A 57,437-nucleotide genomic window follows, 5' to 3' on the forward strand; every position below is an offset into this window, starting at 1 on the left:
ATGCTGACCACCGGCGTGGAGGTCGAGGCACGCCCGCCCGGTAAGAAGATCAAGCGGCTCTCGCTGCTCTCCGGCGGCGAGCGGTCGCTGACCGCGGTGGCGATGCTGGTGGCGATCTTCCGCGCCCGGCCCAGCCCGTTCTACATCATGGACGAGGTCGAGGCGGCGCTGGACGACGTCAACCTGGGTCGGCTCATCACGCTGATGGCCCAGTTGCGGGAGAAAAGCCAGCTCATCGTCATCACGCACCAGAAACGGACCATGGAGATCGCCGACGCGCTGTACGGCGTGACCATGCGCGGCGGGGTCACCCAGGTGATCAGTCAACGGCTCAACCGGGCCGACACCGACGACGAGCGGCACGGCCGCGGCGAGGAGAACGGGTAGTGGCTCGGGAACGCGCGACGGCGCTCCTGCTGGACTTCGACGGAGTACTGCGGCGCTTCGACCCGGCGGTGGCCGCCGGGGTGGAGCGGGAGTACGGCCTCACCGAGGGGGTGCTCGGCGAGATCGCCATGCACTGGGAGCTGCTGCAACCGGTGCTGACCGGCCGGGTCAGCCACGCCGAGTGGGTGTCGAGTGTGGCCGACGCGCTGGCCGACTCGGCGGGTGGCCCGCAGCGGGCCCGGGCCGCCGTCGAGCAGTGGCAGCGGTACCGGGGCGAGGTGGTTCCGGCGGTGCTCGACTTCGTCCGCGAGGTGCGGGGTCAGGGCGTCCGCGTCGGGCTCGCCACCAACGCCACCGACCTGCTCGACGAGGACCTGGCGACGTTGGGGCTGACCGGCGAGCTGGACGTGGTGGTCAACTCCTCGGTGGTCGGGGTGCACAAGCCGGCCCGCGAGTACTTCCAGGCCGCCTGCGAGGCCCTGGAGACCGCGCCGGGCCGGGTGCTCTTCGTCGACGACGAGGACCGGGCGGTCAGCGGTGCCCGGGTGGCGGGCCTGTCGGCGCACCGCTGGAGCGGCCCGGAGGACCTGCGCTACCTACGGGCGGCGTTGGCCGCCTGAGGGGGACCTGCGGGCACGTGACCGGTCGCCCGCTCCGCAGGTCGTCGCGCCGTCAGGATGTTAGGAGGGGACCCCTGCTCTACCGCAGGCGTTAACAGGGGGCCCTTCCTTTCACGGGGTGAGCCGCTGCCGGGCCACCTCGCGCAGGCTGCCGTCGCTGCTGGTGCCCTCGATCACCACTTCCGACCCACGGCCGGCGTTGGTCAGCGTCGACACCGCGTTGCCGAAGTACGGGCCGGCCAGCTTGCGCCACTTCACGAAGGACCGGCGCACCCCGGCCGTACGGGCCATCGCACGGGCCGCCCCGGCCGGACCGCGCGCCCAGCCCAGCCGCATCACCGGTCGCATCCCGGCGGGCACCTGGTTGTGGATCGGCGAGCAGGTCAGCTGGTGCACGGGGGTGCGTACGTCCGGGTCGGCGAAGCGGACCCGGGCCACGTACGAGTGGTGCACGTCGCCGGAGAGCACGCTGATCGACGCCGGTGGCGGGTACGCCGGTCCGGCGCCCTTGCGTTCGTCGGGACCGCCGGGTGTGCCGGTGCCGAGGCGGGCGAACAACTCGGCGAGGCCCTCGAAGGAGCGCCGGAACGCACCCCAGTGCTCCAGGTCGAGCGCGCGGCGCAGCTTCTCGGCCAGCCCGGCGACCCAGGGGCGGGACGAGTCGGCCAGCTTCTCGTTCCACGCCTCGACGTGGTGGATGCCGGGCGGCAGCAGCCACGGCAGCGAGGTGCCGACGACCAGGTGGTCGTAGCTGCCGTGGGCCTGGTCGACGAACCAGGACCACTCGGCGGCCGGCAGCATCGTCCGGCGGCCCGGCACCAGCACCCGGCTGCACCGGCTGTCCAGCATCACCAGCCGGGTGCGGCCCAGGTCGAGCGCGTAGCTCCACTGGTACTGCACGGCGCTCCAGCGGTCGGCGTCGTGCGACAGGTCGGCCTCGGTGTCGACCCGCGTGCCGAACTCGCGCAGCACCTCGGTGGCGTCTTCGGCCGCGCGGACCTTGGCGTAGACCGGGTCGGCGGCGATCTCGTCCGGGGAGAGGTTGCCCAGGTGCTGGTAGACCCAGTACGACGCCAGTCCGCTGGTGATCCGCTCGGGCCACCAGGGCTGGTCGCGCATGTCAGCCCGCCAGGAGGCCGAGGTGTTCCAGTCGTCGATGATCTCGTGGTCGTCGAAGATCATCACGCTCGGCACGGTGGAGAAGAGCCACCGGATCTCCGGGTCGCTCCACGACTCCAGATAGAGCTTGGTGTACTCGTCGTAGCTGACCACCTGGTCGCTGGGAGCGTCCTTGGGGCGCCGCCGCCGACGCCGCAGCAGCCGCTTGATGGTGGGCGAGGTCTCGTCGGCGTACACCTGGTCGCCGAGGAGCACCACCAGGTCGGGCAGGGCCGCCGGATCGGGGTCGTCCAACACCCGCCGGGTGTACGCGTCGAGCGCGTCCGGCGGGAGCCTGCGGGTGGTGGCGTGCTGGGTGGTCTCCCGGCACGACCCGAAGAGCAGCCGTACGGGCTGGTCCCGGTCGTCCTGGGCGCGGGTGCGGATCACGCTGGGCGGGAAGCGGCTCTCCGGCGGGGGCCAGGCCACCTCGTCGTCGATCAGCACCTCGTAGGTGGTGGCGCTGTCCGGCGTGAGCCCCTCCACGACCACCAGCGCGTAGTGGTGCTCGTACGCGGAGAAGGTGGCGGCCGTGCCGGAGGCGCCGCCCGCCGTGCGGACGGTGACCGTCGCGGGGGCCGTGGTCTCGACCCACACGGTGGCCCGGGTGCCGACGACCCGCCGGAGAAGCGGACCGATGAGCAGTCGGGCGGTGGGCATGGCGAACCTCCGAGGTGAGGGGGGACCTCTTCTTACTACCCCGCCGGCGGCCGTGGCATTGCTGGCTGGGCGAGCCTACCGCTCCTGCGGTGGATGACCGGGGGAGCGGTGGATGAGACGCCGTCGCGAGCATCTGACAGGATTTCGGCATGATGGATTACCTCCTCGTCGCACTCGCCCTGCTCGGCGTGCTGATCCTCGCCGGCGTGGGGCTGGTCGTGCCGCGGCTGCGCCGACGGCCGGAGCCGCCGCTGCCGCGTACGGAGGTCGACACCCGGGCCGAGGAGGACCTGGCCGGACCGCCGGTCGAGGCCCCGGAGTCCGATCTGTCCACCGGCGTCCTGGTGGAGCCCCCGGTCATCGAGGCGCCGGCCCCGACCGTCGAGGTGCCCGAGCCGACCGCCGGCCGGCTGGTCCGGCTGCGCTCCCGGCTGTCACGGTCGCAGAACGCCTTCGGCAAGGGCCTGCTCGGCCTGCTCAGCCGCGACCGGCTGGACGAGGACGTCTGGGAGGAGATCGAGGACAGCCTGATCACCGCCGACGTGGGTGTCGACGCCACCCGGGAGATCGTGGACCGGCTGCGGGAGCGCACCCGGGTGCTGGGCACCCGGTCGGTCGCCGAGCTGCGGACCCTGCTCGCCACCGAGCTGGTCAACGCGCTCGACCCGGCCCTGGACCGGGCCCTGCACACCACACCCAAGGAGGGTGTGCCCGCGGTCCTGCTCGTGGTCGGCGTCAACGGCGCGGGCAAGACCACCACCTGCGGCAAGATCGCCCGGGTGCTCATCGCCGACGGACGTACCGTGCTGCTCGGCGCGGCCGACACGTTCCGGGCCGCCGCCGCCGACCAGTTGGAGACCTGGGCCGGCCGGGTCGGCGCGGAGACCGTCCGCGGCCCGGAGGGGGCCGACCCGGCCAGCGTCGCCTTCGACGCCGTCCGGCGCGGCATCGACACCGGCGTGGACACCGTGCTCGTGGACACCGCCGGCCGCCTCCAGAACAAGATCGGCCTGATGGACGAGCTGGGCAAGGTCAAGCGGGTGGTGGAGAAGCACGGCCCGATCGACGAGACACTGCTGGTGCTCGACGCCACCACCGGCCAGAACGGCCTGGAGCAGGCCCGCGTCTTCACCGAGGTGGTCAACGTCACCGGCGTCGTGCTGACCAAGCTCGACGGCACGGCCAAGGGCGGCATCGTGATCGCGGTACAGCGCAAGCTCGGCATCCCGGTCAAGCTGGTCGGGCTCGGCGAGGGACCGGACGACCTGGCGCCGTTCGACCCCGCGCAGTTCGTCGACGCGTTGCTGGGTGCCGATTCCTCCGGTCCGACCGCGTAACCTCGGGTGACCAGAGACGATCGCGCGTACGCGGGCTGGCGCGACCCGAGCCACCCGTCGCAGCGCCTCGGGAGACCGTACGTGACTTCGCAGGAGATCCCGCTGCACGGCGGGAACGTGAGCACCGTGGTACGGGTGGGCGACACGGTCCGGCGCAACGCCGGACCGTGGACACCGGCTGTGCACGCCCTGCTGCGTCACCTGGAGTACGTCGGGTTCACCGGCGCGCCCCGCGCCCTCGGCATGGACGAGCGCAACCGTGAGGTGCTGTCGTACCTGGAGGGGGAGTGCGGGGAGTATCCGTTGGCCCCGCACTGGGTCACCGACGAGGCACTGGTCACCGTCGCCACCATGCTGCGGATGTTCCACGACGCGCAGTACGGTTTCGCCCCGCCTCCGCAGGCGGTGTGGCGCTCGTTCGGCCCGCCCCCGCCGGACACCGAGGTCATCTGCCACCACGACGCCGCGCCGCACAACGTGATCTGGCGGCCGGACGGCACCCTCGGGCTGATCGACTTCGACCTCGCCTCGCCCGGCGCGCGGATCTACGACGTGGCGTACGCGGCCTGGACCTGGGTGCCGATCTTCTCCGACCGGGACTCGATCACGCTCGGCTGGAAGCACCCGGACCGCCCGCGCCGGCTGCGGTTGTTCGCCGACGCGTACGGGTTGATCCCGCGTGACCGGCACCGGCTGATCCGGACCATCCGCAAGCGGATCGTGGACCACGTGGAGGGCATCCGCCGGATGGCCGCCGCCGGGGAACCGGCCTTCGTGCGGATCGTGCACAAGGGGCACCTGCGCCGGCCGATGCGGGACCTGCGCCTGCTCGACTACGAACGGCACGCCCTCGAGTACGCCCTGCGCTGATCCATCGGAGGATCGGGGTACGCCGGACGGCCGATCCACCCCCCGCCGTGTCACCGAGGCGTCCGGCGTTCTTCACACGTACGAAACAAGCCGTCACGGTTCGGAAACCACTCGGGGACCCTGGGCGAAACAGCCGACAATCAGGCTTCCGCGCAACCGGCGTACGGGCGATGCTGCGCGATGCCGGGAGGGAGGGAATACAACCCGAGAGGAGGCAGCGTGCCGGAGCTAGATTCTGGTGCCACCGCCTGGATTTTGACTTCTGCCGCGCTGGTGTTGCTCATGACGCCCGGCTTGGCGCTGTTCTACGGCGGCATGACGCGATCCAAGTCCGTGCTCAACATGATGATGATGAGCTTCGGAGCGATCGGCCTGGTCAGCCTGTTGTGGGTGTTCTACGGATACAGCATCGCATTCGGCGATGACATTGGCGGGATCACCGGAGATCTCTCCTACGTCGGCCTTCGCGGAATGCTGGAGAGCGGCACCGAGGGCGGCATTCCCGACCTCCTGTTCGCCGGTTTCCAGTTGATGTTCGCGGTGATCACCGTCGCGCTGATCAGCGGCGCGATCGCCGACCGGGCCAAGTTCGGCCCGTGGCTGCTCTTCGCCGGCCTCTGGGCGACCCTGGTCTACTTCCCGGTCGCGCACTGGGTGTGGGGCGGCGGCTGGATCGGCGAGCTGGGCGTACTCGACTTCGCCGGTGGCACCGCGGTGCACATCAACGCCGGTGCGGCGGCCCTGGCCCTGGCACTCGTGCTCGGCAGGCGGGTCGGCTGGCCCAAGGACAAGTTCAAGCCGCACAACCTGCCGATGGTGCTGCTCGGTGCGGCGCTGCTCTGGTTCGGCTGGTTCGGCTTCAACGCCGGCTCGGCGGGTGCGGCCGACGGCGCCGCCGCCGTCTCGCTGATCAACACGCAGGTCGCCACCGCTGCCGCGGTGCTCGGCTGGATCGTGGTGGAGTGGCTCCGCGACGGCAAGCCGACCACGCTCGGCGCGGCTTCCGGTGCGATCGCCGGCCTGGTCGGCATCACCCCCGCCTGCGCGTTCCTGGAGCCGCTGGGCGCGATCGCCCTCGGCCTCATCGCCGGTGCGGTCTGCGCGCTCGCCGTGGGTCTGAAGTACAAGCTCAAGTACGACGACTCGCTCGACGTGGTGGCCGTGCACATGGTCGGCGGCATCATCGGCTCGCTGCTCATCGGCTTCCTGGCCATCGAGGTGCTGGCCGGCGAGGGCAACGACGGTCTGCTCTACGGCGGCGGCATCAAGCTGCTCGGCCTGCAGACGATCGGTGTGGTCGCGGTGCTGGCGTACTCGTTCGTGGTCGCGTACATCATCGGCTTCGCGATCGAGAAGACCATCGGCTTCCGGCTCAGCGCGGAGGCCGAGGTCGAGGGCATCGACAACGCCGAGCACGCGGAGAGCGCGTACGAGTTCAGCTCCACCAGTGGCGGTGGCGGCGGGGCATTCGCCGCTGCGGGTATCGCTCCGTCGGCCAAGCCGAAGAGTGAGCCCACCGAAGCGGTAAGCGAAAAGGTCGCCGGCTAACGTTCTCGCAATGGAGGGGTTGGACATGAAGCTGGTGACCGCGGTCATCAAGCCGCACCAGTTGGACGCCATCAAGGAAGCCCTGCACACGCTGGGCGTGGCCGGGCTGACCGTGAGCGAGGTCCAGGGCTACGGACGGCAGAAGGGCCACACCGAGGTCTACCGGGGTGCCGAGTACACGGTCGAGTTCCTGCCCAAGATCCGGGTCGAGGTGCTCACCGACGAGATCGACGTCGACAAGATCGTCGACGCGGTGGTCGGTGCCGCCCGGACGGGCAAGATCGGTGACGGCAAGGTCTGGGTGACCGGAGTCGAGGAGGTCGTCCGGGTCCGCACCGGTGAGCGCGGCCTCGACGCCCTGTAGGACACCGTTGATGACCTCGTCGACCGGGAGGACAGCCGTGGAGACCGACGGCGGAACGACACTCCCGGTCGACGAGGTCGTCGGCGTACCGGCCGGGATCGGCGCCGTCGCGCGCCGGGCCCGGGCCGACGCGTACGACGCCTGGCTGTCCCGGCTGCTGCCGGACCGGCCGGGTGTCGCGCTGCTCGCGGTCGGGGGACTGGGCCGGCGGCAGTGCGCCCCGCACGGCGACCTCGACCTGGTGCTGGTGCACGCCGGGGTGCCCGGCGTCGACGAACTGGCCGCCTCGCTCTGGTACCCGATCTGGGACGCCGGGCTGCGGCTGGACCACTCGGTTCGCACCGTGGCCGAGGCGCTGTCGGTCGCCCAGGACGACGTGAAGGTGGCCCTCGGCCTGCTCGACGCGCGCCTCGTCGCCGGTGACCCGGAACTCGCCGACACGCTGGTCAGCAGCGCCGTCGACCACTGGCGGCGTACCGCCGTACGCCAACTGGCGCCGTTGCGGGAGAGCGCGGCGACCCGCTGGCAGGCCCACGGCGAGCTGGCGTTCCTGCTCGAAGGCGACCTCAAGGAGGCGGCCGGCGGCCTGCGTGACGTCGGCATCCTCAAGGCCATCGCGCTCGCCGGGATCACCGACGCCCTGCGGCCCGCCGTACACGCCGCCCACCTGCGCCTGCTGGACACCCGCGACGCGCTGCACCAGCAGCTCGGCCGGCGGGTCGACCGGCTGCTCGCCCAGGAACGGGCCGGCGTGGCCGCACTGCTGGGGCTCCGGCAGGCCCCGGTCGAGAGCGAGACACACCCGACTCCTGCCGACGCCACCGACGCCGCTCCGGTCTCGGACCGACGCGCGCAGGCCGAGGAGGGCGACGGTGACGCCCTGCTGCGCCGGGTGGCCGGCGACGCGCGCACCGTCAGCCACGCTCTCGACGACGCGTTCCGCGCCGCCGACCGGCTGCGTTCCGGCCGCCGCCGGGGTGCCGACGGCCGTCCGGCACGCCGGCCGGTCGCCCGGGACGTGGTCGAGCACGACGGGGAACTGGTGCTGGCCCGCACCGCCATCGGCGCCCGCCCCGACGCCAGCCTCTCACTGCGGGTGGCCGCCGCCGCAGCGGTCACCGGGCTGCCGATCGCGCGGGCCACGTGCGAGTGGCTGGCCGCGTACTGCCCGCCGTTGCCGACGCCCTGGCCGGCCGAGGCGCGGGCGGCGCTGACCACGCTGCTGGGTGCGGGCGCGGGCCTGCTCCCGGCCTGGGAGACCTGCGACCGGTACGGGCTGATCGACGGCTGGCTGCCGGAGTGGACCCGGCTGCGCAGCCTGCCCCAGCACAACCCGGTGCACCGGTTCACCCTGGATCGGCATCTGGTGCAGACCGCGCACGAGGCCAGCCGGCACACCCGCGACGTGGACCGACCGGACCTGCTGCTGCTCGGCGCGTTCCTGCACGACATCGGCAAGGGCCTGCCAGGCGAAGGTGCCGCCGGGCGGACCGGCAGGCACGAGTCCGCCGGCACCCTCGCAGATCATTCGACCGTGGGCGCGCCGATCGCCGAGGCGATGGCCACCCGGATCGGACTGCCCGAGGCCGAGGCGGCGCTGATCGCCACGCTGGTCCGGTTGCACCTGGTGCTGCCCGAGGTGGCCACCCGGCGGGACCTCGCCGACCCGGTCACCATCTCCCGGGTGGCCGAGGCGGTCGGCGACGTGGCCACCCTCGATCTGCTGTACGCGCTGGTCCGCGCGGACGCCGCCGCCACCGGACCGGGCGCGTGGTCGGACTGGAAGGGGCGACTGGTCGCCGAGTTGGTGGCCCGGGTCCGGACGACGCTCCACACCGGCACCGTGCCGCAGCCACCGGCACCCGATCCGGCGCTGGTGGCGGGGCCGCTGCCGGTCGTACACCTGACCGGGGACAGGGTGGCGGTGGCCGCGGCGGACCGGCGGGGACTGCTCGCGACGGTGGCCGGGTGCCTGGCGCTGCACCGGCTGGAGGTGCTCGCCGCCGACGCGTCGACGGTGGACGGCAGGGCGCTGGTGGAGTGCCGGGTGCAGCCACGGTACGGGTTGGCGCCGGATCCGGTCGCGCTCACCGCGGACCTGCGCCGGGCGGTCGGCGGTGACGTGTCGGTGACGCAGCGCCTGCGCGGCCGGGCCGGACGGGGCACCGGGGCCGAGCCCCGGGTGGTCTGGCACCGCGACGCGGCCACCGACGCGGTGCTGCTGGAGTTGCGCGCCGCCGACGCGGCGGGCCTGCTCTATCGGGTGACCACCGCGTTGGACGCGGCCGGCGCGCAGGTGCGGGCCGCCCGGATCGCCACCCTCGGTGGGGACGTGGTGGACGTGTTCTATCTGGTCGGCTCGTGGCCCTCGGACGCCGAGCGCGACCGCCTCGAAGCCGCCGTGCTCGCCGCGGTGTAAGGAAGGGCCCCCTACTAACGCCTCGTGTATAGGAGGGGTCCCCTCCTTACATCAAGGCGGCGTGGAGCGGGGGTTCCGGTGGCCGGATACGCTAACGGTGGTCGGAGCGCTCGTTCGGCCCCACTCGTGCTCGCCGGAACACTGACAAACGGGATGTTCGTGTGTTTGACACCTTGAGTGACCGCCTCTCCGGGATCTTCACCAAGCTCCGGGGCAAGGGACGCCTCACCGACGCCGACATCGACGCCACGGCACGCGAGATCCGTCTCGCGATGCTGGAGGCCGACGTCGCCCTGCCGGTGGTCAAGGGCTTCATCGCGAACATCAAGGAGCGGGCCCGGGGGGCGGAGGTCTCCCAGGCGCTCAACCCGGCGCAGCAGGTCATCAAGATCGTCAACGAGGAACTGGTCGCGGTCCTCGGTGGTGAGGGGCGTCGGCTCCAGTTCGCCAAGCAGCCGCCGACGGTGATCATGCTCGCCGGCCTCCAGGGCTCCGGTAAGACCACCCTCGCCGGCAAGCTGGCCCGCTGGCTGCGGACCCAGGGGCACCAGCCGCTGCTGGTCGCCGCCGACCTCCAGCGCCCCAACGCCGTCGGGCAGCTCCAGGTGCTCGGTGGCCGGGCCGGTGTCGAGGTGTACGCCCCGGAGCCCGGCAACGGCGTCGGTGACCCGGTGCAGGTGGCGAAGGCCTCCATCGAGCACGCCCGGCGGTCGGCGCGGGACGTGGTGATCGTCGACACCGCCGGTCGGCTCGGTATCGACGCGGAGATGATGCAGCAGGCCGCGAACATCCGGGACGCGGTCGAGCCGGACGAGGTCATCTTCGTCATCGACGCGATGGTCGGTCAGGACGCGGTGCGGACCGCCGAGGCGTTCCGCGACGGCGTCGGCATCACCGGCGTGGTGCTGTCCAAGCTCGACGGCGACGCGCGCGGCGGTGCCGCGCTGTCGGTCCGCGAGGTGACCGGGCAGCCGATCCTCTTCGCCTCCACCGGCGAGAAGCTGGAGGACTTCGACGTCTTCCACCCCGACCGGATGGCCAGCCGGATCCTCGGCATGGGCGACGTCCTCACTCTGATCGAGCAGGCCGAGGCGGCCTTCGACACCGATCAGAAGGAGAAGATGACCGCCAAGCTGATGGGCGGTGAGCAGTTCACCCTGGAGGACTTCCTCGACCAGCTCATCGCGGTACGCCGGATGGGGCCGATCGCCAACGTGCTGGCCATGATGCCGGGCATGGGGCAGGTCAAGGACCAGCTCGCCGAGCTGGACGACAAGCACTTCGACCGGATCACCGCGATCATCCGCTCGATGACCCCGGCCGAGCGCACCAACCCGAAGATCATCAACGGCTCCCGGCGGGCCCGGATCGCCAACGGTTCCGGCGTCACCGTGATGGACGTCAACCAGCTGCTCAACCGCTTCACCGACGCGCAGAAGATGATGAAGCAGATGGGCGGCATGATGGGCCTGCCCGGCGGCGGCCGACGCAAGGCGACCAAGAGCCCGAAGAACAAGCGCAAGGGCACCAAGGGCGGCAACCGGCCGCGCACCGGCGCCGGGATGCCGGGTGGCTTCCCGGGCGGCATGCCGCAGCTCCCGCCGGGGATGAACCCGGACGACCTGGCCGGCGGCCAGGGCCTGCCGCCGGGCTTCAAGCTGCCGAAGATCGACTTCAACAAGCTGGGTAAGCGGGACAAGCCGTAGGTCCTGCGGCACGGTCCTCGGTGGGTCCCCGACCTGCCGTGGACCGGCCGGGGATGCCGGACCTGGACCCGGATCCGGACCTGGTCGCGTCCGGCGGTTGGCCCGGCCGGGGCGAGGCACCCGGCCACCGGTCGAAGTAGAACGGCAGCCACCGCTGGCAGTGCCGCGCGAACGGCGTGGCAGCGGGGCAGACGCGCCGGCTGAAGCCGGAGAGCCGCACCGTGTCCGGCGGGTCGGCCTGGTGGAACAGGCCGACGGTGATGCTGAAGACGCCGCGCCGGATCGCCGCCTCGACCCCGGCGGCCAGCACCCCGGAGTCCAGCGCGTGCTCGTCCGCCTGCCGCCCGACGAGCTCACCCGCCACGGCGGGCAGGACGTTGTGGCACAGCACGGTGACGAGCTTCGGGTTGGGCGACAGGTCGATCACCGGCGACCGGTAGCCGGTCCGGTTGACGTACGCCTCGGTGAAGGGCAGCAGGACACGCGTCGTACCCCAGTCCGCGGCGAGTCGGGCTGCCGTCGCCGACGACTCGGCGACGAGACGCAGATGCGTGGCGAGCAGCGCGTACTGGAGGCGGGGGAGGCGGGCCAGCCGCTGTGCCAGGCGCAGTTCCCCGTCCGAGAAGCAGAGCCGCCCGAGCAGGTAGAGACGCGCCAGTTCCCGGGCCTCGGCGTCGGTGAGGCGGGCGTCGGCCGACTCGGCAGGTGGCGGAGCGTCGGGTACGGGCTGCGGCGGACGGCGCCCGAGGCGGCCGGAGACGAGGGCCTCGTGGAACGCCGCCAGGACGGTGCCGACCTCGGGGCGTACGCCCCCGGGGCCGGCCGGGCACTGCGCGACGAGATCCCGCCAGTGTGTCGAGAGCAGGTCCAGCACCTGCCGGCACGACTCGGCCGGCGACGTTCCCGAGCCGGTCAGCCGGTTGATGCTCCGGAACAGGTGGCCGGCGGGGGAGTCGGCCGCGATCGTGTCGCGGGCCCGCGCTGTCGCGGCCGAGGTGCTGCGCTCGGCGGACACGGTGAAGTAGGCGTCCAGCTCGTCATGGTCCGCCGCCCCGAAGTGCACCGCCGTCGGCTTGGCCCGGGTGACCCGCTGCCAGTAGTGCTCCCGCAGCGCCGCCGGGTCGTCGAGGAACGGATCGAGAGGATCCGGACCCGGGTCGCCTCGGGCCAGTGCGCCGCGGACGAGCGACCGGACGAAGCGGTCGTTCTCGGCGACCAGGTGACCCGGTGCGCTGCGAAGCCACACCTCGGAGGCCAGTTTGGCGGTCTGCATCTCCTCGTTGACGTGCCGCAGGTAGCCGTCGAGCCGCCGCCGGTCAGCCCGCATCGACGTGCCGATCCGCCCGTCCGGCCGCGTCGGCGTCCCGATCCGCTGGTCCGGCCGCGTCGACGTGTTGGTCCGGCGGTCCGGCGGAATCCGCGAACTCCGGCGCCACCAGACCCGCGTACAGCGTGAACAGCCGTGCCGTGGCCTGACGCGCGTCGTCGTCGAGCACGAGCAGGTCACCGGCGAGTGCGGCGGCGAGCGCGCCGAAGGCACCGGCGGTGACCAGCGAGTCCGGATCGTCGACCCGACGCGCGGTGCGTTCGAGGTCCAGGACGAAGCGGTGCAGCGAGTCGGCCACCCGGCGCCCGTCGGTCGGTCCCCAGGCCGGGTGCACCCGGCCGGACCGCGCGGCACGCGGCATGGCCGCTTCGAGGACGCCGAGACAGCGGCACAGCTCCGCCACCGTGTCGTCGGTCGATCCCGGCAGGGGTGCGGGTGCGCCCTGCCGGAGCCAGTCGGTCCGCAACCGCGTCAGGCAGTCGAGGATCTGCTCCGGTGCCATCTCCCGGATGACGATCCGGGCGCGTTTGCGGACCTCCTCGCGCATGTCCGCGTACAACGGCATGTTGAGCGGGCCCTGGAGGTCGTACCGCATCCGCCGGACCAGGCGCTCGTCGGCGGACCCTTCGTCCTCGCCGGCCAGGTCGGCCTCGCGCAGCCGGTTCAGCGTGACGCCCGCGCTCTGGCGGTCGTACCAGGTACGCAGTGCCGCACCCGTCAGGAGCCGGCGGTCGGTGTCGACCACGAGGTCGGGGCGGGCGAGTGACAGTCGCAACGCGTCGACGATGCGGGCGACCTCGCCCCCGAGGGCGTCCAGGAAGCTCGGCCCGGCGGCTCCCCCCAGCAGGAACCGATCGAGGTCCGAGCCGGCCAGGTCCGGCACGCCGAGCCGGCCGGTTCCGTCGTCGACCCGGTGGAAGGACGCCATGATCGCGCTGCGCGGCGCACCGGTGGAGGTCCGGTAGCGGTGATGGACCACCCGACTCGCCGCGAAGATCGTGTGACAGGGGGCGGCCAGGTTCTCCAGGTGCACGACGCGTGGCTGCCGGTCGTCGAAGAAGCGGGCCTGGGCGGCCAGCGCCTCGTCGACCCGGGCCCGGGACGGGAAGATGCAACTGTCCTCGTCGCTCGACACGTCGCCGTCCGCGTCGACGGCGCACTGCCGGAACAGCCGGTTCGTCCGGGGCAGGTAGGTGAGTCCCTGCCCGGCGGGGCCACGCTCGGTGCCCAGCGTCCAGGTCACGATCACCTTGAACTCGTCCATGAACGGGTTGTTGTCGATGTGCAGGGTGTTGTCCCGGGCGACCACGTCGAGCGGCAGGGTGTCCTTGGCCCGCAGGTCCACGATCCCCACCGGCCCACCGAGGGCATGGGCGACGAGCGCGACCAGGAGCGGGTGGGCGAACGTCTCCCGGAAGTGCGGATCGTCGAGCAGTCGGCGGGAGTGGCTCGCGTTCAGGTAGTTGTGCAGGGTGCCCCGGCTGCCCCTGGTGCCCATCTCCGCGTCGTACGCCGCGCGGGCCGCCGCGAAGCGGGGCGTGGAGAGCAGCCCGGCGAAGCTGAGCGCGCCCTCACCGGCGAGGTCGCGCCCGAGGGCGACGAACGCCGAGGCGAGGCGTGCGCCGTCCTCCTCGCCCCGACACGCCTGCCCGACGAGCGCCTCGACGTCACGCCGGAAGGCCTCGGCGGCCTCCGGTCGGCGCAGTTGGCGGTACGCCTGCGGACGCGCCAGCTCGTCGACGGAGACGAGGGGCGCGTGCCGGGTGTTCACGGCGCGACCGTCCCGACCGTGAGCGTCGACCGGGTCAGGTCGGGATGGCGTTCCAGGCGTGCCAGGGCCCGTCGGACCTCGTCGCCGGCGCTCTCGTCACCCAGGTCGGCGTAGGCGCTCTCCAACTGCGCCAGGATCGTCCGCACCGACCGGACGTTGCCGAGTGAGTCCTCCACCCGCCACGCCCGTTCCAGCCAGGTGCACGCCTGTGCCAGGTCACCGGTGCGCAGACCCACGTCCCCGAGCAGGCGCAGGGCCAGGGCCCGACCGTAGGCGTTCTGGGCGTCCTCGCAGATCGACAGGCTGCGTACCCCGAGGTCGCGCGCCCAGGAGTGGTGACCCAGCTCGGTGAGGGCGCGGGCGGCGTCGTACAGGCCACGCGCCTCGCGTACCGGCTTGGCCGTCCGGCGCGACTCGCGGGCCGCCCGCAGGCCCCACCGCAGCGCCTCGGCGTACTCGCCGGAGCGCAGCGTGAGCTCGGCCATGGCGTGCTGGGCGGAGGCCACCCCGCTGTCGTCACGCTGCGCGGCGTCCAGTGCCATCGAGGCGCGCAGCTCCGCCTTCGCGGCCTCCAACCGTCCGACGTCGGCGAGGGCCCGGCCGAGCGCCCGGCGGGACAACGCCTCCATCGCCGGGTCCCCGGCGACCGACGCGGCGACCGCCGCCTCCTGGAGGGCGAGCGTCCGGGTCACGTCCTGCCGCCAGTACAGGAACGTGTTCACCGCCCGGGCGAACCGGGTGACGAACGCGAAGTCCCCCTCGGCCGTCGCCTCCTCGACGAGGAAGGTCAACGACGGTGTCAGCGCCTCGAACCAGGCGAGGGCCTCGGTCACGTCGAAGCGGGCGGCGTCGGCGAGGTCGGCCGTCTCCCGGTCCAGCGGCGACGGATGCCGGTTGGGGTCGATGGCCCGGTCGGCGGCGTGGCTGAGCGCCAGGTGGACGACGCGGATCCGGCGGGCGTACGCCTGCTGCTCCTCGTCGCTCATCACCCGGGCGCGCGTCTCGGTCAGGTACGCCTTGATGATGTCGTGCATGCGGTACCGCCCCACCCCGATCTCGTCGACCAGGGAGGCCAGGCAGAGGGACTGGAGCAGACGGTCGCAGTCGCGCCGGGGCAGGTCCAGGATCAGCGAGAGCATCGAGAGCGAGCAGTCGGTGCTCGGCAGCATCGAGGCGACGTAGAGCACGCGCCTGGCCGGTGCGTCCAGGTCCTCGACCGACCAGGAGATCACCTTTCCCACCTCGATGCCCAGCCCGGCCCCGTCGAGGAAGCGCAGCGGGTTGCGGTCCGACTCGATGCCCAGCATCGCGTCGCGTACCGTCCAGCTGCTGTGGATGGCGAGCTTGGCCGAGACGATGGCGAGCGCCAACGGGTGTCCCTCCAGGAGTTCGACGATGCGTCGGGCGCTGCTGTCGCCCCGTTCGACCCGGACGAACCCGACCCGTTCGGCGAGGAGTTCGACGCCCTCGTCCGTGGTCAGCAGCGGGAGCTTGAGCACCTTGGCCTCGTGCCGGACGCTCATCTCCGGGACGGCGCGGCGGCTGGTGACCACCAGCCCCGACCCGTACCCGGGCACGAGGTCACGCACCTGGTCGTAGGAGCCCACGTTGTCGACGATGACGAGGCACCGCCGACCGGCGGTGGCGGACCGGAACACGTTGCCCCACTCGTCCTCGTTGTCCGGCAGGTCGCCCCGGGTGATCCCGAGCGTGGCCAGGAACGTGCGCACCGCGTCCCGGGACTCGACCGGTGGCGTGCCGGAGTACGCCCGCATGTCGACGAAGAACTGACCGTCGGGGTAGTTGTCGATGCGCGAACTCGCCCAGGCCAGGGCCAGGGTGGTCTTTCCCGAGCCGGCCAGTCCCCAGAGCATGCAGGACCGTGATCCGGGTTCGCTCATGGCCTCGTCCATTGCCTGGAGGAGATGATGGCGGCCGACGATTCTTCCGATTCCACCGGGAAGCATGCGTGGAATTTCCGCCGACCACATCGTCGACCGTGTTTGCTGGACGTAGATCGCCCCCGACGTACCCACCTGCAGCACCTGGTTGGCGGTGAGTTCCTTGGCGACGTTGCGTGGCGTGTTCTCGTCGGCGGGGACCATACCTTCGCCCTTTCCGGCAGACGGATTCCTGGCGGCGATCGGGAGGCTTCCGGCTCGGCCCGCTGATCACATGGTGACGTCGCCGACGTTCTGCGCCTGGACGAGCTTGCCCACTGTGCTGGAGGTGACCGAGTTGACCGCGCCGGTCGACACCGACACCTGCCGGAGCGCCTCCAGCAGCCGTGGATCCTCGGCCGCGTACGCCGAGAGCACCTCGACCAGTCGCGCGGTGTCCTCGTCGGAGGGAACCCGGTGTGCCGTCCGGTCCAGGGCCCCGACGACCTCTTCCGGCTCGTTCCGGCGGAGGAATCGCTGACGAATGGCGTCGACGATCGCTCCTCCGGACCCTTCGGCGATCTTGAGTAGTGCGGCGGAAACGATGGCCTCGATCATTTTCGCGGCTCCTATGGTCGAGGAACGGCCGTCATGCGGCGAGGCAAAGATTACCTATCGACGTGACCACAAGAAAGCCTCGCCCGTGCCGATCCCCGGTCGGGAGAAACAATTTCCCGTAATGTGATCCGATGTGTCCCGTACACGGGTCGTCGGGCAATGTCCGTCGTCCCCCGGCGGGGCGGCAGGACCGTCGCACAGGCTCTCCACCTGCCCTGACGGCCGCGGGGACCCGATGATCGGGTAGGACTGTCACATGGCTCTGCACGTGCGTGGTGTGCTCCTGCCCGACGACGAGGTGCGCGACCTGTGGCTGGTCGGCGACCGGGTCACCTTCGACCCGGTGCCCGGCGCCGAGACGGTGGTCGACGGCGGCTTCGTGCTGCCGGGGCTGGTCGACGCGCACTGCCACATCGGCATCGCCCGGGGCGGTACGCCGATCGCCTCGCTCGACCACGCCCGCGCGTTGGCCCGTACCGACCGGGACGCCGGTGTCCTCGCGATCCGGGACGCCGGTTCGCCCTTCCCGTACCCGGAGCTGGAGGACGAGCCCGACCTGCCGAGACTGGCCCGCGCCGGCCGGCACGTCGCGCCGCCCAGGCGGTACCTGCGGGACATCGGGATGGAGGTCGACGCGGCCGAGGTGACCGCCGCCGTGGCGACGCAGGCCGCCGCCGGGAACGGCTGGGTCAAGCTGGTCGGCGACTGGATCGACCGGGGCGTCGGCGACCTGGCGCCGGCCTGGGACGCGGAGACGATGACCGCCGCGGTGACCGCCGCGCACGCCGCCGGGGTACGCGCCGCCGTGCACACCTTCAGCGAGTCGGCCGTGGAGATCATGGTGCGGGCCGGGGTGGACTCGGTGGAGCACGGCACCGGGCTGAGCCTCGACCTGATCGACCTGATGGCCCGGCAGGGCACCGCGCTGATCCCCACCATGATCAACATTCGCACCTTCGGCGGCATCGCCGACCAGGCCCGACCCAAGTTCCCCGGGTACGCCGACCACATGATCGCCCTGCGCGACCGCTTTCCGCAGGTGGTGCGCGCCGCGTACGAGGCGGGGGTGCCGATCTACGTGGGCACCGACGCGGGCGGTGGCATCGACCACGGCCTCGCCGTCGAGGAGATGCTGCTGCTGCACGAGCAGGCCGGCATGTCCCGCACGGACGTGCTCGCCGCCGCCTCCTGGGGTGCCCGTGCCTGGTTGGGCTTCCCCGGCCTCGTCGAGGGCGGCCTCGCCGACCTCTCCGTCTATGCCGAGGACCCCCGCCGGGACCTGAACGCCCTGCGCACCCCCACCCGCCTAGTCCTCCGCGGCGCCGTCCTCCGCTGACCCTCCGACCACCCGGTCGGGTCGCGGTTGATCAAGAAGTTCGGGCCAGGTTCCGCGCCCGACGGCGACCCGAACTTCTTGATCAACTCGGGGTGGTGGGGTGGGAGCCGGGGAGGGGACGGGAGGGGCGCATAGGATGTGCGGTCATGGCGCGTGTGCTGACTCCCCGGGCGGAGGATTTTCCCCGCTGGTACCAGGACCTCATCGCAAAGGCGAAGCTGGCCGACAACGGGCCGGTGCGGGGGACCATGGTGATCCGACCGGCCGGCTATGCCATCTGGGAGCGGATGCAGGCCGAGATGGACGACCGGATCAAGGCGGCCGGGGCGGAGAACGCATACTTCCCGCTGTTCATCCCGGAGAGCTACCTCAAGCGTGAGGCCGAGCACGTCGAGGGCTTCTCGCCGGAGCTGGCGGTGGTCACCCACGGTGGTGGCAAGCAGTTGGCCGAGCCGGTCGTGGTCCGGCCCACCAGCGAGACGGTCATCGGCGAGTTCATGGCCAAGTGGATCGACTCGTACCGGGACCTGCCGCTGCTGCTCAACCAGTGGGCCAACGTGGTCCGGTGGGAGTTGCGGCCCCGGGTCTTCCTGCGGACCAGCGAGTTCCTCTGGCAGGAGGGGCACACCGCGCACGCCACCCGCGCCGACGCCCGCGCGTACGCCCGCAAGATCCTGCACGAGGCGTACGAGGACCTGATGGTGAACGTGCTCGGCATCCCGGTCGTGGTCGGGCTCAAGACGGCCCGTGAGCGATTCGCCGGGGCGACCGCCACGTACACCTGCGAAGGCATGATGGGCGACGGCAAGGCGCTCCAGCTCGGCACCAGCCACGAGCTCGGGCAGAACTTCGCCAAGGCGTTCGACATCAGCTACTCCTCCGCCGAGGGCGGCCGGGAACACGCCTGGACCACCTCCTGGGGCACCTCCACCCGGATGCTCGGCGGTCTGATCATGTGCCACGGCGACGACAACGGGCTGCGGGTGCCGCCGAGGCTGGCGCCGGTCCAGGCGTACGTGATGGTGGTCAAGGACGGCGACGGCGTGGGTGCGGCGGCGGCCAAGCTCCGCGACGCCCTGCGTGACGCCGGTGTCCGGGTGACGCTCGACGACCGGACCGACACGCCGTTCGGCCGCCGGGCCGTCGACGCCGAGCTGCGTGGCTATCCGGTACGCGTCGAGGTCGGTCCCCGCGACCTGGCCGCCGGGAACGCGGTCGTGGTGCGGCGCACCGACGGGTCGAAGGCACCCACGGCGGTGGCCGACGTGGTCGGTGCCGTACTCGCCGCTCTGGATGCCGACCAGCAGGCCCTGCACGACCAGGCGCTGGCCTTCCGCCAGTCGCGCACGGTCGACGTGGCGACGCTGGACGAGGCGCTGGAGGCGGCGGGCACCGGTTGGGCCCGGGTGCCGTGGTCGGCGGTCGGTGTGGAGGGCGAGGCGAAGGCCAACGGGCAGGGCGTGACGGTCCGCTGTCTGGTCCGTGCCGACGGGTCGGTGCCGGACACCGAGGACGAGCCCGACCTGCTCGCCATCCTGGCCCGCGCGTACTGAGGCGCCGGACACCACAGTGAGGTTCGCACCGGGCCGCCTGATCGTGCACCGCAACGTCCGGCGAGGCCGGATCGGTTGGGTGCGCCCGATGCGCGTTGTCAGCGACGATGAGCGGGGCCTGCTCCTCTGGCTGGCCCGGGACACGGCGGTGGCCGGCGAGGTGACCGAGGCCGGCGTGGGCATGCGGGGCGTCCCGTTCGCCGAGTGGGTCGTCTCGACGTACCGGCTGGCGACCGGCCGGTGGATGGGACCGCCGCTGCTGAAGTTCCTGCCGACGGGTGCCGCCCACTCGGTGTGGTGGTTCCAGGACGCGCAGGGGTGCTTCGCCCACTGGTACGTCAACCTGGAGGAGCCCGGGGTCCGCTGGGACGACGGCGACCTGGCCGGCGTCGACATCGTGGACCAGGACCTCGACGTGGTGGTGCGTCCCGACCGGAGCTGGCAGTGGAAGGACGAGGACGAGTTCACCGAGCGGCTCGCCTTCCCGGATCACTACTGGGTGTCGGACGAGGCGGCGGTCCGGGCCGAGGGCAAGCGGGCCATCCGGACCGCCGAGGCGGGCGAGTTCCCGTTCGACGGCGTCTGGTGCGACTTCGTCCCGCCGCGGGAGTGGACCGTCCCGCCGGAGTTGCCGCCCGGATGGGACCGTCCGCCGGTCCGCTGACCCCGCCGGCCGGATGTGTTCCCGGTCACGTTCGGATGATGGTCGGTGACGGAGGCAGGTCCGGTGTGAGGGATCCTGGACCGATCTGGCAGAATGGCTGGCTGGTATCCGGCGCGTGTCCGGCGCCCTCTAACCCGGGCGCGTCGCCAGTCCACCCGAGCGGTCTCCGGCCCAACCCCACTGTGCCGGTCGGCGTTCACCCATGCACACCGCCCATACCGGGCCGGTGATATCGCAACAGGAGCGAAACAACCGTGGCCGTAAAGATCCGGCTCCTGCGGATGGGCAAGATCCGCAACCCGCAGTACCGCATCGTCGTCGCCGACTCGCGCACCAAGCGCGACGGCCGGGCGATCGAGTTCGTCGGGATCTACCAGCCGAAGGAAGACCCTTCGGTGATCGAGGTCAAGTCGGAGCGGGTCCAGTACTGGCTGTCCGTCGGCGCCCAGCCGAGCGAGGCGGTGCAGCGGCTGCTGGAGCTGACCGGTGACTGGCAGAAGTACAAGGGCCTGCCGGCCCCGCCGCCGCTGAAGGTCGCCGCCGAGCGGGCCGACCGTAAGGCGGCGTACGAGGCCGAGGCGAAGGCCGCCGCCGGCCTGGCCGAGACGCCGGCCAAGCCGGCGAAGAAGGCCGCCAAGGCCGCCGAGGCCGAGGCCCCGAAGGCCGACGCGCCGAAGGCCGAGGAGCCCGCCGCCGCCGAGTCCGGCGAGCAGGCCTGACATGGCGCTGCGGCCGGCGTTGGAGCACCTGGTCAAGGGCATCGTCGACCACCCCGATGACGTGCGCGTCCGGATGGTCGACTCCCGTCGGGGCAAGCGGCTCGAAGTCCGCGTGCACCCCGAGGACCTGGGCACCGTGATCGGGCGGTCCGGCCGGACCGCCAAGGCGCTGCGCCAGGTGATCGGCTCCATCGGTGGGCGCGGCGTGCGCGTCGACATCGTCGACTCGTACTGATGCTGCTCATCGTCGGCAGGATCGGCAAGCCGCACGGCATCCGCGGTGAGGTCACCGTGGAGGTGCGGACGGACGAGCCCGAGACGCGGTTCGCCCCCGGCATGGTGTTGACCACCATGGCGGGGGCGAAGGCCGCGAACGGGCGAGGCGCTGCGCCTGCCGATCCCGGGGTGCCCTTCGAGGTGCCCGACGAGCTGACCGTGGAGTCGGCCCGTTGGCACCAGGGGCGGATGCTCGTCGCCTTCGAAGGGGTGCTGGACCGCGACGTCGCGGAGGTGTTGCGCGGCACCCTGATCGCGGTGGACAGCGCCGGCGTCGCCCCGCCGGAGGACCCGGAGGAGTTCCTCGACCACCAACTGGTGGGTCTGGCCGTGGTCACCACCGACGGCGAGCACCTCGGCGAGGTGGCCCGGATCGACCACGCTCCCGCCTCCGACCTGCTGGTGCTGCGCCGCCCCGAGGGGGGCACCGCGCTGATCCCGTTCGTCAAGGAGATCGTCCCCGAGGTCGATCTCGCCGGAGGTCGTGTGGTGGTCGACCCGCCCGGCGGCCTGCTCGACCTGTAGATCCGGGAGTACCCCTGATGCGCGTCGACATCGTGTCGATCTTCCCGGAGTACTTCGCCCCGCTGGACCTGTCCCTGGTCGGCCGGGCCCGGTCCCACGGCACGCTCCGGCTGGCCGTACACGACCTGCGGACCTGGACGCACGACGTGCACCGCACCGTCGACGACACCCCGTACGGCGGCGGTCCCGGCATGGTGATGCGGCCCGAGCCGTGGGGCGCGGCCCTGGACGCGCTGGCCCCACCGGAGGCAGCCCCGCCCCGCCTCCTGGTGCCCTCCCCGGCCGGTGTGCCGTTCACCCAGGCGCTGGCGCACGAACTGGCCGCCGAGCCGCGCCTGCTGTTCGCCTGCGGCCGGTACGAGGGCATCGACCAGCGGGTGCTCGACCACGCCGCGACCCGGATGCCGGTGACCGAGGTCAGCCTCGGCGACTACGTGCTCTTCGGCGGCGAGGTCGCGGTGCTGGTGATCCTGGAGGCGGTGACCCGCCTGCTGCCCGGCGTCCTCGGCAACGCCGGCTCGCTCGACGACGAGTCGCACGCGCACGGGTTGCTGGAGGCGCCGATGTACACCAAGCCGGCGACCTGGCGCGATCTGGAGGTGCCAGCGGTCCTCCGCTCCGGCGACCACGGCCGGATCGCCCGGTGGCGTCGGGACGAGGCGCTGACACGGACCGGTCGGCGTCGTCCGGACATGCTCGCCGCGATCGACCCGAGCAGCCTCGACAAGCGGGACGTCGCGGCGCTGGACCGGGCCGGATTTCAGGTGCCCGGGGCGGATGTGGCAAAGTAGGGGGGTTGCCGCAGTCGCCCACGCCGTGAACGGCTGCGAGGATCCCCGACCGGGGTCGGTTCCGGCCGGCCACCACCGGAGATCAGTATCACCCATCCGCGCGCCGAGTGACGGTGCGCCGTGAGCCTCACGAGGACTACACGATGAACATCCTGGACGCCCTTGACGCCCAGTCGAAGCGCACCGACCTGCCCGACTTCCGTGGCGGTGACACCGTCAAGGTGCACGCCCGAGTCGTCGAGGGCAACCGGTCCCGGGTCCAGATCTTCCAGGGCGTCGTCATCCGCCGCCAGGGCGACGGGCTGCGCGAGACGTTCACCGTCCGCAAGCTCAGCTTCGGTGTGGGTGTCGAGCGGACCTACCCGGTCAACAGCCCGGCGATCGACCGGATCGAGGTCGTGACCCGTGGTGACGTCCGCCGCGCCAAGCTCTACTACCTGCGCGAGCTGCGGGGCAAGAAGGCCAAGATCAAGGAGCTGCGCGAGAAGCAGCCCAGCTGACATCGCGCTACGCCACGCCGCCCGAACTGCGCGTATGCCGTACCGGCCAGACCGCACTACCCTGGTCGGTACGGGCGCAGCGGGCCGGTGATCCGCCGGACAGGCGGATGAACCCCACTGCCGCCCGGGAGGTCTCGATGAGACTTCCGGGCGGTAGTCGTTTCTGCGGACCGGGGAGTGGGCGTGGTACAGACGCTTGACGACAGCGGCGCGGTCGATCCGTGGCGACGACGCACCCGGCGCAGCAAACCGCAGATGCCACTCTGGCAGGAGCTGCCGCTGCTGCTCGTCGTCGCGTTCTGCCTCGCGGTGCTGATCCGCACCTTCCTGCTCCAGGCCTTCTTCATCCCCTCCGGGTCGATGGAGGACACGCTGCTGGTCAACGACCGGGTGCTGGTCAACAAGGTCGTCTACACCATGCGCGACCCGGAACGCGGCGAGGTGGTCGTCTTCCGTGGCACCGAGCAGTGGGTGCCGCAGGTCGACCCGCAGCCGCCCACCAGCTTCGCCGACAAGCTCGGCCGCACCATCGGTGACCTGGTCGGCGACGGCCGACCCGGCGAGAAGGACTTCATCAAGCGCGTCATCGGGCTACCCGGCGACCGGGTGAGCTGCTGCGACGACCAGGGTCGGGTACTCGTCAACGGCACCCCGCTGGACGAGTCGGCGTACGTGCTGCGGGACTCGCCGCTGGACCTGCCGCCGAACCCGGAGGAGTGCCGCTCCCGGCGGTTCGAGGAGATCGTCGTACCACCGGGGCAGATATTCGTGCTGGGTGACCACCGCCTGGTCTCGCAGGACGCGCGCTGCCAGGGCCCGGTGCCGATCGACAACGTGGTGGGGCGGGCGTTCGCGGTGGTCTGGCCGTCGAACCGCTGGCACTCGCTGCCGATCCCGGAGACGTTCGCCGGTGTCGCTCCGGCCGCCGGTGCCGACGGCGCCGCGCCGCCGGTCCGACCCGCACCGGTGGGAGACGTCGTCCTGATCCTCCCCATCGCGGCCACGCTGACCGTTCTCGCGCGTTCCGGACGGTGGTCCTCGACCCGGCAACGTAGGCTCCTTCCGTGATTGACGAGCAGACCGACAAGTCGCGCCATTCGTTCTGGAAGGAACTGCCCATCCTTCTGGGGGTGGCGATCGTGGTCGCGGTACTGGTGCGTGCCTTCGTACTGCAGACCTTCTTCATCCCCTCGCCGTCGATGGAGAACACTCTCAAGATCGACGATCGGGTGCTGGTCAACAAGCTGGTGTACAACTTCCGGTCACCGCACCGGGGCGAGGTCATCGTCTTCAAGGCGCCGGTCGAGTGGAGTGGCAACCCGGCGGGGGAGGACTTCATCAAGCGCGTGATCGGCGTCGGCGGCGACCGGATCGTCTGCTGCGACGACCAGGACCGGCTGACGATCAACGGCACGCCGCTGGACGAGCCGTACATCTTCTCCTTCGACGGACGGCGCGACAAGCCAGCGGACCAGGAGTTCGACGTCCAGGTGCCGCCGGGCCGGCTCTGGGTGATGGGCGACCACCGGTCCGCCTCCGGCGACTCGCTGGAGCACTACCAGCAGTCCGGGCAGAACATCGACACGGCCACCATCCCCGAGCAGGACGTGGTGGGTCGGGCCTTCACGATCTTCTGGCCGGTCGATCGGGCCACCCTGCTGACCGTGCCCGAGCAGTTCGAGTCGATCCCGCAACCCTGACCCCGGGTGCCCGGCAACGGGTGGCGTGGGAGTTGTCGGCGGGGTCTGGCAGGCTATTGCCGTGACGGTCTATACCCCGAGGCGCGCTGCCCGCGTGCTCCTGGTCGACGCGGAGGGCAGGTTGCTGCTCTTCCGTGGCGTCGATCCGGCCCGACCGGAGCACGGACGCTGGTGGTTCACCGCCGGCGGTGGGCTCGACCCCGGGGAGACGTACGCCGAGGGTGCCGCCCGTGAGCTGGCCGAGGAGACCGGATTGCGGCTGTCCGTGGCCGAGATCGGCGAGCCGGTGCACGCCGATCTGATCGAGTTCCCCTTCGACGGGGTGTGGTATCGGCAGGAGCAGCAGTTCTTCCTCGTGCGGGTGGCGGCGCACGAGGTCGACTCCGCGGGCTTCAACGAGATCGAGCGGGGCAGCGTGGACGGCCACCGGTGGTGGTCGGCGGCGGAGTTGGCCGACACCGACGAGCGGTACTACCCGCAGGACCTGCCGCAGCTGCTGGCCCGGGTGCTCGCCCCCGGCTCGCCCCGGACCTCGGGTGCGCCATGCTGACCCCGCCCCGCACCGTGGTGCGCCGCGACGCCGGTCTCTACGCGCTGGAACGCGCCCTGCAACGACGGGGCTTCCGGCACGTCGCCGGTGCCGACGAGGCCGGTCGGGGAGCCTGCGCCGGGCCGCTGGTGGCCGCCGCCGCGATCCTGCCCGAGGGGCGACGCGGCGAGATCGACGGACTGGCCGACTCCAAGCTGCTCACCGCGGCCAGTCGGGAGCGGGTGTACGACGAGGTCGTCGCGCGTGCCCTGGCGTACGCGGTGGTGGTCGTCCCGGCCGAGGAGGTCGACGCCCGGGGGCTGCACGTGTGCAACCTGGCCGCCATGCGTCGGGCGCTCGCCTCGCTGACGGTACGCCCGGAGTACGTGCTGACCGACGGGTTCGGCGTGGACGGGCTGGGCGTGCCCGGGCTGGCCGTGTGGAAGGGCGACCGGGTGGCCGCCTGCGTGGCGGCGGCGAGCGTGCTCGCCAAGGTCACCCGGGACCGGATCATGGTGGAGCTGGACGCGGTGCATCCCGGCTACGGATTCGCCGAGCACAAGGGGTACGTCACCGCGGAGCACAGCGCGGCGTTGCGCGACCGTGGGCCGTGCCTCCAGCACCGGTTCTCGTATGTCAACGTGGCCGCCGTCTCGGGGCGGGACGGTCGGCCGCCACGCTCCCGGCGACCGATGGGTGCAAGCCCGGACGAGCCGATGGAGCGCTCAGCCGCCGTAGGGGGTACCGTCGGCGTGGCGTTGGGCGAGCAGCCTCGGCCTCCGGCGTCGGTGGGGGAAGATGTGGTCATGGAAGGCGGAGTGCGATGAGCGCGGAAGATCTCGAGAAGTACGAGACCGAGATGGAGCTCCAGCTCTACCGGGAGTACCGCGACATCGTCCGTCAGTTCTCCTACGTGGTGGAGACCGAGCGCCGGTTCTACCTGGCGAACCAGGTCGACCTGCACGTGCGTAACTCCGACGGCGAGGTCTACTTCGAGGTCGAGATGCACGACGCGTGGGTGTGGGACATGTATCGTCCGGCCCGGTTCGTGAAGAACGTCCGCGTCATGACGTTCAAGGACGTCAACGTCGAGGAGCTGGAGAAGCCGGACATCTCCCTCCCCGCCGACTCCGGCTTCGGCGGCTGATCCGTCCGTCGCCGCCCGGACGGGCATCGCCGGTGGCCCCCACCGCCGCGATCCGTCCACCGTGTCCGGTCAGCGGTCGACGTCCCCGGTCGGCCGCCCGGTGAACTCGAACATCGTCACCCCGCTCGGCAGCGGTCGGGGAGTTCCGAGGAACCGGTGCGTGCCCACCCCCACCCCGTGCGCCGGCGAGCTGACCGCCACCGGGGCGAAGCCCTCCTCGGCGAACCAGTCGCAGATGGCCGGCACCAGATCCGGTGCTCGCCGGTGCCGCGTCCAGAAGACCGTGCCGCCGGTGGCGCAGAGCGACGCACAGTGGCCCACCGTGGACCGGACGTCCGACTCGGTGATGTTGCCGAAGACGCCGCAGGCCAGCACCAGGTCGGCCGGGACCATCCCCGCGTACGCGTCGGTGCGTGCCGCGTCACCCCGCACCACCTCGACCCCGGAGAGCCCGGCCCGCGCCACCGCCGCCCGCGCCACCTCGACGTTGCGCGGATCGAGTTCCACCAACCGTGCCGTCACGTCGGCGCCGCGCGGGTGCGCCGCCAGCACCGGGATCACGTCGCGTCCCTGACCGGCGCAGAGACTGACAGCCCGAAGGCGTCCGGGCCGTGCCTCGTCCAGCGCCGCGCCGACGCGGGTACGCACCTCCGCCACCCGCCGGGACAGCGGTGAGGCCGGGTCGGCGTACTGGTCGTGCCAGGCGTACCAATCACGCGTCACCAGGTCGAGCCTAGGTCGTCTGTCGACGCCCGGGGCCCCGCCGCAGGCCGGGCCATAGCAGATCAACTTCTCCGGCGCGGCCTGTCCACAAGAGGCTCCGCTGTCCACAGGCGACGGGTGTGGGGCGGCGGGTAGCGGTCCGTCCGGTCAGGATCGCGGCATGTCCCTCCGGTCGTTGATCAGATTTGTTCCTCCCGCTTCGACGCGGCGTGTGTCTGCGCGGCCTGTGTCTGACTGGGCCGGCTCGATGGTGTCTGTTTCGGGCGGGGGCGGATCGGCTCGGGATGGCGAGGTTGTGCCATTTCTTGCCGTCCGCGCGCCATCGACCGTCACTGTGCGTCTTCTCGCCTGCCGGAGTCTCGTCGTACGGCCCGCCGGTGCGACTCGTCCGCTCTCGGCGGCCCCCAGCGGTGGCAGGCGGACGGTCCCGGCCGTTCTGCTCGCCGGGTGCGTCGCGCTGCTGCCGCTCCTGGCGTCGCCGGCGGTCGCGGCCAGGCCGCGCGGCTCTGCGGTGCGGGCGGCGCAGGTGGCTGCCCTGCCTCCCGTCGCGCCGCTTCCGGCTGAGCTGCTCTCGGCTGAGATGCTTCCGGCTGCGCCGCTCACGGTCGCACCGCTCACGGTCGCACCGGTGCCGGCTGCTCCGGAACGGCCGGCGGAGGCCGCACGGTTCAGGTGGCCGGTCGACGGTCGGCCGCATCCGGTGCGTCGCTTCGATCCGCCGCCCCGACCGTGGCTGCCCGGCCATCGCGGGGTCGACCTGCTCGCCCCGGCCGGTGCGACGATCCGGGCCGCCGGCACCGGCACGGTCCTGTTCGCCGGCGTGGTCGCCGGACGTCCGGTCATTTCGGTGGTGCACCCGGACGGCCTGCGCACCACCTACGAGCCGGTCTCGCCGGACGTCACGGTCGGCACGTCGGTGGCGGCGGGAACCGCGCTGGGCACCCTGCTGCCGGGGCACGCCGGCTGCCCGGAGGCGGCGTGCCTGCACTGGGGCCTGCGTCGGGGGGACGACTATCTCGATCCGCTGGCCCTGCTCGGTCTCGGGCGATCCCGCCTGCTGCCGCTCGATCCGGAACCACCCGCCGCGACCTCGCGGCCCGATGCGGTCAGCGTTGGGCGAGCAGGGTGGGCAGCCGGACGGCGAGCCGCTCGTACTCGTCCGGCGAGTTGTACACCTGCCCGCAGAGCCGCAACAATCCCCGTCCGCCGAAGGTCATGACCGCTACCTGGGTGGCGAGCCGCTCGGCGATCCGGGCCTGCAACGCCCGCGCCGCGTCGAGGTTCGTGGCGAGGCCCGCCGGCAACGGGACGATCCGCATGGCGACGGTCGGTCCGCCGGGGTCGAGCAGTCCGGCGGGCGGCACCGCGAGCGCGTCCCCGACCACCCGTTGCCCGTACGCGGCCAGTGCGGCGTTGTGCGCGCGTACCCGGTCCACACCGAGGCTGCGCAGTGCGTACAGCCCGGCGGGTGCACTGAGCCACGCGGTGTAGTCCGCCGTCCCCTGCCACTCCAACCGGCCCGGGAAGCCGGACTCCTGCTCCCAGGAGACCACCAGCGGCTCGATCCGGTCCCGCCAGGCCGGTGACACCACGAGCACCGCGGTGCCGCGCGGCGCGTACCCCCACTTGTGCAGGTTGCCGACCCAGAAGTCGGCGCCGATGCCCTGCACCGACGCGGCCAGCATGCCCGGCGCGTGCGCGGCGTCGACCAGCACGGGTACGCCCTGCTCCCGGGCGAGCCCGACGATCGCGGCGACCGGGAACAGTCGGGCCGTGGCCGAGGTGACCTGGTCCACCACCAGCAGCCGGGTACGCCCCGGACGCAGCCCGGACCGGACGACCTGCAGGATCTCCTCGTCGGTGGCGGTCAACGGCACCCGCAACACGCGGTGGGTCATCCCGGTCCGGCGGCACTCCCGCTGCACCGACAGCGTGACCGCGCCGTAGCCGTGGTCGGTGGTGACTACCTCGTCGCCCTCGCGCAGCCCGAGCGACTGGAGCACCACCGCCACGCCGGTGGTGGCGTTCGGGATCAGGGCGGTGCCGTCCGGGTCCGCGCCGAGAAAGGTGGCCAGGTGGCGGCGGGTGTGCGCGATCCGGTCGGTCAGCCCCTGCACGAAGAAGCGCAGCGGGTCCGACTCCATCTCGTCGCGCAACCGCTGCTGGGCCCGCTGCGCGACGATCGGCACCGCCCCGAACGAACCGTGGTTGAGGTGACTGGTCGCCGGATCGAGGGAGAAGAGCAGACGGGCGCCCGCGATCGGCTCGGGCGGCGGCGGGACGCTCACCCGATGATCGTAACCGCTGATCGGCGTCGCCCGGCCTGCTCCGCTCAGGCGCGGGGATGTGCCTGCCGGTACGCGGCGCGCAGCCGCTCCACCGAGACATGGGTGTAGACCTGGGTGCTGGCCAGCGACGAGTGTCCCAGCAACTCCTGCACCGCTCGCAGGTCCGCACCACCTTCCAGCAGGTGGGTGGCGGCGGAGTGGCGCAGCGCGTGCGGGCTCGTCCGGGGCAGGTCGGCGGCCTCGGCGTACCCGGCGACGATCCGGCGGGCGGTCGTCGGGTTCAGCCGACCGCCGCGGTCGCCGAGCAGGAGCGCGTCGCGGGATCCCGGGACCGCCAGCACGGTCCGTCCGCGCCGCAGCCAGTCGTCGAGGGCCCGCTGGGCGGGCAGCCCGTACGGCACGGTCCGTTCCCGTCCCCCCTTGCCGTGGACCCGGATCACGCGTCGGCCGTGGTCGACGTCGGCCACGTCGAGCCCGCACGCCTCGCTGACCCGTACCCCTGTGCCGTAGAGCAGTTCGAGCAGCACCCGGTCCCGCAGCCGTACCGCCTCGGCGTCCCGGTCCGGTTCGCCCGGACCATCGAGGGCGCTGTCTCCCCGGCCCGTCCGGTCGGTGCCGGCGGCCCCCGGCACGATGCCTGTGCCCGGCGCGCTCTCTGTGTTCGGCGCGGCGGCGGTGTCCGGGGCGGCGGCGGTGTCCGGCGCGCTGCCCGTGTTGGCGGCGGCGCCTGCGTTCGGGGCGGTGCCGGTGGCGGTGCCTGTCTCGGAGGCGGTGCCTGTGTTGGCGGCGGTGCCCGTGTTCGGCGTGGTGACGCGGGTCGGGGCCTCCACGAGTTGGGCGGCCTGGTCGGCGCGGAGCACCGTGGGCAGGGTCCGTCGTGGGCGAGGACTGGCCAGGGTGGCGGCCACGTCGGTGGGCAACAGCCCCTCCCGGTGCGCCCAGGCACTGAAGGTCCGCGCCGCTGCCGCACGCCGGGCCATCGAGGTGCGGGCCGCGCCCGTCGTGCGTTGCCGGGCAAGCCAGCTGCGTACCGTGTCGAGGGTCAACTCGGCGACCTGGGTGCAGCCCATCCGTCGGGCGTGCTCCATCAGGGACACCAGATCCGCGACGTAGGCCCTGACCGTGTGCGTCGACCGGTTGCGGACCGAGGCGAGGTGGCGGGCGAAGTCGTCCACCGCGTCGCGCAACGGCCCCGGCAGCGCCGCGTGCACCGCCCGGGTGCCGCGGACGTCCCGGCCCTGTCCACCCGTACCCCGCACGGCTGCCAGCCTACGGCGGGCTGGCGTCACCCGCGACCAGCTGGGTCAGCCAGGGCGAACCCGTCCCTGCGCCGCACCACGAGGGACAGTTCCTCCAGCATCGGCAGGGTGCGCAGCACCGTGCGGACGGCCAGGCCGGCCCTCGCGGCGAGGTCGTCCACCCCGACGGTGCCGCGTCGGGGCAGCGATTCCAGGATCGACCTCGCGTCCTCGTCGAGCAGGTCGGCGGGGCGTTCCGGACCGCGCGGCACCGGCGCCAGCTCACCGATCGGACCCACCTCCTCCAACACCTGCGCCAATCCGGTCACCAGCCGTGCCGCCGGTTGTTCCCGCAGGATCTCGTGCGCGCCGACCGACATCGCGGAGGTGACCGGACCGGGCACCACCATCGCGGGCCTGTTCAGGGCGAGCGCGCGTCGGGTGGTCTGGGTCGCACCGCTGCGCGCCGCCGCCTCCACCAGAACGGTGCCTCTGGTGGCCGCCGCGATGACCCGGTTACGGATGAGGAAGCGAGGACGCAAGGGCTCGGCGCCCGGTGGCCACTCGCTGACCAGCAGGCCGGTCTCGGCGATCCGGTCGAACAACGCGGTGTTGCCCAGCGGGTACGGCCGGTCCACCCCGCACGCGAGCACCGCGACGGTCGACCCACCGGCGTTCAGGGCACCACGGTGCGCGGCGGCGTCGATGCCGAACGCACCGCCGGAGACGACCGTCCACTCCCGGTCGGCCAACCCGTAGGCGATGTCCGTGGCGACGTGCAGGCCGTACGGCGTGGCCGCCCGCGCCCCCACCACCGCCACCGACCGGTCCAGCGTCTCGTCCAACCGCCACGCGCCGCGTACCCAGAAGCAGAGCGGCGGCGCCGTCTCGATGTCGACCCGACGTTGCTTGCCGGGCAGTTCCAGTCGGAGGTGCCGCAACTGCTCGACGGTCATCGGCCACTCGTCGTCGTCGGGCGTGACGAGGCGGGCACCGAGCCGGTCGGTGCGGCGCAGTGCCTCGGCGGCGACCGCCCGGGGATCACCGACCCGGGTCCGCGCGGCCACACCGTCGCGCAGGTCCTCCTGCGGTGCCCCGCCGTCCAGCAGCAACTCCAGTGCGGCAACCGGCCCGATCTCGTCGACCAGCCCGTACACCGAACGGGTGCCCGGCTCGGCCAGCCAGGTCAGCGCCACCCGTGCCAGCCGCGACTCCTCGTGCGTGCTCACGTACCCTCTCCCGTCCTCAGTGTGATGGCCTCGGCGATGTCCTTCTTGTCCGGCTGGGCCCGCCCGTCCAGGTCGGCGATCGTCCAGGCGAGCCGGATGACCCGGTCGAAGCCGCGAGCGGACAGCGACCCGGAGTCCAGACGGGTCCGCAGGTCGGCGGTGACCGGGTAGGGCAGCCGCCACGGTGCCCGGCGCAGGTTCGGCCCGGGTATCTCGGAGTTGAGCCGGCGCCCCAGCGCCGTCCACCGTTCGGCCGCTGCCTGCCGTGCGGCGTCGACCCGCGCGGCCACCACCGCCGAGGACTCGTGCGCGGCGGGTTCCATCAGCTCGGCCGCCCGCATCGGTGGCAGGCGGACCTGGAGGTCGATCCGGTCGAGCAGCGGACCGGAGAGCCGGGCGAGGTAGCGGCGACGAGCGGCGGGGGCGCACTCGCACCGGTCGTCGCCCGCCGGGTTCGCACACGGGCACGGATTGGCGGCCAGCACCAGTTGGGCCCGGGCCGGGTACTCGGCACCGCCCCGACTGCGGGTCAGCAGCACCCGACCGTGCTCCAACGGCTGGCGCAGCGCCTCCAACGCCGGCTTGCTGAACTCCGGCGCCTCGTCGAGGAAGAGCACTCCACGGTGCGCGAGGGAGATCGCACCCGGCCGGGCGAGTCCCGCGCCGCCCCCGACGATGGAGGGCACGGTGGCGGTGTGATGCGGGGCCTGGAACGGCGGCCGGCGGATCAGTCGGCCGCCGGCCGGCAGCAGACCCGCGACCGAGTGCAGCGCGGTCACCTCCAGCGCGGCACCGTCGTCCAGCGTCGGCAGGATCGACGGCAGGCGTTCGGCCAGCATGGTCTTGCCGGCGCCGGGTGGCCCGATCAACGCCAGGTGGTGTCCACCGGCGGCGGCGACCTCCAAAGCCCGCCGGCCGAGCCCCTGCCCGGCGACGTCGGCGAGGTCCGGGCCGGTGATCACCTCCGGTGCGTCGTCGACCGGCGGTTCGATCAGTGGTCGGCCGTCGCGGACGAAGCAGACCAGCCGGTGCAGGCTGTCCACGCCTCGCACCCGCAGGCCGGGCACCACGGCGGCCTCGGCCGCGTTGCCCGCCGGCACGATCACCCGGTCGACGCCGGCCCGGGCCGCCGCGGCCACCATCGGCAGGACGCCCCGGACCGGGCGCACCGCGCCGTCGAGACCCAGCTCGCCGAGGATCGCCACGCCGTCCAGCGGCAGCAGCGGCAGTTCGCCCGAACCGCCGAGCAGCGCCACCGCGATCGCCAGGTCGAACGCCGAACCGAACTTGGGCAGCGTGGCCGGCAGCAGGTTGAGGGTGATCCGTCGGTTAGGCCACCGCTGGCCGGAGTTCACCACCGCCGCGCGGACCCGGTCGCGTGCCTCGTGCAGCGCCGTGTCGGGCAGACCGGAGATGACCACTCCGGGCAGGCCCGGCGCGAGGTCCGCCTCCACCTCCACCAGGTGCCCCTCCACTCCGACCAGGCCGACGCAGAGCACCCGGGCGTAGCTCATCGCCGACCCACCGCGCACTCGCGTGGCACCACGAACCCGCCCGGTGGGCGTACCTGACCGGCGGTCGGTCGCGGTACCGCACGGCCGGTCGGACGCACCTGGGGGCCGGTCGGGTGAACCCCACCACCGGTCGGCGACGACGTCGCACCACGTCTGCCGTGGCGGGAGGACATCGCACCACGTCTGCCGAGGCGGGACGACGTCGCACCGCGTCTGCCGTGGCGGGGCATCAGAAGGCGCCCTTGAGGTGTTCGACGCGGGCCCGGCCGGCTGCGGGCAGCAGGACCGAGAGGACGTCGAAGCGGATCTCGTCGGCGGTGGTGCCGGTGCTCGCGAGCCAGGCGGCGGCGAGCCGGCGCAGGCGGCGTGCCTTGCGCGCCACCACCGCCTCGGCGGGCGTGCCGAAGCGTGTGGTGCGACGCGTCTTCACCTCGCAGAAGGCGAGCACCGGCCCGTCCCAGGCGATGATGTCGATCTCTCCGGAGGGGCAGCGCCAGTTCCGCTCCACCGGCCTTAGGCCCGTCTCGATCAGGTGGCGGACGGCGCACCGCTCCCCGTAGCCGCCGACCGCCTGGTTCCGCTTGGTCATGCCGGCACCCTGCGCCCGTACGCCGTGCCGAGGCGACCCCGTCGAGGCGACCTGTGGACAACCGCGAGGGCTGTGGACGACCAGACGATCATGCCTTTCGTGTGCTAGGCGTGCGCTAATCCACGAATCCGGCCGTTACTCTGCGTACCTGGTCGAATTGGCGCATGGCCTGTGGCCAGGCGCGGGATCGGAATGGCGTACGTCCGGCCGGTCGCATACGGTGCCGACGTGGACGGACGACGCAGCTTTTCCGATGACCAGGAGTCGCCCTGGTATCCGGGTGAACGGGACCGTGGCTACGGTGAACCGGACTGGCGCAGTACCTCGGAGGCGCGGTACCGCGACGACGACCCCCTGGCCGTTCCCGAGCAGCGGGTGGACGACGACGACCGGTACGGCACACCGCGACGCTTCGGCACCCCGGATCCGCTCGGTGACGCCCCGGCAGAGACGGAGCGCTACCGGGCGTCGCGCTTCCGGCGACCGGACGCTTCCGGCGACCCGGAGATCTCCGGTGAACTGCCGTCCGACCGTCCCGGTCGCCGGGCCGCCCGGGAGGCGACGCCGACCTCCGGCGGAGCGTTGCCGGTGACCGACCCGATCCGGCCGGCCCCGCTGGGCGGGTACCCGATCGTCGAGGCCAAGCGGTCGGTGGAGACGGCGAACCCGTTGGAGATGCCGACCGGGGCGATGCCGCCCGTGGCACCCCGGACGGACCTGCCGGGCGCCGAGCACCCCTATCCGGCAAGCGACACCGAGCACCCGGCGGCCGGCGTGGGCGCACACCAGGCCGGCACGAGTGCCGTACACCAGGCCGGCGCCGTGGGTGCCGGCGTGCAGGTCGGCGCTGCGGGTACCGGCTTCCCGGCCGGCGGGGCGGGGTCCGCGTACCCGGTCGACGCCGCCACTGCCGGCTACCAGGCGCTGGCGACGCAGCCGGGGGTTCCGGCCGGTGACGGTGTCTACCGGTCGCGTCGTCCGGTGCTCGCGGTGCTGTTCGCCGTGCTGGTCGCGATCTTCGAGGTGCCCGCGCTGCTGGTGCTGCTGCACGGCGTCACCGCGGATCCGGTCTCCGCCGCCGACGTGCTGACCGGCACGTTCCTGATGATCGGCCTGCCGATCTTCGCCGCCGGCCTGTACGGGCTGCGGACCAGCGGCTTCTCGCTGACCGACGGGGCACGAGGCTGGCTTCGCCCGCCCACCGCGTACCTGACCGTCGGCCTGGCGCTCTTCCTCACCGCCGCGCTGGCCGCCGGCTGAACCACCGGCGGCGGCGTCTGCCCGGGGGTGCGGCGGCGTCTTCCGGGGGGTGCGGCGGCGTCTTCCGGTGCGTTAGGAGGGGCCCTTCCTATACCGGAGGCGTTAGTAGGGGGCCCTTCCTTACACCCGGGCGTGGCGGGGTGGGGAGGGCGCGTACACTGGGCGACTGGCGACCGCCTCGCGCGGTCGACCTCGCGTGCCCTCTCCACGAATCGTCGTGGGGCGACGGCCTCCCTGGTCCCGATCCTTCGGGCCCGTCATGGCCGGCGACCGGGCGCCAGGACGCCCGACCGCCGGTCGGGCGAGACAACCAGGGACCGCAAGGAGTACAAACCATGGCCGTCGTGACCATGCGTCAGCTGCTGGAGAGCGGTGTTCACTTCGGGCACCAGACCCGGCGCTGGAACCCGAAGATGAAGCGCTTCATCTTCACCGAGCGTAACGGCATCTACATCATCGACCTCCGCCAGACTCTCGACTACATCGAGAAGGCGTACGAGTTCGTGCGCAACACGGTGGCCGAGGGTGGCAGCATCCTCTTCGTCGGCACCAAGAAGCAGGCCCAGGAGGCGATCGCCGAGCAGGCGACGCGGGTCGGTCAGCCGTACGTCAACCACCGCTGGCTCGGTGGCATGCTGACCAACTTCCAGACGGTGTACAAGCGGCTGCAGCGGATGAAGGAGCTGGAGGCCCTCGGTGACCTCAGCGGCACCGCCGCCGGTTACACCAAGAAGGAGACCCTGCAGCTCTCCCGCGAGAAGATCAAGCTGACCCGCACCCTGGGTGGTCTTCGGGACATGCAGAAGCTCCCGGCCGCGGTCTGGGTGGTCGACACCAAGAAGGAGCACATCGCCGTCGACGAGGCCCGCAAGCTGGGCATCCCGGTGATCGCCGTGCTCGACACCAACTGTGACCCGGACGAGGTCGACTTCCCGATCCCGGGCAACGACGACGCGATCCGCTCGGCCGAGCTGCTGACCAGGGTCGTCGCCGCCGCCGTCGCCGACGGTCTGATCACCCGCTCCGGCCGTCGCCGGGGTGGCGACGAGAAGCCGGAGGCCGGCGTGGCCACCGACGAGCCGCTGGCCGAGTGGGAGCGCGAGCTGCTCGAGGAGCCGAAGAAGGCCGACGACGCGCAGCCGGCGACCGAGCCGCAGCAGGCCGCCGACGCGCAGCCGGCCGCCGAGGCTCAGCCGGCCACCGAGGCGCAGCAGCCCGCCGAGCAGCCGGCCGCCGTCGCCGGTCAGTGACCGCACCGCCGTCCGGCCACCGTCCGTCCCTGACGACGGTGGCCGGCGGCGGGCAGACCGGGCACGAACCTCTCGGAACCGGGTAATCGTCACCTCAGTCCATTTCACCCGCAGTCCCAACACCGAAGAGAGAGCCATGTCCCAGATCACCGCGGCGGACGTCAAGAAGCTCCGCGACCTGACCGGCGCCGGCATGATGGACAGCAAGAAGGCCCTGACCGAGGCCGAGGGCGACTTCGACAAGGCCGTCGAGATCCTGCGCGTCAAGGGCGCCAAGGACGTCGGCAAGCGGGCCGGGCGGACGGCCGCGAACGGCCTCGTCGCCCACTCCGGCCGGGCCCTGCTGGAGCTGAACTGCGAGACCGACTTCGTCGCCAAGAACGACGCCTTCATCGCGCTCGCCCAGCAGCTGGTCGAGCACGGTGAGCGCTCCGGCGCGAGCAACGCCGAGGAACTGCTGGCCAGCGAGCTCGACGGCCGTCCGGTCGCCGACCTGGTCCAGGAGCAGTCCGCCAAGATCGGCGAGAAGCTGGTGCTGAACCGCTTCGCCAAGCTGGACGGCACGGTCGCGGTCTACCTGCACCGCAAGGCCCAGGACCTGCCCCCGGCGGTGGGCGTGCTGGTGCAGTACGCCGGCAAGGCCGACGAGGCCGGCGACGCCGACGCCCGTGGCGCGGCCATGCAGATCGCCGCGATGCGCCCGAAGTACCTCACCCGGGACGAGGTGCCGGCGGAGATCGTCGAGTCCGAGCGGCGGATCGCCGAGCAGACCGCCCGCGAGGAGAACAAGCCCGAGGCCGCTCTGCCGAAGATCGTCGAGGGTCGGGTCAACTCCTTCTTCAAGGACTTCGTGCTGCTGGAGCAGTCGTCGGTCACCGACAACAAGAAGTCGGTGAAGCAGGTGCTGGCCGAGGCCGGCATCGAGATCACCCGCTTCGTGCGGTTCGAGGTCGGCCAGTCCTGACCTTCGGCCGGGCGTACGCGCCCGTGCTGGGCAACGACACGACGAGGAGGCCGCCGGTGTACGCGACACACACCGCGGTCTCCTCGTCCCATAAGGTCGGCAGCGGCAGATGTGCGCACCCGGGCGCGGCAGTGGGGGAAGGACGGGCGGATGACGCAGGTTGTGAGTGACCCGACGCTGGCGGTGGACGACCCGTTGGCGCCGCCGCCCGGCCGGGCACGCCGGGTGGTGCTGAAGCTCTCCGGCGAGGTGTTCGGCGGCGGCGAGATCGGTGTGGACCCGGACGTCGTCCAGGCCATCGCCCGGCAGATCGCCACCGTGGTCCGTCGCGGTGTGCAGGTCTCGGTGGTGGTCGGCGGCGGCAACTTCTTCCGGGGCGCGGAGTTGCAGAAGCGGGGCATGGACCGGGCCCGGGCCGACTACATGGGCATGCTCGGCACCGTGATGAACTGCCTCGCCCTGCAGGACTTCCTGGAGAAGGAGGGCATCGAGACCCGCGTGCAGAGCGCGATCACGATGGCCCAGGTGGCCGAGCCGTACATTCCGCTGCGGGCGATCCGGCACCTGGAGAAGGGCCGTGTGGTCATCTTCGGCGCCGGTGCGGGTATGCCGTACTTCTCCACCGACACGACGGCCGCCCAGCGTGCGCTGGAGATCCACGCGGACGTGGTGCTGATGAGCAAGAACGGTGTGGACGGCGTCTACAGCGCCGACCCCCGGATCGACCCGACCGCCAGCAAGTTCGAGTCGATCACCTTCTCCGAGGTGCTGCGCCGCAACCTGCGGGTCGCCGACGCGGCCGCCTTCAGCCTCTGCATGGAGAACGGACTTCCGATGCTGGTCTTCGGCGCGCAGGGTGACGACACCATCGTCCGCGCGGTGGGCGGCGACAAGATCGGCACGCTGATCACCACCTGAGCTGACCGTCGACGGTGACCTCGGCGGTCCGTCCCGGTGACCCGACAAGCCCACGACGAGCACAAGAAGGAGGCGAGGAGAGCGGTGATCGACGACACCCTCCTCGAGGCCGAGGAGAAGATGGAGCGTGCGGTCGAGCACGCCAAGGAGGAGTTCGGTGCCATCCGCACCGGTCGCGCCACTCCGGCCATGTTCTCCAAGATCATCATTGACTACTACGGCAGCCCCACGCCGCTGACCCAGATGGCGTCCGTGGGCGTCCCCGAGCCGCGTATGGCCATCATCAAGCCGTACGACAACTCGCAGATCAACGCCATGGAGAAGGCGATCCGCGACTCGGACCTCGGGGTGAACCCGAACAACGAGGGCAACCAGCTGCGCATCCTGCTCCCGCAGATGACCGAGGAGCGCCGCCGCGACATGATCAAGGTCGCCCGGAACAAGGGCGAGGAGGCGAAGATCGCCATCCGCAACATCCGTCGCAAGGGCAAGGAAGAGCTGGACCGGCTCGTCAAGGACGGCGAGGTCGGCGAGGACGACGGTCGCCGCGCGGAGAAGGAACTGGACGACGTGACCCAGCGCTACGTGGCGCACGTCGACGAGTTGGTCAAGCACAAGGAAGCCGAGTTGCTGGAGGTCTGATCCGCAGCGGCTCCCGGCTCGTACGCCCCACCTCGTCGATCATGAAGTGCCGACATCCGGCCCTCCGGCCGGTACGGCAGGCTCATGATCGACGAGGTGGACGGTGGGTACTGGTGCGTCCTGCGGAAGCTCCGGGTGCAGTAGGCTCGGCACGATTCCCGGCGACCCGGGGGTGAACGGTGGAGATCAGCCGGCCTACCGGCCGGCGAATCAGACGGAGCGCCTCGCGCGGGTAGGGGATGGTAGTGGCTGTGCGTCAAGTGGTGGATCTCGTACCGCTGTCGTCCGGTGCGTGATGTCCCACCTCGACCCCTACGGTGGCGCCGAGGCCCGCGGCTGGGACCGCCCGGATCGGCCGACCTCGTTGCCCTGGCCCGACCCGGACGTCGAACCCGGCCCGTGGTCGCGCGGCCCGCGCCCCGGCGCTGAGCTCTCCGCCGAGCCGCGTACCCGCCCGCGCCCGCCGGCCGACAACCCGTACGCCCGACCCGTCGACGACCGGGACGAACCAGCCGGGACCGGCTTCGCCTCCCGACCCGAGCCGTTCGACGACCGGGACGTCCCCGGGCGGTACGACGAATCGGCCGGTCCGTACGACGACCGGAACCGCCCGCGTGACCTCCCCGACGGTGGCCCTCGGCGACCCGAGGAGAACGGGCGTCGCGACCTGGCGCACGAGGACGCGCCGACGGCGCAGTTCGCCCCGGTGCCCTCCGACGACGGTCCGGACCACGACGACGCGCCGACCACCCTGCTCGCCCCCGTGCCCGCCGAGGACACGCCGGAACCCGACGCGGATCCGGCGCAGTCCCGACGCCACCGGGGCCGACGGCGGGCCGGTGCCGGTCGCCCGGCCACTCCGCAGACGCCGAGCCGTGCCGGCCGGAACCTGCCGGCCGCCATCGCCGTCGGGGCCAGCCTCGGCGCTGCCACCCTGCTGCCGCTGTTCCTGTACACCCCGGCGTTCCTGTTGCTGATCGCGGCGGCCTACGGCGTGGGCATCTGGGAGATGTCCCGGGCGGTACGCCGTGGCGGCGCCCGGGTCCCGTTGATCCCGATGATCGCCGGTGGCGTGCTCACCGTCACCCTGGCCTGGTTCGCCGGCCTGGACGCGCTCCTGCTCGGCCTGCTGGTCACCCTCGCGGGCACCCTGGTCTGGCGGCTCGGGGACGGTGTCGCCGGCCTCCGGCGGGACATGACCGCGGCCACCCTCATCGCGGTGTACGTGCCCTTCCTCGGCGGCTTCGCCGCGCTGCTCGCCGCCTCGCCCGGGGACGGCCCGCTGCGGGTGCTGGTCACCCTGGTCGCGGTGGTGCTCTCCGACACCGGCGGCTACGCGGCCGGCGCCAACTTCGGCAAGCACCCGATGGCGCCGACGATCAGCCCGAAGAAGTCCTGGGAGGGGCTGGTCGGCTCGATGGGCGCGGCAGCGCTGGGCAGCGCCGTGCTGCTCTGGTTGCTGTTCGACGTGGCCCCCTGGTGGGGTGCGGTGTTCGGGATGGCGATCTCGGCGGCGGCGGTCCTCGGTGACCTCGCCGAGTCCATGATCAAGCGCGATCTGGGCGTGAAGGACATGAGCAACCTGCTGCCCGGGCACGGCGGGCTGATGGACCGGCTCGACTCGGTGCTGTTCGCGGTGCCGACCGCGTACCTGCTGCTCGTCGTCTTCGTGCCGGCGGTGAACTGAGGCATGGACCACGCCGGGGTGCCCGGGTCGCGCAGGGGGTGGGAGCGTCTCTGCTCCCTCCGGACGGGTGCGTTCCTCGGCGGGCGTGCCAGACTGGACGTGCCATGACGAGTCTGCCCCTGATCCCGGTCGACCCGGACGCGCCCGGCGCGCGCCGGGCGGCGATGCCCCCGCAACACCTCGCCGACCTCGACCTGAACGGTCGCAAGGAGTTGGTGACGGAGCTGGGGGAGCCGGCCTTCCGGGCCCGCCAGATCTCCACCCACTACTTCGGCCGCCTGGTGCGGGACCCGGCGCTGATGACCGACCTGCCGGCGGCGTCCCGTGACCGGCTCGCCGACCGGCTGCTGCCCCGGCTGCTCAACCCGATACGCGAGATGGCCTGCGACGACGGGGCGACCCGAAAGGCGCTCTGGCGGCTGCACGACGGCTCGCTGGTGGAGAGCGTGCTGATGGGCTACCCGGACCGGGTCACCGTCTGCATCTCCAGCCAGGCCGGATGCGGCATGGCCTGCCCGTTCTGCGCCACCGGCCAGGCCGGGCTGACCCGCAACCTGTCCACCGCCGAGATCGTCGACCAGGCGGTGTACCTGGCCGGGGTGGCCGCCTCCGGCGCCGTCGCCGGGTCACCGCCGAGACTCTCGCACGTGGTCTTCATGGGCATGGGGGAGCCGCTGGCGAACTACAACCGGGTGATCGCGGCGATCCGTCGGTTGGTCGCGCCGGCCCCCGAGGGCCTCGGTCTGTCGCAGCGCCACATCACCGTCTCCACCGTCGGCCTGGTGCCGGCCATCAACCGGCTGGCCAGCGAAGACCTGTCGGTGACTCTTGCGTTGTCGCTGCATGCGCCCGATGATGAGCTGCGCGACGAACTCGTGCCGGTCAACCAGCGCTGGAAGGTTTCCGAGGTGCTGGCGGCGGCCTGGGCCTACGCGGCCCGGACAGGGCGTCGCGTGTCGATCGAATACGCGATGATCAAGGACGTGAACGACCAGCCGTGGCGGGCGGATCTGCTCGGGCGGCTGCTGGCCGGCAAGCTGGCCCACGTGAACCTGATTCCGCTCAACCCGACTCCGGGCAGCCGCTGGGACGCCAGCCCGAAGCCGGTCGAGCGGGAGTTCGTCCGGCGGTTGCGCGACGCCGGGGTGTCCACCACGGTGCGGGACACCCGAGGTCGCGAGATCGACGGGGCATGTGGGCAGTTGGCCGCCGCTGAGGACAGGGGCACCGGCCCGGCCGGGGAGATGTCAGCGTGACCGGGCGTGGCGAACGAGACCAGGAGACATAGTGGCGAGTCAGGGTCAGCGTTTCCGGCGTAAGGCGCTCCGCCGGGGCTACAAGGTTGACGAGGTGGACACTTTCCTGGACCGGGTCGAGGCGACTCTCGCGGGTCAGCCCGTCGGTGCCCCGGTGCTCTCGCAGGAGGTCCACGACGTCGTCTTCCGGGTCCGCTTCAACGGCTACGACGAGTGGCAGGTCGACCTGCACCTCGACCGGGTCGAGCGGCAGCTGGCCGAGTTGGAGGAGCGCGGCGGTACGGGTGGCGTCCGGGGCAGCGACTCCGGGATGGGCTCGTCGGACCGGATGGCGCCGCCGGACCGGATGGGTCCGCCCGACCGCATGGGTCCGCCGGACCGGATGGGCCCGCCGATGCGCGACGAGCGGGGCATGGCCCCGGTGCCGCCGATGCCGCCCCGATCGATGCCCGCACAGGCCGGCCGCTACGACGAACCGACCGGTGCCTTCGCCGGCGGGTACGACTCCCCGCGCGGCGGGTACGACGGGCCGCGTGGTGGCGGTCCGATGGGCCCCGGTGGCCCGATGGGACCGCCCGGCGGACAGATGGGTCACGGCGGCCCGCCGCCGCGCGGCCTGCCCGCCGGTTCCGGCGGGTACGGTCCGCCCGAGGGGCGCGGCGGGTACGGCCCGCAGGACGGCCCGGGTGGGTACGGCTCACCTGACGGTCCCGGCGGATACGGTCCGCCGGACGGCCCAGGTGGGTACGGTTCGCAGGACGGCCCCGGTGGGTACGGCGCACCGGACTACGGTCCGCCGGACGGTCCGGGCGGATACGGTCCGCCGGAGGGTCGGGGCAGATACGGCCCACCGGAGGGTCGGGGCGGCTACGGTCCGCCGGACGAGCAGCGGTTCGACGGCTTCGAGGCGGGACGCCACGGTCGGGCCGACATGACCGCGGAGATCCGGATGCCGGACCGCGAGCCGCGTCGTGGCCCGCAGGGAGGCCCACCCGGCCTGCCGCAGCAGGCGATCGGCGGCCCGTCGATGGGCGTGCCCTCCCTGGGTGCCCCGCCGGCCATGACCGGCCCGCCGATGGCCGGGCCGCCCGGCAGCGACCTCTACCGGGTGGACGAGATCAGGCGCAGCTTCCAGGTGCGTCGCTTCGGCAGCGGGTACGACCCCGACCAGGTGGACCGGTTCTTCGACACCCTGCTCGGTGGGATGGCCGGCCGGAACCCGATGCCGGTCAACCCGAAGGACCTGGACACGCTCCGGTTCGGGCTCGTGCAGGGCGGCTACTTCGAGGCCGAGGTCGACTCCGCGCTGAAGAACGTGCAGGACATCCTCTTCGGCCGCTGAGACACCACGACGAGAGCCGCCCTGCCTGGCGGCACGACGAGGGCCCGCCCCCTGGGGGACGGGCCCTCGTCGTACGTCGTGTCTCCGGTCGGCTCAGGAGCGCAGGCCGTTGCGCCGCAGCACCGAGTCGCCGATCACGATGAGCAGCAGGAGCGCGGCGACCCCGATCAGCCAGAGGTCCTCGACCCTGCCCTCGTGGTTGCCGCAGAGCATGGCCAGCATCGCGAACGCGGTGAGGACCGCGCCGATCCGCCCGGCCTTGCGGTGCCCGGGCTTGTGCTGGTCTGGCGACGTTACCGGCTCGCTTCCCGCCACTGTCGGTCCTTCCTCGCGTTCGGATCTCCGGTTAGTCTGGCACGCCACCCGGGAGGGGACCTGCGGTGGGGCGGATACGCGGGGCCGGACGGGCCGTTCCTACCTCGGGACCTTCGGCCCGGCCGGGTGGGGCGGGCGACTATGGCGGCGTCGCGGGGCGCAGACCAGACTGCCTCCGGTAGCGTTCTGACGTACACCTTGATTGTCTTTTTTGAGGGGGAACTGCGGTGCGAGTGACCGGTACCGGGCACGCGAGCATGCGGATCGACACGGCTGCGGGCAGCATCCTGTGCGACCCGTGGGTGAACCCGGCCTACTTCGCCTCCTGGTTCCCGTTCCCGGACAACTCGTTGCTCGACTGGGAGACCCTCGGCGACGTCGACTACCTGTACGTCTCGCACCTGCACCGGGACCACTTCGACGCGGCGCACCTGAAGCGGTACGTGTCGAAGAAGGCCACCGTGCTGCTGCCGGAGTTCCCCACCTCGGAGATGGAGGACGAGTTCCGGGCGTTGGGCTTCACGAAGTTCCTGAAGACCCGCAACGAGGAGGTGTACGAGCTGGACGGTGGCCTGAAGATCATGATCCAGGCGCTGACCAGCCCGACCGACGGCCCGATCGGAGACTCCTCACTCTGGGTGGAGTACGACGGTGTCCGGCTGCTCAACCAGAACGACGCCCGTCCCACCGACCTGACCACCTTCGCCGAGCTGGGACACGTGCACGCACACCTGCTCCAATTCTCCGGCGCGATCTGGTACCCGATGGTCTACGAGCTGCCGCAGTCGGCGAAGACGGCGTTCGGCAAGCAGAAGCGGGACCGGCAGTTCGACCGCACCTGGCGCTACATCGACGACCTCAAGGCCGACCACGTCTTCCCGATCGCCGGCCCGCCGTGCTTCCTCGACGACGAGCTGTGGCAGTTCAACGACATCTTCGGTGACGAGGGGAACATCTTCCCCGACCAGTCGGTCTTCCTGAGCGAGTACGCCAAGGTCGGCGGCACCAACGGCATCGTGCTGCTGCCCGGCAGCGTCGCCGAGGTGACCACCGAGGGGGCGACCACCACCCACCCGGTCCCGATCGAGGAGTTCTTCGCGAACAAGGTCGCCCACCTGGAGGAGATGCGCGAGCGCAAGCGGCCGGTGATCGAGGCGGAGAAGGCGTCCTGGCGGCACCCCGAGGTGGACGTGCTCAAGGAGATGAAGCGCCGGATCGAGCCGCTGCTGGACGAGTCGATCTATCTCGCCAAGGGTGTCGGTGGTCCGGTCCGCTTCGACCTGGTGGGCTACGACGGCGAGAGCATCGAATCCATCGTGGTCGACTTCCCCGGCAAGCAGGTCCGGCCGTACGCGGACGAGAAGGTGCGCTACCGGTTCCGCACTGAACGGGCGCTGGTGGAGCACCTGCTGCACATCGACGAGGTGGACTGGGTCAACTCGCTCTTCCTCTCCTGCCGCTTCTCGGCCGCCCGGATCGGCCAGTACAACGAGTTCGTGTACGCCTTCTTCAAGTGCCTCTCCACCGAGCGCCTCCAGTACGCCGAGGGTTGGTACGACGAGCACGAGCGGGCGGTGGACGCCGAGGACATCACCCTGGGCGACTGGGTGGTGCAGCGGCGCTGCCCGCACCTGAAGGCCGACCTGAGCCGGTTCGGCATCGTCGAGGGCGACCAGCTCACCTGCCAGCTGCACGGATGGCGTTTCGACCTGCCCAGCGGCCGTTGCCTGACCAGCGTGGGGCACAAGGTCCGCGCTCACCGGGTCGGCGAGGAGGCTCCGGAGAGCCCGCAGCCCGCAACCTGACGGATGTAAGGAAGGGCACCTTATTAACGCCTCGTGCATAGTAGGGGGCCCTTCCTAACATCTCGGGCCGGCGGCCGAGCATCTCGGGCCGGCCGCCGAGCATCTCGGGCCGGCCGCCGAGGTGCCATGGGTGGCGTAACCGTCGAATTGCGACGCTGACTACGATTCCGGGCATGCAATCGTCCCCCGGCGTCATCGTGTCCGAATCCGCGCTCGGCTCAACGATCTCCGCGTACCGCACCTGTGAGCTGGCGACGCTCGCCAAGGACGGCACACCGGTCGCCTGGCCGACGTCCGGGCTGCTCCGTCCGGACGGCACGATCATGCTCACCACCTCGTTGGGGTATCCGCAGAAGGCGTTCAACGTGCGCCGCGACGGCCGGGTGGCGCTGCTCTTCTCCGACCCCACGGCCAGCGGCCTGACCACACCCGAGCAGATCCTGGTACGCGGCACGGCGCACTGCCCCGACGAGGTGCACACCGAGCCGACCGGGGACCTGGGCGTCTTCTGGACCCGGATGTTCCAGCGTCAGCCGAACTGCCGCAAGTACCTCGACTGGCCGGCGACCATGTTCACCGACTTCTACTTCATGCGACTGCTGATCACCGTCACCCCGACCGAGGTGACCACCCGTCCGCTGCCGACCACCACCGAAGCCGGTGCGGTGTCGGCTGAGAGCGGGGCGGCTGCTCCGCTGATCGGCGCGGAGGTGCTGGCGGCGTACCCCAGTGTGGTGCTGGCGGCCCGGGACGGTGCCGGCGCACCGCTGCTGGTGCGGACCACCGCGACTGCCGGGTCGGGCGGCTACCGGGTGGTGGTGCCGGACGGGGTGGACCCGGTCGAGGGCGCGGCGAGTCTGCTGGTGCATCGGCACGACGCGCAGTTGTGGAGCCTGCACAACGCCAACGTGCGCGGTGAGCTGGTCCGTAGCGCCGACGGCTGGACGCTGCGCCCGCACAGACTGGTCGAGCCGGCGGCACGGCACAAGGCCCGGATGACGGATTCGCTGCGTACGGTGCGGACCACCCGGGCCGCGACCCGTCGCTACCTGGACCGGCGAGGCTTGCCGCGTCCCGCCGTCCCGTGGGCGGCCTACCGCGCCCTGCGCCCGGCTGACTGAGCCGTGCAGGTGTGCAGGTGTGCAGGTGTTAGGAAGGGACCCCTCCTATACACGAGGCGTTAATAGGGTGCCCTTCCTTACACCGCACCCCTCGGTGTGGGCGGGGTGGCTCAGCCGCCCAGGTCGGCGAGGATGCGTTGGGCGGCGTTGTGTCCGGCGGCACCGATCACGCTGCCCGCAGGGTGGCAGCCCGCGCTGCCTGCGTACACCCCGTCGACCCCCGTGGCGTACGGCATCCGGTCGGTGAACGAGACGGTGTTGTCGACGTGGTGGATGTGTCCGCCGGTGATGCCGAAGTGCGCCTCGATGCCGGGCGGTGGCAGGGGCACCGCATCGGCGATCAGATCGCCGGTGCCGGGGGCGTACCGTTCGCAGATCTCCACCAGCCGGTCGACGTACCCGGGCAGGGCCGCGTCCCAGGTGGTGCCGGTCAGCTCGTACGGCACGGACTGGACGAACAGTGCCGACGAGTGGTGCCCGTCCGGGTCGGCCAGGGACGGGTCGACGGTGGTGTGCAGGTACCACTCGATGGTCGGCTCCTGCGGCAGCCGTCCGGCCTGCACGTCGGCCCACATCGCGCGCAGCGCCGCCATCGGCGACTCGCCCCCACCGCCGGCCAGCGACGCCGATCCGGGTAGCAGGTGGATGGTGGACCCGAACGGGCTGGGCGCGTCCGGCGGCAGGCAGGAGAAGCGGGGCAGGTCGCGCAGGGCCAGGTTGAGCTTGAGCGTGGTGCCGGTGCGCCGGACCGCCGTCATCCGTTCGCCGAGTTCGGCCGGCAACGCGCCGTCGGGCAGCAGCGCCATCAGCCGGTACGGGTCGCAGGCGCCCAGCACCACCTCGGCCTCGACCTGCCGCCCGTCGGCGAGGACGACTCCGGAGGCGGCACCGCCGTCGAGCGTGATCGCGGTGACCGGGGCGCCGGTGACGATCCGGGCGCCGGAGGCACGCGCCGCGTCGGCGAAGGTACGCGACACGGTGCCCATCCCGCCCTCGGCGATCATCCAGGTGCCGTCCGAGCCGGGGAGCCGGCACATGTTGTGCACCAGGAAGTTGTGCCCGGTGCCGGGGTCGTCCGGGCCGGCGTTGAGGCCGGACAGGCCGTCGGTGACCGCGTACATGCTGACCAGCAGTTCGGAACGGAAGTCGAAGCGGGCCAGGTAGTCGGCGACCGAGCCGCGTACCAGGTCGACGAAGACCTGCCGCAGCTCGGGCCGCACGTAGCGGTCGGCGGTCTCCTCGGCGGGCAGCGGTTCGGCCAGCCAGGCGGGGGCGAGGTCCGTGCGCAGGGCGGCCAGTTCGGCCTGCAACGCGTCGTCGGCGGCCACGTCGGCGGGGGAGAAGAACTCGGCGAGCTGGGCCCGGGTGGCGGCGTCGTCGGTGCCGAAGAGGAGGTACGGCGAGCCGACGCCGCCGGGGGTGGGCAGGAAGTAGTGCGGGTCCCGGCGACGCACCGGGATGCGCACGTCGAGCGCGGACAGCAGTTCCGGGGGCATCAGACCGAGCAGGTACGAGCCGGTGGAGTGGCGCAGCCCGGGCACCTTGGGGAAGGGGTTCTCGGTGCGGGTGGCGCCGCCGATCACGTCGGCGGCCTCCAGCACGAGCACGTCCAGGCCGGCCCGGGACAGCAGGATTGCGGAGACCAACCCGTTGTGTCCGGATCCGACGACCACCACGTCCGTGCGCCCAGGAACCTCACCCCTCATCCCCGCACCCTAACCCGTCCGCACCTGGTCCGGGCTCAGTTGATCATGCCGGTGACGGGGCCGGTGAGCCGTCGTCGGCGCGGGCGGCGCGGCGGGTACGCCAACCGGCCAGCGCCAGCGTGGCGGAGTAGCCGGCCAGCACGATCACGTGGAAGAGATAGAGCCAGAGCAGCACCGCCACGGCGGCACCGACCTCGACCAGGCCACCGAAGGGCACGCCCAGGTCGAGCGGGAGCGAGGCGAACAGCACGAAACCGTGCAGGAAGCCGGAGAGGTTGGCGGCGGTGAACGACCCGACCGCCAACGTGGAGAGCCAGTCCGGCGACGCCGGGCCGACCACCCGGAAGACCCAGACCAGCACCGGCGTGAGCACCAGCCACACCGCCAGGAAGGAGAGCACCACGCCGAGCGCGCCGGCCCAGCCGCCCCGCCGGACCAGCTCGGTGGTGGTCGGGAGCGCCAGCAGGATCGACAGCAGCAGGGCCGGTGCCGGGGCGAGCAGCGGCAGCAGCAGCACCCGGCCCCGCCAGCCGACCAGGTGCTCGTCGGAGCGGGGCGCGGCGACCGAGACGAACGCCCGACGCAACCCCTCGCCGTAGAGCGACGCGGGCAGCAGCGCGGCCAGCGCCAGCCACGGCGTCAGACCCACCCCGGCGTCGACCAGGGCGGCCACCGCGTGGGGCGCGCCGATGGCGTCCGGCAGGGCCTCCACGGCGTACGAGGTGAGCCGGCGCACCCGGTCGCCACCGGCGAGCAGCGCGGTGAGCCAGATCGCCAGCAGCGCCACCGGCACCACCGCGATGCCCCCGTAGAAGGTGATCGCGGCGGCATGCAGGGACAGGTCCCGTCCGCGTACCGGGCGGAAGGCGGCCCGGGTGATTCGTCTGGTTCGTTGCCACGCACCGCCCATCCCGCTTCTCTTCCCCCTCGCGGCTGCGCCCACGCCTGGTGTCGCCGGCAGCACACCCAACGCGCGGCGGTCGGCGTCGTTACGATCGGCGGCCATGACCGTGGACGTGACCGAGCGCCTGCTGCTGCGCGAGTGGCGGGACACGCCGGACGAGCTGAGCCGGCTCTACGACCTCTACTCCCGCGAGGACGTGATGCGTTGGCTGGGCGGGGGAGCCGGACGACTGACCGAGCCCGACCAGGCGGCCTCCCGGCTCGCCGCCTGGCGGGAGCGGTACGCCCCGTACGCCGGCCGGTACGGCCTCTGGGCGATCGAGGTCCGGGAGACCGGAGTGGTGGCGGGCAGCGTACTGCTCAAGCCGTTGCCCGGGGCCGACGGCATGACGCCGACCGACGACATCGAGGTGGGCTGGCACCTGCACCCCGACTCGTGGGGGCACGGCTACGCCACCGAGGCGGCCCGGGCGGTGTTGTCCCGCGAGTTCGCCACCGGCACCGAGCGGGTGTACGCCGTGGTGATGCCGGGCAACGAGCGGTCCACGGCGGTCTGCCGCCGGCTCGGCATGACCCACCTGGGCCGGCGCACCGACTGGTACGGCGGCACCGAGGTGGAGACCTTCGTGCTGACGCCCCACCAGCTGTCGACGTAGGACGGTCTCCGCATCATGGCGATCCTCCCCACACACCGGCTGTCGCGAGACCGGGTCGAGGTGCGCACCGTCGCCGAGGCCGAGCACGTCCAACAGGAGTTGCGCCGGCACCTCGACCTGACCGACGGCCCGGCGACCGAGCCGACCCTGGTGGCCGGCGTCGACGTCTCCTACGACAAGACCTCCACCCGCGTCACCGCCGCCGCCGTGCTCGTCGACCTGACCAGCGGCGTCGAGGTGGAGACCGTCGTCGTCCCCGGCGAGGTGACGTTCCCGTACGTCCCCGGGCTGCTGGCCTTCCGCGAGGTGCCGATGCTGCTCACCGCGCTGGACAGGCTCGACCGTAGTCCCGACACCGTGGTCTGCGACGGGTACGGCATCGCCCACCCACGGCGGTTCGGGTTGGCCTGCCACCTGGGCGTGGTGACCGGCCTGCCCACGTTCGGCGTGGCCAAGACCCCCTTCGTCGGCACGTACGCCGAGCCCGGCCCGCGCCGGGGCGACCGGTCGGTACTGCGCGACGGTGACGACGTGCTCGGCCACGCCCTGCGTACGCAGACCGACGTCAAGCCGGTCTTCGTCTCCGTGGGCCACCGCACCGACCTGGACCGGGTGACCGCGTTGACGCTGACGTTGAGCCCGCGCTACCGCCTGCCGGACGTGATCCGTCGCGCCGACTTCCTGTCCCGCGAAGCCCTTCGTCAGGACACGTCCGGTCCCTACACCTCGTGAGACATCGGCGGTGGCGTTTCCGCGCAGAAATGGAGCCATGCCGGCTGGCGGGTCGACGTGATCGCGCCGACAGGTGACCTTCCCGGTGCACGGTCCCGACCGGCTCTCCCGCGCCATTCGCGGCACCCCGTCACCACCCTCGTCGATCATGGAGTTGTGCACGCCGCAAAAGCCGTGGACCAGCGCGAAGTGTCGCCCACAACTCCATGATCGCGGGCAACCACAGCTTCGTGAACCCTGGACCTTTGATCGTCGGGCTCACCCGGGGCGTCGTCGGGTGAGGTGGGTAGATCTGTTGTCGCTGGGACGACAACAGATCTACCCACCTCGCCTTGGCAGGTCGCGTCTCCTCGTGCTGAGCGCGCTCCGCCGACGGCACCCACGCAGCCCGGTCTCGGGCACCGGTCGGTCGAGTGCCCCGAACGGCGGTGGTCGGACAGTTCGCGCGATGGCGTACGGCGCGGTCTGCGATGGCCGACCTGTGCGAGGCGTGCGGTGCGGGCTGCGGCGGTCGGCGTGCGGTGCGGGCTGCGATGGTCCGGCAGAGTCGAGTGGCGAGCGGTGCACCGCTGGGTGCAGGTGTTAGCAGGGGACCCGTGCTCTACCGGAGGCGTTAATAAGGTGCCCTTCCTTGCACCAAGGCGGCGTGGTGAACAATGGCGGCGTGAACTCCCCCCGCGATCTTGTGCTGTTGGGTAGTACGGGTTCGATCGGTACCCAGGCCATCGACATCGTGCGGCGTAATCCTGACCGCTTCCGGGTGGTGGCGCTCGGTGCCGGTGGCGGCAACGTCGCGCTGCTCGCCGCCCAGGCTCTGGAACTCGGTGTCGAGGCGGTCGGGGTGGCCAAGGCGTCCGCCGCGCAGGATCTCCAGCTCGCGTTCTATGCCGAGGCGAGTCGACGGGGCTGGACCAGCGGCGACTTCAAGCTGCCCAAGATCGTGGCCGGGCCGGACGCGATGAGCGAGCTGGCGCAGTGGCCGTGCGACGTCGTGCTCAACGGGGTGGTGGGGTCGCTGGGGCTCGCGCCGACGCTGGCCGCGCTGCGCGCCGGGCGTACGCTCGCGCTGGCCAACAAGGAGTCCCTGGTGGCCGGCGGCTCGCTGGTCAAGGCGGCGGTGACGCGGCCGGAGCAGATCGTCCCGGTGGACTCGGAGCACTCGGCGCTGGCGCAGTGTCTGCGCGGCGGCAGTCGGGGTGAGGTGCGGCGGCTGGTGGTCACCGCCAGCGGCGGGCCGTTCCGGGGGAAGCGACGCGACGAGTTGACGGCGGTGACGCCGGAGCAGGCGCTCGCGCACCCGACCTGGAACATGGGGCCGGTGGTCACGATCAACTCGGCGACCATGGTCAACAAGGCGCTGGAGGTGATCGAGGCGCACGAGCTGTTCGACGTACCGTACGCCGACATCACCGTGATGGTGCACCCGCAGTCGGTGATCCACTCGATGGTCGAGTTCGTGGACGGCTCGACGCTGGCCCAGGCCAGTCCGCCGGACATGCGGCTGCCGATCGCGTTGGGTCTGGGCTGGCCGGACCGGGTGGCCGACGCCGCCGCTGCCGTCGACTGGACCACGGCCCACACCTGGGAGTTCGCGCCGCTGGACGACGAGGCGTTCCCGGCGGTGGCGCTGGCCAAGGCGGCCGGGGAGGCGGGCCGCTGCCGACCGGCGATCTACAACGCGGCCAACGAGGAGTGCGTCGCGGCGTTCGTCGCCGGGCGACTGCCGTTCCTCGGCATCGTGGACACGCTGAAGCGGGTGTTGGAGGACGCTCCCGATTTCGACGAACCGGGTACCGTCGAGGACGTACTCGAAGCCGAGTCGTGGGCGCGCGGGCACGCGCAGGAGATCATCGCTGCTGCGGTGGAAGGAGCTTGATGTCGTTCGCGTTCGGGGTGGTGCTGTTCGCCCTCGGCATCCTCATCTCGGTGAGCCTGCACGAGGCGGGCCACATGGTCACCGCCAAGGCCTTCGGGATGAAGGTCACCCGCTACTTCGTCGGTTTCGGCCCCACCATCTTCTCCTTCAAGAGGGGCGAGACCGAGTACGGCCTCAAGGGCATCCCGCTCGGCGGCTTCTGCAAGATCGTCGGTATGACACCGCAGGACGACGACGTCGAGCCCGGTGACGAGAAGCGTGTGATGTGGCGCTACCCGGTGTGGAAGCGCACGATCGTGATGTCCGCCGGCTCGATCACCCACTTCGGGTTGGCGATCTTCGCGGCCTGGCTGGCGGCGATGACGTTCGGCCTGCCCAACCCCAACTTCCCGAGCACCGAGGAGCAGATCCGCGCCGAGCCGGCGGTGATCGCGATCCAGGAGTGCGTCCTGCCGGACACCACCTACCGGGTCTGCGAGGCCGGTGACGCGCCGAGCCCGGCCGGTGCCGGCGGGTTGCAGAACGGTGACCGGATCACCTCGATCAACGGCACCCCGATCACCAGCTACGGCGACCTGCTGACCACGCTGCGGACCACCACGCCGGGCAGCACCGCCACCCTCGGGTACGTCCGCGACGGTCAGCCCGGCACCGCCGAGACCACCCTGGCCACCACCAAGCGCCCGCCGATCGACGACCCGAACGGGCCGGTCACCGAGGTCTCCGCGCTCGGCGTGGGTCTGGTCGTCTCGACCCCGGGTCTGATCTCCCATGGCCCGATCGACGCGATCGGTGCGACCAGCACCTTCATCGGTGACATGGCGGTCGCCACCGCGCAGGCGTTGCAGCGGCTCCCGGAGAAGATCCCCGCCCTCTGGACCGCCATCACCGGCGGCGAGCGGGACATGGACACCCCGATCAGCGTGGTCGGCGCCAGCATCCTCGGTGGCGAGGCGGTCGCCAACGACGCCTGGGAACTGTTCATCATGCTGTTCATCTCGTTGAACTTCTTCATCGGGGTGTTCAACCTCTTGCCGCTGCTGCCACTGGACGGTGGGCACATCGCCATCGCCTGGTTCGAACGTGTCCGTTCCTGGGTGTACGCGCTGCTGCGCAAGCCCGACCCGGGCCGTGTCGACTACTTCAAACTGATGCCCGTCACGTACGCGGTGATCCTGATCGGTGGCGCGTTCACGCTGCTCACGATCACCGCGGACGTCGTCAACCCGATCTCGATCTTCTCAAGGTGAGTGCTTGAAGTGACCGCTGTCAGTCTCGGTATGCCCGCCGTGCCGCCGCCACCGCTCGCGCCCCGACGGGCGAGCCGTCAGATCATGGTCGGCTCGGTGCCGGTCGGTGGTGGGGCACCGGTCTCCGTGCAGTCGATGACCACCACGCTCACCTCCGACGTCAACGCGACCCTCCAGCAGATCGCCGAGCTGACCGCCTCCGGCTGCCAGATCGTCCGGGTGGCGGTGCCCAGCCAGGACGACGTGGAGGCGTTGCCGGCGATCGCGCGCAAGTCGCAGATCCCGGTGATCGCCGACATCCACTTCCAGCCGAAGTACGTCTTCGCCGCGATCGACGCCGGATGTGCGGCGGTGCGGGTCAACCCGGGCAACATCCGGCAGTTCGACGACAAGGTCGCCGAGATCGCCAAGGCGGCCTCCGCTGCCGGTACGCCGATCCGGATCGGCGTCAACGCCGGCTCGTTGGACAAGCGTCTGCTGACCAAGTACGGCAAGGCCACCGCCGAGGCGCTCGTCGAGTCGGCGCTCTGGGAGTGCTCGCTCTTCGAGGAGCACGGCTTCCGGGACATCAAGATCTCGGTCAAGCACAACGACCCGGTGGTGATGATCCGGGCCTACCGGCAGCTCGCCGAGCAGTGCGACTACCCGTTGCACCTGGGCGTGACCGAGGCCGGACCGGCGTTCCAGGGGACCATCAAGTCGGCGGTCGCCTTCGGGGCACTGCTGGCCGAGGGGATCGGCGACACCATCCGGGTGTCGCTCTCCGCGCCGCCGGTCGAGGAGATCAAGGTCGGCGCGCAGATCCTGGAGTCGCTGGGGCTGCGCGAGCGCGGCCTGGAGATCGTCTCCTGCCCGTCCTGCGGCCGGGCCCAGGTGGACGTCTACAAGCTGGCCGAGGAGGTCACCGCCGGGCTGGAGGGCCTGCCGGTGCCGCTGCGCGTCGCCGTGATGGGGTGCGTGGTGAACGGCCCGGGCGAGGCGCGTGAGGCGGACCTGGGTGTCGCCTCCGGCAACGGCAAGGGGCAGATCTTCGTCAAGGGCCAGGTCATCAAGACCGTGCCCGAGGGGCAGATCGTGGAGACCCTGATCGAGGAGGCGCTGCGACTGGCCGACGAGATGGGTGCCGAGCTGCCCGAGGAACTGCGCGGCCTGCTGCCCGGCGCCACCGTCAGCGTCCACTGACCCATCGGCGACACCGACGGGCGGTCACTCTCGGGTGGCCGCCCGTCGACGCGTCCGGCACGTGCCCCACGACCGCCCAGGGACTGCACTGTCGCGTGTCGCCGCCGGTCACGCCTGTCCCGCCCGTCCCGGGCGACACGGCGAGATCATGCTCGATCCGGGATCGAGTTGTCTCGTCGCGACGCTGAAGCCACTCGATCCAGGATCGAGCATGATCTTGAGGGCGCCTCCGGGCTGCCTCCGGGCACATCAGGGTGCCTCCGGGCACATCAGGGCACATCAGGGCGCCTTCGGGCGCGGACGGGCGCGGCGCCGGTGTGTTCGTGCTGCTCGTCGGCGGCCCGAGAGCAATCCTCTCGGGCCGCCGACGGGGCGGCGGATCCGCGGACGGTCGGGCGCGGCGGGGGTCACTCGGATTCGGCGAGGATGGCGTACAGCTTGCGGCGGGTCTCGTCGAGCACCTGGGCGGCCCGCTCGCGCTGGTCGTCCGTACCCGTCATCATCACCTGGCGCAGCGCGTTCATCGCCTGCGCGCCGGCCTCGCGGATGTCGTGCCAACTGTTGATCGTGTCCTCGGCGACCTCCGCCCAGGGGGGCGTCTGCGCCGCCGTCTCGGCCTCGGGTCGACCCTGTTCGGTGAGGGTGAACCGCTTGCGGCCACCGCCGGACTCCTCGGTGGCGGCGATGACGCCCTCGTCCTCCAGGAGTTGGAGGGTCGGGTAGATCGAGCCGGGGCTGGGCCGCCAGCCGCCCCCGGTGCGGGAGTCGATCTCCTGGATCATCTCGTAGCCGTGCATCGGCCGCTCGGTGAGCAGCGCGAGCACCGCGCCCCGGACGTTCGGGCGGCGTCCCCGCCCCCGTCCCCGTCCGCCCCGGCCGTGACCGTGCCCGCCGTGCGGGAAGGGCGGACCGGGCGGGAAGGGTGGGAAACCGAAACCGCGCATCCGGGCCTCGTGCAGGGCATGTGCCCGTGGGTGGAACCTCATCAGACCGTCTCCTTCGTCGAACTGTCTCTGATGCATCGACGATATATCGGAAACGCATCGCCGACAAGTCATCGGAGGAGGGGTGTGGTGCTTTGCGGCACACCGTCCGGTAGCGGCCTGTCCGCCCGTCGGGCACCGGTCACTGTCCGCCACCGCGTTCCGGACGGATCTGGCAGGCTGTAACCGTGTTGACGGCGCCGGTGCGGCAACTGGGGGAGTCGGAACGTCGCGCGGTCGAACGGTTGCTCGACTCCGACCCGTACGCGAGCGCGCAGGTCGCGGAGCGGGTCGCCGCGCGCGGACTGGCGTGGTGGCGGGCCGAGGGCCGGGTACTCGGCTACGGCTCCCGCCGCCAGCTCGAATCGGTCTGCTGGCTCGGCGGCAACCTCACCCCGGTCCTCGCCTCGTCGCAGGCCGTCGCCGCCTTCGCCGAGCTGCTCGCCGGCGAGGAGCGGCTCTGCTCCTCCATCGTCGGGCGCGCCGACGCCGTCCTGGAACTCTGGGACCGGCTCGCCGGCACCTGGGGACCGGCCCGCGACGTCCGCCCCAACCAGCCGTTGCTGGCCACCGAGGCGATGCCGGAGGTCCGTGCCGATCCGCAGGTACGCCTGGTCCGCGGCAGCGAGATCGACCTGCTCTTCCCGGCCGCGGTGGCGATGTACACCGAGGAGGTGGGCGTCTCTCCGCTGGCCGAGGACGGCGGGCGCGGGTACCGCCGTCGGGTCACCGAGATGATCCGCTCCGGCCGCGCGTACGCCCGCTTCGTCGACGGCCGGGTGGTCTTCAAGGCCGAACTCGCGGTCGTCACCCGGCGCACCGCGCAGATCCAGGGGGTCTGGGTGGCGCCGGAGTGGCGCGGCCGGGGGATCGCCACGGCGGCGATGGCGGCGGTGGTCCGCGACGCGCTGGCCCGGGTCGCCCCGAGCGTCAGCCTGTACGTCAACGATTTCAACCTGCCCGCCCGGCGGGTCTACGAACGCTGCGGATTCCGGCCCGTCGGCACCCTCGCCACCGTGCTCTTCTGACCTGGCCCGCTGCCGTCCGGCAGCCGCCGCCACCAGGTGATCTGCCTCTGGCAAAAATGCGTTGAGCTGCGCGGTCGCGCAACGCAGGCTGGAACCTCCGCCACGAAACCGGAGGAACCGACCCATGCGCCTGCTCCGTGATCTGTGGGTCACCTCTTCGCGCCGGATGACCCTGGTGGTCGCCCTGATCGTGCTCGGCGGGATCGGCCAGGCGGCCACCGCCGCGCTCGCCGGTCCGGTGCTGGTGCACCGCTCCGTCGGCTTCTTCGCGCTGCTCGCGGTGGCCCTGGTCGTGGTGGTCGCCAGCGACCTGGTGGTCAGCCTGGTGATGGCCGGGGTGACCGCCGACTGGGCCGCCGACCTGCGGCGTCGGCTGTGCCGGGTGGCGATGGGCCAGCCGATTCCCGCCCTGGAGACCACGCCGGTCGGCGAGATGCTCGACCGGATCGACGGCGACGTGTACGACGTCGCCTCCGGCGTCCGCGGCCCCGGGGTGCGGTTGGCCCAGTCGCTGGCGGTGGGCCTGCTCTCCACACTGGTCGCGATCACCGTCTGGTGGCCGGCCGGACTCGGCA

At 71.9% G+C, this 57,437-nt stretch carries 54 protein-coding genes (2 of these 54 cut by a window edge); 39 read left to right on the forward strand and 15 right to left on the reverse strand.

All coding sequences use genetic code 11. The features are described 5' to 3' along the window. Positions 1-387, forward strand: partial view of a chromosome segregation protein SMC gene (gene smc, locus ABZ738_RS13600; RefSeq protein WP_357213074.1) — the end only. 3,228 nt of this gene lie to the left of the window's left edge; 387 of the gene's 3,615 nt are visible here — the last part of the coding sequence; its start codon lies off the left edge, out of view; the stop codon is at positions 385-387. Beyond that, complete coding sequence (locus tag ABZ738_RS13605; protein WP_131056682.1) at positions 387-1,007, forward strand: HAD-IA family hydrolase; 621 nt, start codon at positions 387-389, stop codon at positions 1,005-1,007. Before smc ends, ABZ738_RS13605 begins: the two co-directional genes overlap by 1 nt. Before the next feature lie 111 nt (positions 1,008-1,118). On the opposite strand, the gene ABZ738_RS13610 is transcribed toward ABZ738_RS13605, so the two are convergent. Further along, positions 1,119-2,825 carry an alkaline phosphatase D family protein gene (locus ABZ738_RS13610; protein WP_131056684.1) on the reverse strand — a complete coding sequence of 569 codons (1,707 nt, stop codon included), beginning with the start codon at positions 2,823-2,825 and terminating at the stop codon, positions 1,119-1,121. A gap of 149 nt (positions 2,826-2,974) precedes the next feature. Here ABZ738_RS13610 and ftsY point away from each other — a divergent pair, with 149 nt between their 5' ends. From ftsY to ffh, 6 genes are all read left to right on the forward strand, one after another. Beyond that, on the forward strand, positions 2,975-4,162 hold the full coding sequence (gene ftsY / locus ABZ738_RS13615) for a signal recognition particle-docking protein FtsY (protein WP_176092959.1): 1,188 nt from the start codon (positions 2,975-2,977) through the stop codon (positions 4,160-4,162). A gap of 6 nt (positions 4,163-4,168) precedes the next feature. Further along, positions 4,169-5,032, forward strand: a complete 864-nt coding sequence (locus ABZ738_RS13620; protein ID WP_176092960.1) for an aminoglycoside phosphotransferase family protein — start codon at positions 4,169-4,171, stop codon at positions 5,030-5,032. Positions 5,033-5,212: 180 nt separating this feature from the next. Continuing rightward, positions 5,213-6,580, forward strand: a complete 1,368-nt coding sequence (locus tag ABZ738_RS13625; protein ID WP_131052229.1) for an ammonium transporter — start codon at positions 5,213-5,215, stop codon at positions 6,578-6,580. 25 nt (positions 6,581-6,605) lie between these two features. Beyond that, positions 6,606-6,944, forward strand: a complete 339-nt coding sequence (locus tag ABZ738_RS13630; RefSeq protein ID WP_357213318.1) for a P-II family nitrogen regulator — start codon at positions 6,606-6,608, stop codon at positions 6,942-6,944. Between the two features lie 10 nt (positions 6,945-6,954). Further along, positions 6,955-9,363, forward strand: coding sequence for a [protein-PII] uridylyltransferase (locus ABZ738_RS13635; protein ID WP_357213081.1), 2,409 nt, complete (start codon positions 6,955-6,957; stop codon positions 9,361-9,363). A 161-nt stretch (positions 9,364-9,524) separates the two neighbouring features. Then, positions 9,525-11,069 (forward strand): signal recognition particle protein, encoded by a 1,545-nt coding sequence (ffh, locus tag ABZ738_RS13640; RefSeq protein WP_357213084.1) that lies wholly within the window; start codon positions 9,525-9,527, stop codon positions 11,067-11,069. Here ffh and ABZ738_RS13645 read toward each other — a convergent pair. The 4 genes from ABZ738_RS13645 to ABZ738_RS13660 all read right to left on the reverse strand — a co-directional run bounded on the left by ABZ738_RS13645 (position 11,038) and on the right by ABZ738_RS13660 (position 16,665). Further along, positions 11,038-12,396, reverse strand: coding sequence for a hypothetical protein (locus ABZ738_RS13645; RefSeq protein WP_357213087.1), 1,359 nt, complete (start codon positions 12,394-12,396; stop codon positions 11,038-11,040). The two genes, ffh and ABZ738_RS13645, sit on opposite strands and share 32 nt — an antisense overlap. Further along, complete coding sequence (locus ABZ738_RS13650; protein ID WP_357213090.1) at positions 12,386-14,167, reverse strand: hypothetical protein; 1,782 nt, start codon at positions 14,165-14,167, stop codon at positions 12,386-12,388. Before ABZ738_RS13650 ends, ABZ738_RS13645 begins: the two co-directional genes overlap by 11 nt. Further along, on the reverse strand, positions 14,164-16,068 hold the full coding sequence (locus tag ABZ738_RS13655; RefSeq protein ID WP_357213093.1) for an NB-ARC domain-containing protein: 1,905 nt from the start codon (positions 16,066-16,068) through the stop codon (positions 14,164-14,166). Before ABZ738_RS13655 ends, ABZ738_RS13650 begins: the two co-directional genes overlap by 4 nt. 270 nt (positions 16,069-16,338) lie before the next feature. Continuing rightward, on the reverse strand, positions 16,339-16,665 hold the full coding sequence (locus ABZ738_RS13660; protein ID WP_131052223.1) for a hypothetical protein: 327 nt from the start codon (positions 16,663-16,665) through the stop codon (positions 16,339-16,341). Positions 16,666-16,921: 256 nt separating this feature from the next. Between ABZ738_RS13660 and ABZ738_RS13665 the strand changes: the two genes are divergently transcribed. From ABZ738_RS13665 to ABZ738_RS13725, 13 genes are all read left to right on the forward strand, one after another. Then, on the forward strand, positions 16,922-18,001 hold the full coding sequence (locus ABZ738_RS13665) for an amidohydrolase family protein (protein ID WP_131052222.1): 1,080 nt from the start codon (positions 16,922-16,924) through the stop codon (positions 17,999-18,001). A 146-nt stretch (positions 18,002-18,147) separates the two neighbouring features. After that, positions 18,148-19,554, forward strand: a complete 1,407-nt coding sequence (proS, locus tag ABZ738_RS13670; RefSeq protein WP_131052221.1) for a proline--tRNA ligase — start codon at positions 18,148-18,150, stop codon at positions 19,552-19,554. Positions 19,555-19,570: 16 nt separating this feature from the next. Next, the gene (locus ABZ738_RS13675) at positions 19,571-20,218 is read left to right on the forward strand and encodes a DUF402 domain-containing protein (RefSeq protein ID WP_131052220.1); all 648 of its coding nucleotides are present in this window, start codon (positions 19,571-19,573) and stop codon (positions 20,216-20,218) included. A gap of 254 nt (positions 20,219-20,472) precedes the next feature. Further along, entirely contained in the window at positions 20,473-20,937 is a 465-nt protein-coding gene (rpsP, locus tag ABZ738_RS13680) for a 30S ribosomal protein S16 (RefSeq protein WP_131052219.1), read from the forward strand. Position 20,938: 1 nt separating this feature from the next. Further along, positions 20,939-21,172 carry an RNA-binding protein gene (locus ABZ738_RS13685; protein ID WP_013732101.1) on the forward strand — a complete coding sequence of 78 codons (234 nt, stop codon included), beginning with the start codon at positions 20,939-20,941 and terminating at the stop codon, positions 21,170-21,172. A gap of 2 nt (positions 21,173-21,174) precedes the next feature. Then, positions 21,175-21,738, forward strand: a complete 564-nt coding sequence (gene rimM, locus ABZ738_RS13690; RefSeq protein WP_357213321.1) for a ribosome maturation factor RimM — start codon at positions 21,175-21,177, stop codon at positions 21,736-21,738. 17 nt (positions 21,739-21,755) lie between these two features. Further along, positions 21,756-22,529 carry a tRNA (guanosine(37)-N1)-methyltransferase TrmD gene (gene trmD, locus ABZ738_RS13695; RefSeq protein WP_176092968.1) on the forward strand — a complete coding sequence of 258 codons (774 nt, stop codon included), beginning with the start codon at positions 21,756-21,758 and terminating at the stop codon, positions 22,527-22,529. Between the two features lie 143 nt (positions 22,530-22,672). Beyond that, entirely contained in the window at positions 22,673-23,029 is a 357-nt protein-coding gene (gene rplS / locus ABZ738_RS13700) for a 50S ribosomal protein L19 (protein ID WP_131052231.1), read from the forward strand. A 183-nt stretch (positions 23,030-23,212) separates the two neighbouring features. Next, positions 23,213-24,097, forward strand: coding sequence for a signal peptidase I (gene lepB / locus ABZ738_RS13705; RefSeq protein WP_357213102.1), 885 nt, complete (start codon positions 23,213-23,215; stop codon positions 24,095-24,097). Beyond that, a complete protein-coding gene (gene lepB / locus ABZ738_RS13710; RefSeq protein WP_131052215.1) occupies positions 24,094-24,729 on the forward strand; it encodes a signal peptidase I in 636 nt (211 codons plus the stop codon). Before lepB (ABZ738_RS13705) ends, lepB (ABZ738_RS13710) begins: the two co-directional genes overlap by 4 nt. Before the next feature lie 61 nt (positions 24,730-24,790). Further along, entirely contained in the window at positions 24,791-25,279 is a 489-nt protein-coding gene (locus ABZ738_RS13715) for an NUDIX domain-containing protein (RefSeq protein ID WP_176092969.1), read from the forward strand. Next, positions 25,273-26,085, forward strand: a complete 813-nt coding sequence (locus ABZ738_RS13720) for a ribonuclease HII (RefSeq protein WP_131052213.1) — start codon at positions 25,273-25,275, stop codon at positions 26,083-26,085. Before ABZ738_RS13715 ends, ABZ738_RS13720 begins: the two co-directional genes overlap by 7 nt. Then, positions 26,082-26,405, forward strand: a complete 324-nt coding sequence (locus tag ABZ738_RS13725; protein ID WP_007075222.1) for a DUF2469 domain-containing protein — start codon at positions 26,082-26,084, stop codon at positions 26,403-26,405. Before ABZ738_RS13720 ends, ABZ738_RS13725 begins: the two co-directional genes overlap by 4 nt. Positions 26,406-26,474: 69 nt before the next feature. Here ABZ738_RS13725 and ABZ738_RS13730 read toward each other — a convergent pair whose 3' ends face one another. Further along, positions 26,475-27,128, reverse strand: coding sequence for a class I SAM-dependent methyltransferase (locus ABZ738_RS13730; protein WP_131052212.1), 654 nt, complete (start codon positions 27,126-27,128; stop codon positions 26,475-26,477). Positions 27,129-27,597: 469 nt separating this feature from the next. On the opposite strand from ABZ738_RS13730, the gene ABZ738_RS13735 reads away from it, so the two are divergent. Next, the gene (locus ABZ738_RS13735; protein WP_357213324.1) at positions 27,598-28,347 is read left to right on the forward strand and encodes a M23 family metallopeptidase; all 750 of its coding nucleotides are present in this window, start codon (positions 27,598-27,600) and stop codon (positions 28,345-28,347) included. On the opposite strand, the gene ABZ738_RS13740 is transcribed toward ABZ738_RS13735, so the two are convergent. The 5 genes from ABZ738_RS13740 to ABZ738_RS13760 all read right to left on the reverse strand — a co-directional run bounded on the left by ABZ738_RS13740 (position 28,235) and on the right by ABZ738_RS13760 (position 33,986). Then, positions 28,235-29,416 (reverse strand): aminotransferase class V-fold PLP-dependent enzyme, encoded by a 1,182-nt coding sequence (locus tag ABZ738_RS13740; RefSeq protein ID WP_357213108.1) that lies wholly within the window; start codon positions 29,414-29,416, stop codon positions 28,235-28,237. The two genes, ABZ738_RS13735 and ABZ738_RS13740, sit on opposite strands and share 113 nt — an antisense overlap. A 44-nt stretch (positions 29,417-29,460) precedes the next feature. Next, on the reverse strand, positions 29,461-30,675 hold the full coding sequence (locus tag ABZ738_RS13745) for a tyrosine recombinase XerC (protein WP_357213111.1): 1,215 nt from the start codon (positions 30,673-30,675) through the stop codon (positions 29,461-29,463). Between the two features lie 26 nt (positions 30,676-30,701). Beyond that, entirely contained in the window at positions 30,702-31,883 is a 1,182-nt protein-coding gene (dprA, locus tag ABZ738_RS13750) for a DNA-processing protein DprA (protein ID WP_357213114.1), read from the reverse strand. Continuing rightward, on the reverse strand, positions 31,880-33,397 hold the full coding sequence (locus ABZ738_RS13755; protein WP_357213116.1) for a YifB family Mg chelatase-like AAA ATPase: 1,518 nt from the start codon (positions 33,395-33,397) through the stop codon (positions 31,880-31,882). The genes dprA and ABZ738_RS13755 overlap by 4 nt, the downstream gene beginning before the upstream one ends. A 229-nt stretch (positions 33,398-33,626) precedes the next feature. Then, entirely contained in the window at positions 33,627-33,986 is a 360-nt protein-coding gene (locus tag ABZ738_RS13760) for a YraN family protein (protein WP_131057206.1), read from the reverse strand. A 192-nt stretch (positions 33,987-34,178) separates the two neighbouring features. On the opposite strand from ABZ738_RS13760, the gene ABZ738_RS13765 reads away from it, so the two are divergent. The 8 genes from ABZ738_RS13765 (at position 34,179) to ABZ738_RS13800 (ending at position 43,305) form a co-directional block, all read left to right on the forward strand. Next, the gene (locus tag ABZ738_RS13765; protein ID WP_357213120.1) at positions 34,179-35,246 is read left to right on the forward strand and encodes a hypothetical protein; all 1,068 of its coding nucleotides are present in this window, start codon (positions 34,179-34,181) and stop codon (positions 35,244-35,246) included. A 335-nt stretch (positions 35,247-35,581) separates the two neighbouring features. Next, the gene (rpsB, locus tag ABZ738_RS13770) at positions 35,582-36,496 is read left to right on the forward strand and encodes a 30S ribosomal protein S2 (protein WP_357213123.1); all 915 of its coding nucleotides are present in this window, start codon (positions 35,582-35,584) and stop codon (positions 36,494-36,496) included. 136 nt (positions 36,497-36,632) lie between these two features. After that, entirely contained in the window at positions 36,633-37,460 is an 828-nt protein-coding gene (gene tsf / locus ABZ738_RS13775; protein WP_131057259.1) for a translation elongation factor Ts, read from the forward strand. A gap of 150 nt (positions 37,461-37,610) precedes the next feature. After that, positions 37,611-38,378 (forward strand): UMP kinase, encoded by a 768-nt coding sequence (gene pyrH / locus ABZ738_RS13780; RefSeq protein ID WP_131057261.1) that lies wholly within the window; start codon positions 37,611-37,613, stop codon positions 38,376-38,378. An 84-nt stretch (positions 38,379-38,462) separates the two neighbouring features. Then, a complete protein-coding gene (gene frr, locus ABZ738_RS13785; protein WP_131057263.1) occupies positions 38,463-39,020 on the forward strand; it encodes a ribosome recycling factor in 558 nt (185 codons plus the stop codon). Between the two features lie 295 nt (positions 39,021-39,315). After that, positions 39,316-40,707 (forward strand): phosphatidate cytidylyltransferase, encoded by a 1,392-nt coding sequence (locus ABZ738_RS13790; protein ID WP_176092978.1) that lies wholly within the window; start codon positions 39,316-39,318, stop codon positions 40,705-40,707. A 104-nt stretch (positions 40,708-40,811) separates the two neighbouring features. Further along, positions 40,812-41,963, forward strand: a complete 1,152-nt coding sequence (gene rlmN, locus ABZ738_RS13795) for a 23S rRNA (adenine(2503)-C(2))-methyltransferase RlmN (protein ID WP_131057527.1) — start codon at positions 40,812-40,814, stop codon at positions 41,961-41,963. A 31-nt stretch (positions 41,964-41,994) separates the two neighbouring features. Further along, a complete protein-coding gene (locus tag ABZ738_RS13800; RefSeq protein WP_176092979.1) occupies positions 41,995-43,305 on the forward strand; it encodes a DivIVA domain-containing protein in 1,311 nt (436 codons plus the stop codon). A gap of 93 nt (positions 43,306-43,398) precedes the next feature. Here the strand turns inward: ABZ738_RS13800 and ABZ738_RS13805 are convergent, their stop codons facing one another. After that, a complete protein-coding gene (locus ABZ738_RS13805) occupies positions 43,399-43,620 on the reverse strand; it encodes a DUF2631 domain-containing protein (protein ID WP_131052788.1) in 222 nt (73 codons plus the stop codon). 227 nt (positions 43,621-43,847) lie between these two features. Here ABZ738_RS13805 and ABZ738_RS13810 point away from each other — a divergent pair, with 227 nt between their 5' ends. Together ABZ738_RS13810 and ABZ738_RS13815 are read left to right on the forward strand one after the other, a co-directional pair. Continuing rightward, on the forward strand, positions 43,848-45,425 hold the full coding sequence (locus ABZ738_RS13810) for a Rieske 2Fe-2S domain-containing protein (protein WP_131052787.1): 1,578 nt from the start codon (positions 43,848-43,850) through the stop codon (positions 45,423-45,425). Positions 45,426-45,598: 173 nt separating this feature from the next. After that, positions 45,599-46,546: a pyridoxamine 5'-phosphate oxidase family protein gene (locus tag ABZ738_RS13815; protein WP_131052786.1), complete on the forward strand. Its 948-nt coding sequence runs from the start codon at positions 45,599-45,601 to the stop codon at positions 46,544-46,546. A 110-nt stretch (positions 46,547-46,656) separates the two neighbouring features. On the opposite strand, the gene ABZ738_RS13820 is transcribed toward ABZ738_RS13815, so the two are convergent. Both ABZ738_RS13820 and ABZ738_RS13825 read right to left on the reverse strand, forming a co-directional pair. After that, positions 46,657-48,252, reverse strand: coding sequence for an NAD(P)/FAD-dependent oxidoreductase (locus ABZ738_RS13820; protein WP_131052785.1), 1,596 nt, complete (start codon positions 48,250-48,252; stop codon positions 46,657-46,659). Between the two features lie 43 nt (positions 48,253-48,295). Next, positions 48,296-49,162, reverse strand: coding sequence for a YhjD/YihY/BrkB family envelope integrity protein (locus ABZ738_RS13825; RefSeq protein WP_131052784.1), 867 nt, complete (start codon positions 49,160-49,162; stop codon positions 48,296-48,298). A 94-nt stretch (positions 49,163-49,256) separates the two neighbouring features. Between ABZ738_RS13825 and ABZ738_RS13830 the strand changes: the two genes are divergently transcribed. The 5 genes from ABZ738_RS13830 (at position 49,257) to ispG (ending at position 54,851) form a co-directional block, all read left to right on the forward strand. Then, positions 49,257-49,811 carry a GNAT family N-acetyltransferase gene (locus tag ABZ738_RS13830; protein ID WP_131052783.1) on the forward strand — a complete coding sequence of 185 codons (555 nt, stop codon included), beginning with the start codon at positions 49,257-49,259 and terminating at the stop codon, positions 49,809-49,811. A gap of 15 nt (positions 49,812-49,826) precedes the next feature. Then, complete coding sequence (locus ABZ738_RS13835) at positions 49,827-50,543, forward strand: endonuclease V (RefSeq protein WP_357213134.1); 717 nt, start codon at positions 49,827-49,829, stop codon at positions 50,541-50,543. A gap of 664 nt (positions 50,544-51,207) precedes the next feature. Next, positions 51,208-52,419 (forward strand): 1-deoxy-D-xylulose-5-phosphate reductoisomerase, encoded by a 1,212-nt coding sequence (gene dxr / locus ABZ738_RS13840; protein WP_357213137.1) that lies wholly within the window; start codon positions 51,208-51,210, stop codon positions 52,417-52,419. Next, positions 52,419-53,669, forward strand: a complete 1,251-nt coding sequence (locus tag ABZ738_RS13845) for a site-2 protease family protein (protein ID WP_176092985.1) — start codon at positions 52,419-52,421, stop codon at positions 53,667-53,669. The genes dxr and ABZ738_RS13845 overlap by 1 nt, the downstream gene beginning before the upstream one ends. 9 nt (positions 53,670-53,678) lie before the next feature. After that, positions 53,679-54,851, forward strand: coding sequence for a flavodoxin-dependent (E)-4-hydroxy-3-methylbut-2-enyl-diphosphate synthase (gene ispG / locus ABZ738_RS13850; protein WP_131052779.1), 1,173 nt, complete (start codon positions 53,679-53,681; stop codon positions 54,849-54,851). Positions 54,852-55,258: 407 nt separating this feature from the next. Here ispG and ABZ738_RS13855 read toward each other — a convergent pair whose 3' ends face one another. Next, positions 55,259-55,837 (reverse strand): PadR family transcriptional regulator, encoded by a 579-nt coding sequence (locus ABZ738_RS13855; protein ID WP_176092986.1) that lies wholly within the window; start codon positions 55,835-55,837, stop codon positions 55,259-55,261. 185 nt (positions 55,838-56,022) lie between these two features. Here ABZ738_RS13855 and ABZ738_RS13860 point away from each other — a divergent pair, with 185 nt between their 5' ends. Next, on the forward strand, positions 56,023-56,862 hold the full coding sequence (locus ABZ738_RS13860) for a DUF4081 domain-containing GNAT family N-acetyltransferase (RefSeq protein WP_176092987.1): 840 nt from the start codon (positions 56,023-56,025) through the stop codon (positions 56,860-56,862). A 124-nt stretch (positions 56,863-56,986) separates the two neighbouring features. Continuing rightward, positions 56,987-57,437, forward strand: the 5' portion of a protein-coding gene (locus ABZ738_RS13865) for an ABC transporter ATP-binding protein (protein WP_357213142.1). It continues 3,203 nt past the right edge of the window; only the first 451 of its 3,654 coding nucleotides appear in the window; it begins with the start codon at positions 56,987-56,989; its stop codon lies beyond the right edge, outside the window.

This window comes from Micromonospora sp. NPDC047793 (genome assembly GCF_040642635.1).
Classification (GTDB): Bacteria; Actinomycetota; Actinomycetes; order Mycobacteriales; family Micromonosporaceae; genus Micromonospora.

Excerpts from the sequence above, each read along its gene's own strand:
- ABZ738_RS13630 (WP_357213318.1), top strand. The coding sequence starts at position 6,606 with ATGAAGCTGGTGACCGCGGTCATCAAGCCGCACCAGTTGGACGCCATC.
- ABZ738_RS13755 (WP_357213116.1), bottom strand. The coding sequence starts at position 33,397 with ATGAGCTACGCCCGGGTGCTCTGCGTCGGCCTGGTCGGAGTGGAGGGG.
- ABZ738_RS13790 (WP_176092978.1), top strand. The coding sequence starts at position 39,316 with ATGTCCCACCTCGACCCCTACGGTGGCGCCGAGGCCCGCGGCTGGGAC.
- ABZ738_RS13845 (WP_176092985.1), top strand. The coding sequence starts at position 52,419 with ATGTCGTTCGCGTTCGGGGTGGTGCTGTTCGCCCTCGGCATCCTCATC.
- ABZ738_RS13815 (WP_131052786.1), top strand. The coding sequence starts at position 45,599 with ATGCAATCGTCCCCCGGCGTCATCGTGTCCGAATCCGCGCTCGGCTCA.
- rpsB (WP_357213123.1), top strand. The coding sequence starts at position 35,582 with ATGGCCGTCGTGACCATGCGTCAGCTGCTGGAGAGCGGTGTTCACTTC.
- ABZ738_RS13645 (WP_357213087.1), bottom strand. The coding sequence starts at position 12,396 with ATGCGGGCTGACCGGCGGCGGCTCGACGGCTACCTGCGGCACGTCAAC.
- rplS (WP_131052231.1), top strand. The coding sequence starts at position 22,673 with ATGAACATCCTGGACGCCCTTGACGCCCAGTCGAAGCGCACCGACCTG.
- ABZ738_RS13725 (WP_007075222.1), top strand. The coding sequence starts at position 26,082 with ATGAGCGCGGAAGATCTCGAGAAGTACGAGACCGAGATGGAGCTCCAG.
- ABZ738_RS13655 (WP_357213093.1), bottom strand. The coding sequence starts at position 16,068 with ATGAGCGAACCCGGATCACGGTCCTGCATGCTCTGGGGACTGGCCGGC.
- ftsY (WP_176092959.1), top strand. The coding sequence starts at position 2,975 with ATGATGGATTACCTCCTCGTCGCACTCGCCCTGCTCGGCGTGCTGATC.
- ABZ738_RS13720 (WP_131052213.1), top strand. The coding sequence starts at position 25,273 with ATGCTGACCCCGCCCCGCACCGTGGTGCGCCGCGACGCCGGTCTCTAC.
- ABZ738_RS13855 (WP_176092986.1), bottom strand. The coding sequence starts at position 55,837 with ATGAGGTTCCACCCACGGGCACATGCCCTGCACGAGGCCCGGATGCGC.
- ABZ738_RS13660 (WP_131052223.1), bottom strand. The coding sequence starts at position 16,665 with ATGATCGAGGCCATCGTTTCCGCCGCACTACTCAAGATCGCCGAAGGG.
- ABZ738_RS13825 (WP_131052784.1), bottom strand. The coding sequence starts at position 49,162 with ATGGGCGGTGCGTGGCAACGAACCAGACGAATCACCCGGGCCGCCTTC.
- ABZ738_RS13665 (WP_131052222.1), top strand. The coding sequence starts at position 16,922 with ATGGCTCTGCACGTGCGTGGTGTGCTCCTGCCCGACGACGAGGTGCGC.
- ABZ738_RS13820 (WP_131052785.1), bottom strand. The coding sequence starts at position 48,252 with ATGAGGGGTGAGGTTCCTGGGCGCACGGACGTGGTGGTCGTCGGATCC.
- ABZ738_RS13835 (WP_357213134.1), top strand. The coding sequence starts at position 49,827 with ATGGCGATCCTCCCCACACACCGGCTGTCGCGAGACCGGGTCGAGGTG.
- trmD (WP_176092968.1), top strand. The coding sequence starts at position 21,756 with ATGCGCGTCGACATCGTGTCGATCTTCCCGGAGTACTTCGCCCCGCTG.
- ABZ738_RS13610 (WP_131056684.1), bottom strand. The coding sequence starts at position 2,825 with ATGCCCACCGCCCGACTGCTCATCGGTCCGCTTCTCCGGCGGGTCGTC.
- proS (WP_131052221.1), top strand. The coding sequence starts at position 18,148 with ATGGCGCGTGTGCTGACTCCCCGGGCGGAGGATTTTCCCCGCTGGTAC.
- ABZ738_RS13625 (WP_131052229.1), top strand. The coding sequence starts at position 5,213 with ATGCCGGGAGGGAGGGAATACAACCCGAGAGGAGGCAGCGTGCCGGAG.
- ABZ738_RS13635 (WP_357213081.1), top strand. The coding sequence starts at position 6,955 with ATGACCTCGTCGACCGGGAGGACAGCCGTGGAGACCGACGGCGGAACG.
- ABZ738_RS13765 (WP_357213120.1), top strand. The coding sequence starts at position 34,179 with ATGGCGTACGTCCGGCCGGTCGCATACGGTGCCGACGTGGACGGACGA.
- ABZ738_RS13685 (WP_013732101.1), top strand. The coding sequence starts at position 20,939 with ATGGCGCTGCGGCCGGCGTTGGAGCACCTGGTCAAGGGCATCGTCGAC.
- ABZ738_RS13830 (WP_131052783.1), top strand. The coding sequence starts at position 49,257 with ATGACCGTGGACGTGACCGAGCGCCTGCTGCTGCGCGAGTGGCGGGAC.
- pyrH (WP_131057261.1), top strand. The coding sequence starts at position 37,611 with ATGACGCAGGTTGTGAGTGACCCGACGCTGGCGGTGGACGACCCGTTG.
- rlmN (WP_131057527.1), top strand. The coding sequence starts at position 40,812 with ATGACGAGTCTGCCCCTGATCCCGGTCGACCCGGACGCGCCCGGCGCG.
- tsf (WP_131057259.1), top strand. The coding sequence starts at position 36,633 with ATGTCCCAGATCACCGCGGCGGACGTCAAGAAGCTCCGCGACCTGACC.
- ABZ738_RS13760 (WP_131057206.1), bottom strand. The coding sequence starts at position 33,986 with ATGACCAAGCGGAACCAGGCGGTCGGCGGCTACGGGGAGCGGTGCGCC.